Origin of the sequence: Gloeocapsopsis crepidinum LEGE 06123, from assembly GCF_015207655.1 — a bacterium.
Classification (GTDB): domain Bacteria; phylum Cyanobacteriota; class Cyanobacteriia; order Cyanobacteriales; family Chroococcidiopsidaceae; genus Gloeocapsopsis; species Gloeocapsopsis crepidinum.
Map to the genome: position 1 here is coordinate 1 of NZ_JADEWN010000001.1, position 57,671 is coordinate 57,671.

Genomic DNA, 57,671 nt, shown 5'->3' on the forward strand with positions numbered 1-57,671 from the left:
CTGGTGTCGGAGACTGAGCAAAGATTATGAGGTTTTACCTGCCACTTCTGAGGCGATGATTCAAGTTGCGATGATTCGTCTTATGTTGAGACGATTGGTATAGTCTTTGACTTTTCAGACATCCTCTAAGCTTCTGTTAAAGTTTGATGATTGAAGTACAGAGAAGGTAAATTTAACAACAACCCTGCTAAATCTTGGTAGTTTATGCTTTCTCGTATCATTTACGGGTGAGGAGATGAGCAAAGAAACTCAGGTAAACGTATTGAGGTGGTTGCTCCCTACTGTTTTCTTAAGCATTCTAACTATTCCTTCCTTTATAAATCTGATTGCTCAAGCAACATCTAGATGCAATTCTCTATCCTCACCAGAAGCGACTGATAGTTCCTGTTGGGGAAGATCAGGTCGAACGTAACGGCGTTCTCTCAAATAGCACTGGTTTTCCATCAATGACATTTCCAGGTGGATTTTCTCATCCTACCGAATCTGCACCAATTGGAGTTCCTATTGGGATTGAACTATTAGGTCCAGAATGGTCAGAAGCAAAGTTGCTTAACTATGCATACGCATTTGAACAAGCAACGCAGTATCGCCGCCCTCCTCAACTCAAAGCTGATTAAGTAAAGCGAGCCTGCAAATCAAAAATGAAAAACAAGGCGATCGCACAATAATACAGATCGCCCGTAACTCAGACTTTTATATAGTTTTTAAATTTTGTAGTCTACTATTAATCTATACTGAGTTAAAAAGTGTTGACATAATTACTTTATCTTTTTACTCCTTTTGGTATTAAATAAACTCGGTTTCCGGTTGTGTTTGCTAATGAATTATATTGGTTGACCTTAGAATTATAAGTAGTTAAAGCAGATTCATACTTAGTTGATTCAGCACGATAAGTATTTAAAACTTGATTATATATAGGAACACTTTGGTTGTATGCATCTACTGGTATTGTCAAATTAACTTGATGCAAGCAGTAGGGTAACAGAGATGGCAGTGAGTGAGATAATTTTCTCTTCTCATGACTGCAAATCTCCCCTCATACCACCGCCATCGCTTTCCTGCCGAGATTATTAGCTACTGTGTCTGGCTGTACAACTGTTTCTCGCTCAGCTACCGCGACATTGAAAAGATGATGCTGTATCGCGGTATCTGTGTCACCTATGAAGCTATCCGCTATTGGTGTCGTAAGTTCAGTATGACCTTTGCTAATCAAATTCGTCGCCGTCGCCCCAGCTTAGGGAGTAAGTGGCATCTAGACGAGATGCGCGTGAAGATCAAAGGAGAAGTGTTGTGGTTGTGGCGAGCAGTAGATGAAGACGGTAACTTGCTAGACATCTTGATGCAGAAAAGTCGGAACAAGGCAGCAGCCAAGAAGTTTCTGAAAAAGCTTCTGAAAAAGCAAGGGTTTGCCCCAAGGGTGATAGTAACGGATAAGCTCAAAAGCTATGCTGCTGCGAAAAAAGAGATTTTGCCATCCCTAGAGCATCGGCAGCACAAGGGTCTGAACAATCGGGCGGAAAACTCGCATCAATTGACACGACTGAGAGAGAAGAAGATGCGGCGCTTCAAGTCTATCAGTCAAGCACAGCAGTTTTTGGCAGCTTCAGAATTGATTTATCAGCATACGCAACCGAAGAGACATCGCTTGCCTGCCTTCATAACTAAACACGTAATGGTAGAGCGAATGCGCTCTTGGCAAAAGATGACTGGGATTGGTGTGTCTATTTAGAGCCAAAAGAGCTTTTTTTCCAGCTGATTGTAGCTGCTTGTTTTTCAAGCGATTTAATTTGACGATACCTGTCAAACAAACCCTGTTCCTTCAACGGCTCTGGCTCTCTTGGGTGTCTCAGATGTCATTACAATACCAAGATTCCCAGTGCTTGAACAGCTTCTTGCCAAAATGAGAATTGCTGGGGTTTTGAGTCAGAACGTGTGCGCGTGTAGTACCTCCGCGTCACAGAGATAGGCGATGCCCGAATAATCGTCGAAAAACTTCGCTGCGACCTCATCCGAAATCTTCAGGGCAATATCCCGCTTGGCGGTGAGCACCTCGATCTTTATATTCGAGTAGGTGTCGGAAACGGTGGGTTGTCCCGACGAGCGCGTGTTGCGACTGCCTTTACCGCCAGCCTCCATCACCGTATAACCGGTAGCCCCGGCTTCGTCGATGATCTTGACGATCTGTTTCAGCAGCAACTTTTCCGTGACGATGACGAGCTTGCTAGCTTTCTGGGTCATGCGGGTTACCTCTTGATGCATTCTGTTGCGACAATTCAAGACAAGAATCTATGGTTTTACTTTGAACCATATCTTTAATTTTATGCCAAAAATCGGCGAATCCACTACCCTCTGTTGAGAAAGATTGACTCAGATTAGCGGAAGCATTTTATAAAAAACACTTATCCTTTTAGCGCTATGACCACCATTCAACATCAGATTGCCGGGGTCACTAGGGACGAGGGTTCTACAGTTTTGCGATGGACTGGGGAATTGACAAAATACCCTGAACCTTGGCGCGCTGCAATTAACCCGTCAGCTACAAGAACGTTGTAGGCTTCGAGAACTGTTAATTTATTAACTCCTGTATTTTCGGCTAAAGCACGAATTGAGGGAAGTTTGTCGCCGGTTTGTAAAGCTCCAGTTTCAATTAAATGACGAATGCGATCGCGGATTTGTAAATAAACTGCTTTGGATGAATGCCGTTCTAAAGGGATTCTTACGGTTCCGTTCTTCTTGAAGAATGACAAACCGATGATGTTTTGTCATCATAAATGATTCTTCAATAAATGTCTTGGTACACTTCTACTTTATTCATCTAGAACAGTTGATTTTGAATAAAACTGTACTATTTAAAATATTTCAATTTGTACCTTCCTTTTAAGAAAAAAGTATAAGAAAACTAAAGATAAGAGCTGAACTAATTATATAAATCAATGAAGACTTCTAGTTTTACACATATCCATCTACAAAGAAAGCAGGATATTAAAAGTCTATTTAGAATTCTTTTGTTACGTTTGCTTCAAGCTTTAACGAGTCGCGATCGCCTACAAGTTTGGCAAAAAAAAGATCGTTATGGTCGCTCTTATTGGCAAGCGTACGATCCAGTCTCAGACAGTAAAATTAGCCTTGCCTCAGAAGCAGAAATGCGAGTCTGGATTGAACAACGCTATTACAAATAATTATGGAACCTACAGTTTATTTTCTGACTTATGGATGTTGGTTAACTTATTGTTGGTTATTAACTAACGCTAAAAATCAACCGCTTCCTCCTCCATCACGTTTTAAGCGTAAGCGTTCTCAAAAAATAAAGATCCGTCTTCGTTGCCAGCAATTTTGGTTTTGAACGAGCAATCTAAAGTTTAAAGATACTAATACACGAAAAATAGCACATACTTGCAATATTATAAAAAATGCAAACGCCTATTGATTCAGATATTGAAGTTGAGCAGTAAATTAAACCCAATAAACATCTTAATAGCGCTTCTGGTTAAGCTATCAATATTCAGTCGAACCCACTAATTATTTATGATGTCTTCTGTATGAATTCGCTGCTAAATAAAGAAAGTCTACGAAGATGAACTCATTGCTAAGTCTCTTATTTTAGAGTGCAATCGTCAACTATTCTCTAATTCATTCTTAATGCTTTTCGCAATAGCATTTGATCTTCTAAATTAGCTTAGAAACAATTCATTTTTGATCCCGCAAACCCAACTTTGGTTTTTACCCGTTAGCTGTGCCAATTCTCTTTGCTTCTAAGATGTATTCAGTAGAGAGTGATACCTGTGTTTTTGATTTTGTTTTGCGATGAGTACGTGGCTTCTTTTTTCGACTTCGCAAGTTGTTGTTCCCACTCTGGCGGCAACTCAAAATATACAATACGGACATTTATTAATCGATTCCACTTACCGCGTGGAGCCACATCAGTTAAGCGAGTGCCATTACTACAATCATCGATCCAAAATTCCAACGCTGCTTCTACATCTTTTGGAATATTAACTAGCGTAGCTCACAAAGGTTGAATTTCTGCTAGATATGTTACTGGATCGAATACAGGTTTGAGTCCATAGCGGTTGAGAACTTCAAGTCACTTTCAAAAATTCTGAGTAGACATTGGCGATCTGGTTGTCAAGAAACTTGACTCAGTTTGCGATCGCCGTAAGCAATCCGCATAAGTGTGAGAACAGTAGTCGTTGGAATGCAGTTGTGGTATGCCATTACTGCTTTAATGAGTGTTATTTTCCTTGGAGATCAATATGAATATCTAACGCTGGAATACAGGTGAACAACTAACGTATTTGCTAATTATTTTTACTTGATAACAGGCTTTCACGGGTTAATCTTAGGTGTGTTGTGGCGATCGCGACGGTTCGGGTCATTATTCTGCAACTAAACACACAGGCATTGCAATAGCAGAAATCTACTGGCACTTTGTAGATATTATCTGGATTGTTCTGTTTACACTGCTATACGTCCTGACTCAATCGTAAAGGAGTGTTTTGTGAACAGTCTTCAGGAAAATCGAGAAGCGATCGCGTTTGGGAATAACCACCTGTTTTGGTATTGCGATGTAAAAGCTGAAGCGAACTGCATCGCACCTTTTGGTTATAGTTATGCTGGATTGCTACGCAGGACAAGTAATACTGTTTTGTTTTGAAGTTGTTACAGACAAGGAAGCAGAGGTACACAGGAGAGTAGAGAATTATGATTTATGGCTCATTTTTACTTATCAAGAAATTAGACTTGGGCAATTACTACTATTGATAGTTGTCAATAACTTAGTCTTTCATTAGTTGCTTATTTAATATCTACCTTCCAAATACACTTTTTATAAAAATTTACCTTATCTTTTTCAAAAAAATGGAAAGGACTTATAGATAAATCTTATCGTTATTATAAGTATAAACTTATTTGTAAGCGTCAAACAAAGTAAAGTGCTATACAATTGCTCGCTTCAAAAGCAGCAAATATTAAAAAAATCTTAAAAACTAACGTTGTTTATTGAAAATGAGCTTCCCTGGAAGAGAGGTTAACAAAGAAACAAAGCCTTAACTTGAAGTAGTTAATGATACAAGCAAGTTGAAAAATATGCATTTTATAAGCTTTAGTCATCATAATTACTTTTTTAAAATTTACTGTATGTCAAAATAATAGATACACAGTAAACTATGAATCAAGAGCTAAAAGCTTAATTAACAAATGAAAATCTTAAGAACGAAGCATAAAGTAGATGCCGCATAAATAAATTAGCAGTATTTTTCTACAAGTACTAGAATTCTGCAATCAGGTCAATAGCTCATTCATAAATCTGTCAAACTTTAAAACTAAACGTTCTCCTAATGAATTTTCTATTGATATACAAAGTTATTACCGTATTGGATAAACTCTAACTTAATTCAGAATTCTAGATGACATTAACAAATAAAAAAAACACTAGAAAATAAAAAGAGTAGCAATCTGTAATAAGTTATTACTTATCAAGTTTAGAAGAGAGTTTTTAAAAAATAGTTCTAATTTTAGAAATATTCCCTATAGTAAGCATTGTGATTAACATATTTAAAATTGCTTCTCAGTTTAAGCAATGTGATTTGTTACTTCAAAAGTGGAAAACCAGCAAATTTTTGTTGATTCAATAGTATTTCAGTAGATGAGAAAGAAACATATTTTGTTCTCTGCTTCCCAATTATTATATCGACATTAAAATAAATAAGTTTCCTAAGCTTAGTGTCTTGATCAAGCATGAAGCAAAAAGGAATTGATGTAGATTTCTAAAACTGACAAGGAAGGTATATGAGTATGGTTCAAGCGATCGCTTCTGCACCCCAAGCAGGTTCTTTGTCTGGCGAGGAACTAGGCAAGATGAATGCGTACTGGCGTGCAGCAAATTATCTTTCAGTAGGACAAATCTATTTACTCGATAATCCACTGCTAAGAGAACCGCTAAAAATAGAACACGTCAAGCCGAGACTACTAGGACATTGGGGAACAACACCAGGATTAAATTTTATCTATGTCCACCTCAATCGCGTCATTAAAAAGTACGACCTCAACACCATCTACATTGCAGGTCCTGGTCATGGTGGTCCTGGATTAGTTGCGAATACTTATTTAGAGGGGACATACAGCGAATACTACCCGAATATTTCGCAAGATGCGGAGGGGATGCAGAAACTCTTCAAACAGTTTTCCTTTCCTGGCGGTATTCCTAGCCACGTGGCGCCAGAAACTCCAGGTTCAATTCATGAAGGCGGTGAGTTAGGGTATGCGGTTTCGCACGCTTACGGCGCAGCGTTTGATAACCCTGATTTGCTTGTGGCTTGCGTTGTTGGCGATGGCGAAGCTGAAACAGGACCTTTAGCCGCAAGTTGGCACAGTAATAAGTTTCTCAATCCCGTCTACGATGGTGCAGTGTTGCCGATTTTGCATCTCAATGGTTACAAAATTGCAAATCCGACAGTATTAGCGCGGCTTTCGCACGAAGAGTTACAAAGCTTATTTATCGGTTACGGCTACAAACCGTATTTTGTGGAAGGGTCAGACCCAGAAACGATGCACCAGTTAATGGCAGCAACTTTAGATATAGCGATCGCAGAGATTAAAGAAATTCAAAATGAGGCGCGCAGCAATGGATTCACAAAACGTCCTCAGTGGCCGATGATTATTCTGCGATCGCCCAAAGGTTGGACAGGACCCAAGGAAGTTGACGGTAAGAAAACTGAAGATTACTGGCGATCGCATCAAGTTCCTTTGGCAAATATGGCTAGTAACCCAGAACACGTCAAACTGCTAGAAGAGTGGATGAAGAGTTACAAACCCGAAGAACTCTTCGACGAGAATGGTAAGTTCATCCCTGAATTAGCAGAACTTGCGCCGCAAGGACAACGACGCATGGGCGATAATCCCCACGCTAATGGTGGAATTGTGCTCAAAGATTTGAAAATGCCTGATTTTCGCGACTATGCGGTTGAAGTAGATCAACCAGCAACAGTTGAAGCAGAAGCTACCCGTGTGATGGGAACCTTTCTCCGTGACGCGATCAAGCGCAACCTAGAAAGCCGCAACTTCCGTCTTTTTGGTCCTGATGAAACCGCATCAAACAGACTCAATAATGTGTTCGAGGTGACAGATAGAACTTGGGTAGCCGAAATCTTGCCAGAAGATGACCAACTCTCACCAGATGGTCGCGTGATGGAAATTTTGAGCGAACACACTTGTCAAGGATGGTTAGAAGGATATCTCCTCACAGGTCGTCACGGCTTATTCTCCTGCTACGAGGCGTTTATTCACATTATCGATTCGATGTTCAACCAACACGCCAAATGGTTGAAGACAACCCGTCATATTCCCTGGCGTAGACCGATCGCCTCGCTCAATTACTTGCTAACTTCGCATGTTTGGCGACAAGATCACAATGGCTTTTCGCACCAAGATCCTGGTTTTCTCGACCATGTCATGAACAAAAAAGCAGAAGCAATCCGCGTTTATCTACCCCCTGATGCTAATACTTTACTCTCAGTCACCGACCACTGCTTGAGAAGTCGCCACTATGTCAACGTCATTGTTGCAGGTAAACAACCAGCATTGCAGTACCTCGATATGGATGCAGCGATCGCGCATTGCACCAAAGGAATCGGCATCTGGGAATGGGCAAGTAACGATCGCGGTAGCGAACCTGATGTCGTGATGGCTTGTGCAGGCGATGTTCCCACACTAGAAACTTTAGCGGCAGTTGATCTTTTACGGGAAAACTTCCCCGATCTCAAAGTGCGCGTCGTCAACATCGTCGATTTAATGACATTGCAGCCTCAGACAGAACATCCTCATGGTTTAAGCGATAAAGACTTCGACAGTATCTTCACCACCGATAAACCGATTATCTTTGCCTTTCATGGCTACCCCTGGTTAATTCACCGCTTAACTTATCGCCGCACGAATCACAAAAACTTGCACGTCCGCGGTTACAAAGAAGAAGGAACTACTACCACACCGTTTGACATGGTTGTTCTTAACGATCTTGATCGCTTCCACCTCGCAATCGATGTGATTGACCGCGTGTCCAAACTAGGATACACCGCTGCTTATGTTAAACAAATGCTCTCCGACAAATTGATTGATCACAAGCATTACATCAACAAGTACGGTGAAGATATGCCAGAAATTCGCGACTGGAAATGGCGGTACTACGGTTCTGATGGAGATCAAGCACCACCGCAACGCAGTGGTAGTAGTGATACTAATCCTTCACAAGAGGGTGCCGAAGGAACAGCAACACGCGCTTAAGCCCCCCTAAACCAATTACTGAAAGTCCCCCACTTGTGGGGGATATATGGAGTTTCTTTTTGCAACGCTTCAAGTAAACAAACAATTAATGCTATAGCTATGAGTGAATCGTTCGAGCATGACTACCGCAGATTGGCAAGCGAAGATATTCAACTCAAAAATGAAAGCACCGATTTGAGTATAGAAGCACTTAAACTGGCTTTTGTAAAAAATCTGTATCACGTCCAAGGTAAAGATGAATACTTTGCTACACTCCACGATTACTACATGGCTGTTGCGCATGGTATCCGCGATCGCCTGACTCAACGCCGCATTCAAACTGCAAAAACTTATGTTCAACAAGATGCTAAAAGTGTCTATTACCTCTCGGCAGAATTCTTGATGGGTCGCCATTTGGGTAATAGCTTAATTAACTTAGGTCTTTACAAACAAGTCCGCCAGATTTTACATGAATCTGGGCTTGAGTTGGATGATTTATTAGAACGCGAACGCGAACCAGGTTTAGGAAATGGTGGCTTAGGGCGGTTAGCGGCTTGTTTTCTCGATTCCTTAGCAACGTTAGAAATTCCCGCAGTTGGTTATGGCATTCGCTACGAGTTTGGCATTTTTGAGCAAGCAATTCAAAATGGTTGGCAACGGGAAATTCCTGATAAATGGCTGAGTTTCGGTAATCCTTGGGAAATTCCACGCCCTGATTATCGAGTTGCCGTCAAACTCGGCGGTCATACCGAACACTATACCGATGAACACGGTCACTATCGCGTGCGGTGGATTGAAAAGCAAACTGTCTTAGGAATTCCCTACGATACGCCTGTTCCTGGCTACGACACTAATACGGTTAATACCTTACGTCTGTGGAAAGCCGAGGCGAGTGAAGAGTTCAACTTTCAAGCGTTTGATGCAGGAGATTATTTCGGCGCAGTCGCTAATAAGATGTTCTCGGAAAATATCTCTAAGGTTCTCTACCCTAACGACAATACAATCCAAGGACGCGAACTGCGCCTAGAACAGCAGTATTTCTTTGTGTCTTGTTCGCTGCAAGATATCATCCGCTTGCACCTACGCACGCACGATAGTTTAGATAACTTACACGAAAAATCCGCACTGCAACTTAACGACACTCACCCAGCGATCGCAATTGCTGAATTGATGCGCTTGTTGATTGACGAACATCAGATGACTTGGGAGCAAGCATGGCATATCACGCAAAATGCTTTTGCCTACACCAATCATACTTTGTTGCCAGAAGCTCTAGAGCGTTGGTCTGTGAGTCTGTTTAGTCGCATCTTACCGCGACATCTCGAAATCATCTATGAAATTAACTACCGCTTTCTCAATTACGTCTATACTCGTTATCCTGGTGAATTTGATCGCATCGCACGGTTATCGCTAATCGAAGAAGGGCACGAAAAGCAAGTCCGCATGGCGCATCTAGCATGTGTGGGGAGTCACGCGATTAACGGTGTTGCTGCGTTGCATACCGAATTACTGAAAAACGAACTATTACGGGATTTCTACGAACTATTTCCTGAAAAGTTTAGTAACAAAACGAATGGTGTCACGCCGCGTCGTTGGCTGTTGCTAGGGAATCCTCGGCTAGCGAATTTGATTACCGAAAAGATTGGCAAAAACTGGATTAGAAATCTCGAAGATCTCCAGCAACTCGAGGCGTTTGTCAATGATGCCAATTTTCGCGATCGCTGGTGGGAAATTAAACTTGCCAACAAGCAAGATTTAACTAACTATATTCAACAGCATCACGGCATCGAAGTCAATATCAACTCGCTGTTTGATATTCAAGTTAAACGGATGCACGAATACAAGCGGCAGTTATTAAACGTATTGCACATCATCACGCTATACAACCACATCAAACGCCATCCACAAATCGAGATTCTTCCGCGTACTTTCATCTTTGGCGGCAAAGCAGCGCCTGGTTATTACATGGCAAAGCTAATTATTAAATTGATTAATTCCGTCGCCGATGTCGTCAACCACGATCCCGATGTTCGAGGTCGTTTGAAAGTTATCTTTTTAACGAATTACAGCGTATCGCTTGGTCAACGAGTTTACGCCGCTGCTGATCTTTCCGAACAAATCTCGACAGCAGGGAAAGAAGCTTCTGGTACGGGTAATATGAAGTTTGCAATGAATGGCGCACTGACGATTGGTACTCTTGACGGTGCGAATGTCGAAATTCGTCAAGAAGTCGGCGCAGACAATTTCTTTCTCTTTGGTTTAACTGCTGAAGAGGTTTCTACACTCAAAACATCAGGATATCACCCGCAACACTACTACAAAACGAATCGCGAACTTCAGGAAGTCCTGCAATACATCGCACACGGCTACTTTTCGCCTGAAGATATTAATTTATTTAGACCAATTGTCAACTCGCTGCTACATCACGACGAATATCTGCTGATGGCAGATTACCAATCTTACATCGACTGTCAAGAACAAGTCAGTCAAGCTTACCGCGATCGCGACAGTTGGATACGAATGTCTATTCTCAATACTGCACGCACAGGAAAATTTTCATCAGATCGCACAATCAAGGAATACTGTGAAGAAATTTGGCGAGTTAAGCCCGTCAAAATTGATATAGATGCTTGTGAAGATGCAGATTTGCAAGTGCAACAACCTGCGTTTCAGTTGAGCGATCGTAGGTTATAGATAAACAGCGATGCGCAGGCGCAGGAAAAATATCAATTTATGTTAGCTGGTTGTTAGCATAAAAATAAGAATTAATCTCAATTTAATTTTAACATACTTTACTTTGGTGGCGCTGATAGTCATGACTAAAAGCTCTTTTTGAGTTCATTTTTTAATCAATCCTTTACAGTTTTCTAATCAATTGATTTTTTTGCTCAAGCAATATATTTAAAAGGTGAATTAAGAGATTTATTTATTCAAATTCCGATTTATTATTAGTTTACATATAAATTAATGTCAAATTAAGTATTGTGCGATCGCAGTAGCTATCACTTATCTAAGATAACTATAATCTATATCCAGCTTGGCTTTATTTTTTAGCATCTACATTAAAATTTTGCTACTGACTTTATTAGAAAAATTGATAAAGGAGTTATAAAATTAAGCGGAAAACAAACAAATAACTTGTTTTACAAAAATATGTAAACTTATATTTACAAATTATCAAGATATCCATTTTTTACAAAAAACAATAATAATATAGAGGTGATTAAACGAGTAGAGAGTTAACCGAAGACAAGACTGATTTACTAATAGTAAATTAAGGATGGTTAAGTCTATGACGCAATGGCAAGGTTTTATACCAGGTGAATGGATGGAAGAAATTAATGTGCGTAATTTCATCCAAAAAAACTACAAACCCTATGAAGGTGACGAATCTTTTTTAGCAGCTTCCACAAATCGAACTCAAGCGCTATGGGATAATGTGAAAGCGCTGATGCGTGAAGAGAGGAAACAGGGAATTTTAGATACAGATACCAAAGTCGTATCCAGCATCACTTCGCACAGCCCTGGATACATTGATCGCGATTTAGAACAAATTGTTGGTTTGCAAACCGATAAACCTTTGAAACGGGCAATTATGCCTTTTGGCGGCATCAGAACAGTCAAAGCATCACTCGAAGCTTATGGTTATAAGCTCGATCCGCAAACCGAAGAAATCTTCAAGAAGTATCGCAAAAGCCATAATGATGGTGTCTTCGACGCATATACCAAAGCTATGCGCTTAGCACGACACTCTGGTATTATTACAGGTTTACCCGATTCTTATGGTCGCGGTCGGATTATTGGTGACTATCGGCGAGTTCCACTTTACGGAGTTGATTTCTTAATTACTGACAAAAAGCAACAACTCGAATCTTTAGACGTTGATTGCATAGATGCGTGTATCATCAGACGGCGTGAGGAAATTTCTGAGCAAATTCGCGCCTTGTTTGAACTCAAAGAAATGGCAGCTAGCTACGGATTTGATATCAGTCAACCAGCAGCTAATGCACAAGAAGCAGTACAGTGGCTATATTTTGCGTATCTCGGTGCAGTCAAAGAACAAAACGGCGCGGCGATGTCTTTGGGGCGAGTTTCGACGTTTTTAGACATCTATTGTGAACGTGACTTGCAAAATGGTACGGCGACCGAAACGCAACTGCAAGAACTGATTGACCATTTCGTGATGAAATTGCGGATGGTGCGTTTCTTACGAACTCCTGATTACAACGAACTATTTTCCGGCGATCCAACTTGGGTGACAGAAGCGATCGCAGGTATGGGTGAAGATGGCAGAACTTTAGTCACAAAAACAAGTTTCCGCTTTCTACACACACTATACAACTTAGAAGCAGCACCTGAACCAAATTTAACCGTTTTGTGGTCAGAAAAACTCCCCGCGAACTTCAAGCGCTTCTGTGCCAAAGTTTCTGTAGATACTAGCTCAATTCAGTACGAAAACGACGATTTGATGCGTCCGTACTACGGCGACGATTATGCGATCGCTTGCTGTGTCAGCGCGATGCGTGTCGGCAAACAGATGCAGTTTTTTGGGGCGCGGGCGAATCTTGCCAAAGCGTTACTATACGCCATTAATGGCGGTAAAGACGAAAAATCTGGCGAACAAATTGCCCCCCAATTCGAGCCAATAACCGCTGATTACTTAGATTATGACGAAGTGATGGCGAAGTTTAACCAGATGATGGACTGGTTAGCAAAGCTATACATCAACACTTTAAACGTCATTCACTATATGCACGATAAATATTGCTACGAACGCCTAGAGATGGCGCTACACGATCGCGATGTTTATCGGACAATGGCGTGTGGAGTCGCAGGGTTATCCGTCGTCGCCGATGCACTGTCTGCAATTAAATATGCCGAAGTCAAAGTATTGCGCAATGAAAGTGGTTTAGCCGTTGATTACGAAATTGCAGGCGATTATCCTAAGTTTGGCAACAACGACGATTGCGTCGATCAAATTGCCACAGATTTAGTCACAACGTTCATGAATAAACTGCGGGCGTGTAAAACTTACCGCGATGCTGTACCGACGCAATCAATTTTGACGATTACCTCGAATGTTGTGTATGGCAAGAAAACGGGAAGTACCCCCGATGGACGCAAAGCGGGAGAACCATTTGCACCAGGTGCGAACCCAATGCATGGCAGAGATACCAAAGGTGCGATCGCTAGCCTCGCTTCGGTTGCCAAACTTCCCTACGAACACGCGCAAGATGGAATTTCCTATACCTTCTCAATTGTGCCGCAGGCGTTAGGAAAAACTTCTGAAGCTCAAGTTAACAACTTAGTCGGAATGTTGGATGGTTACTTTCACGATAGCGGTCATCATGTTAACATCAACGTCCTGCAACGAGAAACCTTGTTAAAAGCAATGGATCATCCAGAGACATATCCGCAATTAACAATTAGGGTATCTGGTTATGCGGTTAATTTTATTAAGTTAACTCGCGAACAGCAGTTAGATGTTATCAAGCGAACATTCCATGATTGCCTTTGAGTTTTCGCCCTCGCCCGCCAAATCTACGCCACTTGCACGCCAGTTGCACTCAACGGGGGCGACGAAGTCCGCGATAGCGCCACCCCCGCAACGCAGTGGTTCCTCAACCTCGGAGAACTTTATCTAAGTTGGTTATGAATTCTTGATTGCGAAATCTTATTACTCGTAAGCTAAATTGCTGAAGTTTTGCAGTACAGGCGGGATCATAGTCAACACGTTGGTCGTGAATTTCACCATCAAGTTCAACTAATCGACACTCAGTGCAGTAGAAATCAACAACAAATGAATCAACAGCATGTTAACAACGAAATCTCAAGCCATTGAGTTGTCGGTTTCTTAAGGCTTCCTATAAAATCTTTTCCACAGGTGTAAGGTTCTGTCGCAGTCGTCTTGCCGCAGCAATAACACCAGGAGTAGTGCCTCTAATGGGCTTAGATTTCATCGTTAAAAGTTTGTTATAGCCCCTGATTAGAGTACCCAAAACACTTACTAATACTTCAAAGTCCCTCAGCATTGGAGATTTAGGGGGCGAAATCTCTCCACCTTTAAACACAAGGTACTCTTATGACTACCATCGGCAAAATTCATTCCATCGAAAGCTGCGGTACAACAGATGGACCTGGTATCCGCTTTGTCATTTTCACCCAAGGTTGCCCGCTGCGCTGTCTTTATTGCCACAATCCAGATTGCCGAAATCTGACAGATGGTAAGCAAGTAAGTGTGGATGAACTGATTGCCGAAATTCAAAAATATACTTCCTATATTCGCTTTTCTGGTGGGGGTGTCACTATTAGTGGCGGCGAACCATTAATGCAGCCTCAATTTGTTAAAGAAATTTGTCAACGCTGCCAAGAAATTGATCTGCATACTGCACTAGATACTTCTGGTTTTGTTGATTTGGATACTGTAAAAGATGTCCTAAATTTTGTAGACTTAGTTTTATTAGATATTAAGTCTTTCGATCCCGAAATTTATCGGAAGTTAACGAGTGTTTCTCTAGAACCTACTTTAAAATTAGCTCGCTATCTAAGTGAAATTCATAAACCTACTTGGGTTCGCTTTGTCTTAGTTCCTAACCTAAGTGATGCTCATCATAACGTTACAGAATTGGCTCATTTTGTCTCTAGCTTAAGTAACGTAGAAAAAATAGAAGTTCTCCCCTTCCACAAAATGGGAGAATATAAATGGGAACAATTGGGCTATGATTACCAACTTAAAGATACACCACCACCATCACCAGAGTTAGTACAAAAAACAATCGACATTTTCAAAAGCTACGGTCTTAAAGTCAACTGAAGAATGAGGAAGAGTATAATGATTACAAATATTCAAGAATTGGAAAAACTCATTCAAAGAGTAAAAGTAGCACAGTTAGAATACGCACATTTTACTCAAGAACAAGTTGACACTATATTTAAAAAAGCTGCGCTTGCTGCCAATGCAGAGCGAATTTCTTTAGCTAAAATGGCAGTAGCTGAAACAGGGATGGGGATTGTTGAAGATAAGGTAATCAAAAATCATTTTGCTTCAGAATATATCTACAACAAATATAAGCACGAACGGACTTGTGGCATTATCGAAGAAGATCAAACTTTTGGTATTCAAAAGATTGCTGAACCTGTAGGGATTCTAGCGGGAATTGTACCAACAACAAATCCTACATCAACAGTCATTTTTAAAGCTTTGCTAGCGCTAAAAACACGCAATGCAATTATCTTTTCTCCGCATCCCCGCGCTAAGAAATGTACGATTGAAGCCGCCCAAATTATTTTAGACGCCGCTACTGCTGCTGGTGCACCTGCGGATATTATCGGTTGGATTGATGAACCAACTGTACCGCTTTCTCAAGCTTTAATGCAGCATCCAGATATTAAGCTGATTCTGGCGACAGGTGGTCCAGGAATGGTGAAAGCTGCCTATTCATCAGGACATCCTTCATTAGGTGTGGGTGCGGGTAATACTCCGGCGGTGATTGATGAAACTGCGGACATTAAAACAGCAGTTAGTTCGATTTTGATTAGTAAAACTTTCGATAACGGAATGATTTGTGCTTCTGAACAATCTGTGATTGTTGTTGATGAAGTTTATGAAAGTATTAAACAAGAATTTCGCGATCGCGGAGCATATTTTCTCACATCAGAAGATAAAGAAAAACTAGGTAGTAAAGTCATTATCGATGGTCGTCTTAATCCTGAAATTGTCGGGCAATCAGTCGAAAGAATAGCTCAAATTTCTGATTTAGAAATAGCTGAAGCTAAAGTGTTAATTGGTGAAGTAAAAGAGATTAGTAAAAAAGAACCATTCGCGTACGAAAAATTATCGCCAATTTTAGCAATGTACCGTGCTGAAAGTTTTCAAAAAGCAGTAGATAAAGCTGTTCAATTAATTGACTTTGGCGGACGCGGACATACTTCAGTTCTTTACACCAATCCAGCAAATAAAGAGCATATTGACTACTTTGAGTCAATGGTAGAAACTGCTCGTGTTCTGATTAACACACCTTCTTCACAAGGTGCGATCGGTGACTTGTACAATTTCAAACTTGATCCTTCACTGACTTTAGGATGTGGTTCTTGGGGAGATAATTCAGTATCAGGAAACGTCGGAGTACACCATCTATTAAACATTAAAACCGTATCAGAGAGACGCGAAAATATGCTGTGGTTTCGCGTTCCACCAAAGATTTATTTCAAGTATGGTTGCTTGCCCATCGCATTACGTGAACTACAAAGTAAGAAACGTGCTTTTATTATTACTGACAAACCATTATTTGACTTAGGAATAACGAAGAAAATTACTGACGTTCTTGATGAAATTGGGGTAGATTATTCGATGTTCTACGAAGTTGAAACTGACCCCACACTATCAAATGTCAACAAAGGTTTATCACTACTGCGAAACTATCAACCAGATGTGATTATTGCTGCTGGCGGTGGTTCGCCAATGGATGCGGCTAAGGTGATGTGGTTGATGTACGAACAACCAGAAATTGAATTTGAAGGTTTGGCGATGCGGTTTATGGATATCCGCAAGCGCGTTTATGAACTGCCAGAGTTAGGTAAAAAAGCGATTATGGTTGCGATTCCTACAACTTCAGGTACGGGATCAGAGGTCACGCCATTTGCAGTTGTCACCGATGACTCAGTAGGAATTAAATATCCATTAGCAGACTATGCACTCACACCAAATATGGCAATTGTCGATCCAGAATTAGTGTTAACAATGCCGAAAAAACTCACAGCTTATGGAGGAATTGACGCTTTAACTCATGCACTTGAAGCTTATGTTTCGGTTCTAGCAACAGAATTCACCGAAGGATTAGCATTAGAAGCGATCGCACTCTTATTTAAATACCTACCACGTTCTTACAAAAATGGCGCAAACGATCCCGAAGCGCGTGAAAAAGTCCACTACGCCGCAACAATCGCCGGACTTGCTTTTGCCAATGCCTTCTTAGGAATTTGTCACTCAATGGCACATAAACTTGGTTCAACGTTCCACGTACCGCATGGTTTGGCAAACGCACTCATGATTTCGCACGTCATTCGTTACAACGCCACTGACGTACCCTTTAAGCAAGCTATATTTCCCCAATATAAATATCCTAATGCGAAAGAACGGTACGCGCAAATTGCCGATCATTTGCGACTTGATGGCAATACACTCGATGAAAAAGTAGAAAAATTAGTCGAAGCAATAGAAGACTTAAAACGCTCCTTAGACATTCCCGCTACGATTAAAGAAGCACTACCAGAAGATGAGCAAGAATTCTACTCACATCTCGAAGAATTAGCAGATCGCGCCTTCGACGATCAATGTACAGGTGCAAATCCCCGCTATCCCCTCATCCGCGATTTAAAAGAACTCTACATTTTAGCCTATCGAGGATGTCGAGTCGATGCTGCTTTATATCACCCAGAAACAGAATTAAGCGTCAGCCATTACAAATGAAACCAATACAAGAAAAGAACCTTCTCTAAAACTCTCTTCCTTCGTGTCCTTTGCGTCCTAGCCTAGTGCCTTCGGCTAACGGCAACCCCTTCGGGGAATGTGGTTCGTCTCTCATAGTTAAGCGTGTGGCGGAAACCCCAAGATCTTCCTAACCCCAAAAAACTGTTATGCAAAAATCCATCCTATCCACCATCGAAGCTGGTGCGGATCTTAGGCAGTGTACTCGCCATCCTCTTAATACCATTTTTGCACCAAAAACTGTTGCCCTCATCGGTGCGACGGAAAAACCTGATAGCGTCGGACGAACAGTTTTATGGAACTTAATTAGCAATCCCTTCGGAGGAACAGTATTCCCAGTTAATCCCAAACGACCCAGCATTCTTGGAATTAAAGCTTATCCCAATATCGCCACCGTCCCTGAACCTGTCGATCTTGCTGTTGTTGTCACTCCTGCTGCAACTGTCCCTGGGGTGATGTGCGAATGTGCGGCAGCGAAGGTTAAAGGTGCAATTATCATCTCCGCTGGTTTTAAAGAAATAGGTGCAAAAGGAATTGAACTCGAACAACAAATTTTAGCAGCGCAAGCATCATCAGGTATGCGTATTATTGGTCCTAATTGCTTGGGTGTTATGAGTCCCATAACCGGATTAAATGCCACCTTTGCCCCACACACAGCGCTTCCTGGTAGTGTGGGATTCATTAGCCAAAGTGGTGCTTTATGTACCTCAATTCTTGATTGGAGTCGTCGCGAAAATGTTGGATTTAGTGCCTTTATTTCTATTGGTTCGATGCTGGATGTGAATTGGGGTGACTTAATCGATTACTTTGGTGACGATCCGCATACCAAAAGTATTGTGATTTATATGGAATCGATTGGCGATGCGCGTTCTTTCCTCTCAGCAGCGCGCGAAGTCGCACTAACTAAGCCTATTATCGTCATCAAAGCAGGTCGAACAACCGCAGCAGCCCAAGCAGCAGCCTCGCACACGGGCGCGTTAAGTAGTAGTGACGAAGTTCTTGATGCCGCTTTCCGGCGTTGTGGTGTCTTGCGCGTTAACAGTATCGACGACTTATTCAATATGGCAGAAGTGCTTGCCAAACAGCCGCGTCCCAAAGGAAAAAGACTGACAATTCTCACGAATGCTGGCGGTCCTGGCGTGATTGCCACCGATGCTTTAATTGCCCAAGGTGGCGAACTTGCAGAATTAGCACCAGAGACAATTGCAACACTCGATCGAATACTTCCACCTCAATGGAGTCATCATAATCCAATTGATATCTTAGGCGATGCTGACCCCGATCGCTATGCCAAAGCCTTAGAAATTGCGGCACAAGACCCTAATAGTGAAGGATTATTGGTCATCTTAACACCCCAATCAATGACCGATCCGACGCAAACCGCCGAGCGATTAAAGTCCCACATCGAAAAGAATCAGCAACCGATCGCATCTAAAATTGGAATGCCGATCCTTGCTAGCTGGATGGGCGGTGCAGATGTGGCGACTGGCGAAAGAATTCTCAACTGCGCCCATATTTCGACTTTTGCTTTTCCTGATACTGCTGCGCGTGTATTTAATTATATGTGGCAGTACAGCTACAACTTGCGGGGGTTATATGAAACTCCAACCTTACTTATAGGCGATTCAGGAATTGTACACCGTGCTGGTGCTGAGGAAATTATTTGGAAAGTGCGTCAGCAAAATCGGACGATTCTAACAGAATGGGAATCGAAGCAACTGCTTGCTGCTTATGGTATCCCGAGTGTAGAAACTTATGTTGCGACCAACGTTGAAGAAGCTGTGAGTCTTGCTGAGGCGATCGCTTATCCTGTGGTTCTCAAGTTGTTTAGTGAAACAATTACGCACAAAACTGATGTCGGTGGCGTGCAGTTAAACTTACAAGATGCCGACGCGGTACGGACTGCTTATCAAGCGATCGAGTCAGCCGTGCGTGAAAAAGTCGGTGCTAACCATTTTATGGGTGCTACTGTTCAACCAATGATCTCACTCGATGGTTACGAATTGATTATTGGTAGCAGCATCGATCCGCAGTTTGGTCCAGTTTTACTATTCGGTACTGGTGGGCAACTCGTAGAAATCTTTCAAGATCGGGCGCTAGCATTACCACCGCTCAATAGCACCCTAGCACGGCGGATGATGGAACAAACGCAAATTTATCAGGCACTTCAAGGAGTACGCGGGCGTCCAGCAGTCGATTTAGCTAGCTTAGAGCAACTTTTAGTCAGATTCAGTCAACTCGTTATTGAACAACGGTGGATCAAAGAAATTGATATTAATCCGTTGTTAGCGAAGCCAGGACAAGATAATGGTTTAATCGCCCTCGATGCGCGGGTTGTCCTCCACGAACCAACAATCATAGAAGACGAACTACCGAAACTGGCAATTCGTCCTTATCCAATGCAATATATTTCATCTTGGCAGCTAAAAGATGGCACAAACGTCACAATCCGCCCGATTCGTCCAGAAGATGAACCGTTGATGATTCAGTTTCATCACTCACTTTCCGAAGAAAGCGTTTACTTACGCTATGCTCATGTGACAAAGTTGAGTTATCGTACTTCCCACGAACGACTAACGCGGATTTGCTTTATCGATTACGATCGCGAAATTGCTTTAGTAGCCGAGTACGAAGATCCCCAAACTAAAAAGTGTCAAATTATCGGAGTGGGACGATTAAGTAAATTACACCAGTCGAATGAAGCCGAGTTTGCTTTGGTCGTGAGCGATCGCTACCAAAATCAAGGATTAGGAACTCAATTACTGCAACAATTATTACAAATAGGTCAAGATGAAAAACTCAACCGCATGACTGCTGACATTCTCCCCGACAATCTGGCAATGCAGCATTTGTGTAAAAAACTCGGTTTGCAGATCTTTCGTGACTCACAAGCAGCAATGATGAAAGCAGACATTGAACTTCTTGGATGAATTATCGCCCTTATCCTAAATACCTATTCCAGGCTTAAGTGATTAATTATCTATCAGAGGTCAGGGTCATAAAAGCTAGTAGTGAAAGTTCTGATTCGCCTCATTGCTCGGTTAACTGAGAATCAAGTCGGTCGAGTAATGCTACTGCTGATATACTTCCTTTTGCTACCATAGCTCGAAATCGGGTTTCGGCATCAAATTCAGCTAAAGCGATCGTTGAGAGTTCTTCAATCAGCTTATTAATGCTAATATTTCTTCTTCTTGCCAATTCTTTCAATCTCTCGTGTTTGTCATCAGGTAAGCGAATTGTTAATGTAGCCATATGCTATCTCCTAATTAAGATTAATCACCTCTTCAGGTTTGAGAATCAACAATTCGGGAAAAGAAAGTTGTGCTTGCTTAAAGTCTTTAGTATTATGAGTAACAATGATACTGGTATTACCAGCGATGGCTAGCTCAATCAAGTGATTATCTGCTTCATCGATTAAATTAGGTCGCCACAAGTAGTAAATACGCATCCACTCGCAAACACTCATGAATGAAGCTAAAAGTGTTTCTATCTCCTCAATTGATAAAGAACACAAGCGTAAAATCTCATCTCTACCCGTAACTTGTTCGTACTCAGAAAATAAAGCATTACCCATTAGTGGTTGATACTTCAATAACAAGCACTGCCTTAAAAGCTCTCTACTTGCTCCTTGGGAACTAATCAACGGGTATTGTCAAATTAATCGGAGTTGGCAGGAATTGCAGTCGATGAGATAAATTTCTACCATGACTGCAAAATCTAAGTTGTACCACCGCCACCGCTTCCCACCAGAAATCATCAGCTACTGCATCTGGTTATATAATGCGTTTTCCTTCAGCTTTCGAGATATCGAGCGTGTTGATGCTGTATCGCGGCATCTGCGTTACTGACGGTGCAAAAATATCTTTTGCGTTCGCTCTACTTAAGTCTTATCCTCCTTCTCTCACAAAGCTATAGTTTTGCTCTCATCAATCTTAATTCAGAATTACGCTTATCTTTTATGCAACTTATCAATTGTTTTTAATAGTTTTTTACAAGTTTTGCCTAATAGCGTTACTCGTAACAGTAATTAAAGAAAATAGTACTTAAATAGCTTTACACTATACCTAAATTAAATTACTTTTAGTCTCAATAATCGCTACCCTCAGCGTTATTTGAGGAAATTTGGCTCAATAGCATGAATAACTAAAGTTAACTGACAAATCTAAAGAATAAAAATATTTGTACAAAAGTAACAATCACTTTATAAAGCAACTGCACACTCTGCAATACAACCATTTAGAAGTTAACTTAACGGTTTAGCTCTTATAATAGAAACTAAAGAGACACATTTAAAAAATCAACCCTCTAACTCTCTCTTGTTTGAAAAAACTTGAGCAATAGAGAAAGGAAGTCTGGATATGACTGGATTTGTTCAGCAAACAATAGAATTGTCTAGAATTGACGCTAGTTATGATGAGCTATTAATAGTAGGAACAAACGATGGTTTGTTATTGTTCTCGAAATCCGAGCAGAGGACTGAACTAGAGGATCGCAACATCACTGCTATTGCCCCAAGTCGCAATGGAGTGTGGGTAGTGGTTGATCGTAAATCAGTATGGCATCGCGACGATCGGGGCGAGTGGCAATTAGTAACCTCAACTATCCAAGATTTGCAACTGAATTGCATCGAGCCACTCAACGGAAAAGTTCTTGCGGGTACATCAGATGCTCATCTCCTATGGGTTGCACATGGGAGTATTGAATTCATCAATAGCTTTGACTTAGTTTCAGGAAGAGTCAAGTGGTATACGCCTTGGGGGGGTCCGCCATCAGTTCGCTCTCTTGCAGTAGGGCACTCAGGCGAACTTTACGCAAACGTACACGTCGGCGGTATCTTGCGTTCCAAGGATCGCGGACGCTCGTGGCAGCCAACTATCGATCTGCACTCGGATGTTCATCAAGTGCTCACTGTTCCAGATCGTCCTAGTTTTGTGCTAGCAGCTACGGCAAAGGGACTAGCTACTAGCATATATGGAGGAGATTCGTGGAGCTTTGACCAAGCCAACCTGCACGCCACCTACTCTCGTGCTGTAGCAGTTTGCGGCAAGACGATTTTGATGAGTACATCGGTCGGTCCATCTGGTGCTAAGGCAGCAATTTATCGGCGATCGCTTGACCAACCAGGGACGTTTGAGAAGTGCGAACAAGGTTTGCCACAATGGTTCTCAAACAACATAGATACGGCTAGCCTTACTGCATTAAAGGATAAGGCTGCTTTTGGCACGAGCGATGGTCAACTCTTTGTGTCAGAGGATGCTGGTTTAACATGGAAGCAACTGGCGTCAGGGCTTCCTTCAATTCATTGTTTGACCTTTTTACATTAACCATTGCTTATCCATAAGGTTTCAGATAGTTACCACAATTTTTTATAAAACTTTTTAAAATGGGTACTAGTCCCAACGAAAATGGGAGGATTTTATGACAAACCAAAAAGAAGAAGTTCCCTCTGATAGCACACAAAAACTGGCACAAGAGGTAGAAGTTGACGATACTACTCCTTCGGACAGTGAAAATCCAGAAGATCCTATTTCAGAAGAGTCGGAGGTTCCCAAATCTAGTGATGCTCCTGCTGATTGATCAACTTCAGCGACCCAAAAGCCTGCACTAAATTCTCAATGGATTTAACGCAGAATACAAACGAGCCGTTGCTCTGCAAAAACAATGGTGGATAAGTAAAGTTTCCCGTTTGGATATGAAGCATCAAGTACGAAGGAAGCATAGAAATAGTTCCTTATTAAAGGTACTAAGACTAAGATATTCTGGAAGCGATCGCACTGAGTAAGTAAAATGACTAAACCTAGCGTCCGCCGGAACTATTCAAGCCACGCTCAGGTGAATAAGGAGTTTAATGCGAGTGCATCTAGTCCTGTGTGGCTCTCATTAGCCATGAGAATCAAATTGAGTATTATTTTTAGCGGCTGCATCGAAGCACACAAGCAGGAATTTTATTTCTCCTCAACAGTTTGAAAAAACGAATACTCCTCTTGTGTCATTTTCCGAAGACAATGAATAAAGGAATTGAAAGATAAAACTCTATAAAGTAGACAGGTCAATGGATGTAGAGTTACAAATTCTAAAGCATTTGGCTTTCTTATGCCCATCCCACAATTGCCATCATAGATGAATATTGTGCCGAGCATAAAGACTGATTTAAAGATATATTCGAGAAATAGTTTATGGGAAAAGAAGAGCCGTAACTTACTGGGAAATAACTACTGACCCAGAAACAATGCCAGAAAATTTTACTTCATTCATTCTGACGAATCTTTAAGGGGATTTGAAGAAAACTTTAGGCGACCTATACGGATTAAGGACATGGGTAGAATATGGTTTTCGGCAGTGCAAGCAAGAATTAGGCTGGACAGATTATTGTTTTACTAATTTCGAGCAGATTGAGAAGTGGTGGGAGATTATTTTTTGTGATTATACAATGATTAGTTTAAATTCTCCAGCTTTTTTAGCTTTAGATGAATCCGAGCAAATTGAAACTGAGGTACAAAAAAATTATTGGGGAGATTTTTCTAATCATCAACAATGGAATCATGAAAGCGGATGGAAGAATGTTCTAAATAATTTTCGATTAATTGTCCAACCACTCTTACTATTTTGGTTGATTTATCCTGGGGTAGATATTTTTCCCAATTCTAATTTATTGCTTGGATTTAATCACTTAATTAGTGCAATGAATCAATTCAAATTCTTTTATTCTTCTGGATGAAAAAGTTTATCTAGTACTTGTTGATTTCGGAAAGTGACAGAAGAGGGATAGTTGAAACCTCCGCTGCTTTAACTATCTTTTAACTCTGACCCCTGCCATACATCGCATGGGATCGTCTTATCAAAGGTATTGTTGCAACTGTTGTGCTAGGGTTTGAACGTGAGGCTGCTTCAGCATAGAGAGATGATTTCCTGGTACTTGATGAACTTGGATAACTTTAGCTAGTTGACTCCAACCTAGTGTCAAATCTTTTTGGTGAGAGGAATCATCAGTTTTAAATAGCGTAATGCGCTTAGGGTAGTTTTGTGGTGCATACCGATATGCTGCTTGGCTATTAGCATAATAAATCCGCAACATTGGCGCGATCGCAGATTCATCAACTAACCGTAATTGTGACTCTTCAGGAATCAAATTGGCGATCGCTAACCATTGCCAGCGAGAAAACCAATTGTGGCGTCGGCGGCGAGTTAGGTTTGTGACAATCGCACTATAATCTAGTAAAAACGGCAGTGTAGACCAAATTGCTGTTTTGAGGAGAAGCTTTAGGCTGTGACTAAGAGATGGTTGGTTGGCAGGAATCGGTGCTGGAGTATCTAGAATTGCCAAAAGTGCGACTTCGTGTCCTAACTGCGTTAGTTGTTGCGCCATCTCAAAAGCAACAAGTCCCCCAAAAGACCAACCACCGAGAAAATAGGGACCATGCGGTTGAACAGTTTGAATGGCTTGGATGTAATACCTTGCCATCGCTTCAATTTGTTGAAAGGGAGTGTGTTTGCCATCTAATCCTAAAGGTTGCAGCCCATAGAAACTGCGATTGCCTCCTAAATAATGTGCTAACTCCAAGTAAGGAAAGACAATACCAAAGATAGGATGAACGCAGAAAAAGGGTTGCTTGTTATTTCCCTTTGTGAGGAGGACTAATGGCGACCAAACTTCTGTAACCTGCTGCGGTGATGGAGTTTGAGTTTGGATTTGGGCTGAGTTGTCACTTGTTAATGACGATCGCAATCGGCGGTATGATGCTCGATCGAGTTGAACTAATGCGGGTTGTTGAGTGATGGTATCCTGTAATTCTTCTATCACTACAGCTAGTTGTGCAATCGTTGGCGATTCAAACACGCTACGCAAGGGCACTTCAGTTCCAAAAACATCGCGCACGCGGGAGACAAGTTGTGTTGCGAGTAAAGAATGTCCGCCTGATTCAAAAAAGTTGTCGTGAATACTTGTGGATTTAAGATGTAATTCTTGCCAAATTTCAGCAAGCTTATATTCTGTAGGCGATCGCGATGCAATTGTTGTCCTTGATGTTGAAGTCACGTCTGGCAACGCACGGCGATCAATTTTACCTGTAGAAGTCAGACTGAATGACTCTACTGGAATAAATACAGAAGGGATCATGTATTCAGGTAGAGTTTGCCCTAAATAGTCGCGGAGTTGAGGAATGAGTTGACGCGCAAATTGAGCTTGTAGCGGATTATTAGCATAATCACTCCAGGTTGGTGGTGCTGATTGCTGAACAAGAGGTAAATCAACTTCTCCCACCCCATGCCGAATCAAGACGACATCATAGTCACCTGTTTGTGTTTGCGTAGACCAACTAATTTCTACGCGGTAGGGTAATACAGATTCTAAGTTCCACCAATCTTGGGGATCAATTGCTAGTTCAGTAGAGTGTAATTCACGCATTCGCCCCAGTGTTTTTGGCACAGATTGATGAAATAGCCAGCTGGCAGTTTGAACTGCGGTATGTACTCGAGAGTTGGTAACGTTAGCAATGCCAAAGACTTTTGGGTCAGTCTCTCGTAAATGATTTTGCACGTCAGTGATTGTGAGTGGCTGTTGTTTCCAGTTCCTCCACGTTGTTGAAGCCACAGTAGCTGCCTCATCCATATGTAACAACACGTTGTAGCGAAATTGTGTCATTTCATTATGGCTATGACCTCGCGTTAGGTAAATTTGCACGCGCTGAATTCGAGGAAAGCGATCGCGTAAAGCATTAAAAAACTGGGGATCAATCGCTAATTCAGGTTCCTCAAAGTGCGATCGCTCAACTTGTTGTCGGAGTTGCTTTTGTTCTAATCCTGGATCGACTTGTGAAGCTTGCATCCAAGTATGAAAGGCAGTCAGTAACGGCAAACTGCGGACATCACCAATAAACAGCACACCTTTTGGTGCTAATGCCTCAATGGATTTTTCTAGTACCTGTATGAGATAATCTAGACTAGGAAAATACTGCACTACCGAATTGAGAATCACAACATCAAATGTTGCAGCAGGAATTCCGGTAAAATCTGTTGCTGTTTGATGGAGTAGTTTAACTTGAGTTAGATTGCCTAACTGATTTTGAATAGCTGCTAAGGAGTTTGAAAAGTCTGTTGCCCAATAACTTTGACAATGAGGGGCAATTGGAAACAACAATAATCCTGTTCCACAACCGATTTCTAAAACTTTTTGGGGATGAAGTGCCAGAATTTGCTTAACGCGATCGCTTACCCATTCTTGCATTTGTTCAACTGGGATGGGCTGTTTAGTGTAGCTACTATTCCAACCAGTAAAATCACAGTCGCTGGCATTGGTAGATTGATACGTTTGGTTATACAGCGTTTGCCAGCGTTGCACCTGCTGCATTTGCAGAGATTCCCGTACTTGCTGATGCTTGAGGCTAAAATAGGCAATTAAGCGTAAATCGTTCGCTGCTGCTTGAAATACAGTTGTGACAGCATCTTGTATAGCAGGATTTCGCTGTAGTGTTGCTTCAATTTCACCCAACTCGACACGAAAACCGCGAATTTTAATCTGGTTATCAATCCGCCCTAAAAACTCAATTGTGCCATCAGTATGATAGCGGGCGCGATCGCCTGTTTGATAAAGACGAGGATTGCGGCATTCATCATCAAAAGGATTGGCAATAAACTTTTGAGTTGTTAATTCTGGGCGATTGAGATAGCTGTGCGCAACTCCTGCACCACCAATATATATTTCACCAGGTACACCGATAGGAACTTGATTTAAAGCAGCATCTAGAATATAAACTTGAGTGTTAAATACTGGACGACCGATTGTAATGGGCTGTCCTGGAAATAATTCTCCCACGGTTGCCCAGATTGTTGTTTCTGTTGGTCCATACGCATTGAAAAATTGACGATTTACTGCCCAGCGATCTACTATCTGAGGCGAACAAGCTTCACCGCCTGTAATTAGCGTTTGCAGTGCAGGAAGTTCCGCAGATGGCAGAACATTTAACACTCCTGGAGTCAGCAGTGCATGAGTAATGGCATTGTCTTGAAGAAATTGGATGAGTGCTGTTCCTGGTAACTGCGCAGACTTGGGTGGAATATAAAGCGTACCTCCCGATCCGAATGCTAATGCTATCTCAAAAACAGAAGCATCAAAACTGAGAGAGCTAAATTGTAAAACGCGAGGGCGTGAGGCTTGAAAAATTTGACGTTGTGCTGCAACAACATGACATAAACTACGATGCGTAATTAAGACACCTTTGGGTGTCCCTGTGGAACCAGAGGTGTAAATGACATAAGCAAGATTGTCACGCCCTACAACTTGATGTGGTGTTTTCTGATTGAGTTCTGGTAGTTGATCCAGGTATAATTGTACTGGTGTTGCTGGTATCTCACTCAACCACGATTGGGTTAGTACAATTGAAACTTGCGTATCTTCAAGAATAAATTGCAGGCGGTGCTGTGGATACTGAGGATCGAGCGGTACGTAAGCACCACCCGCTTTGAGAATTCCTAAAATACCAATGACCATTTCTGGCGATCGCTCGACACACAACCCTACTAAGTCATTCGGCTGAATAATTTGCTGCAATGTTTGTGCTAGTTGATCGGCACGTTGATTTAACTGTTGATAGGTAAGTGTTTCATGTTCTCCAACGAGTGCGATCGCTTTAGGAAATAGCTGTGCTTGTGCCTCAAATATCTGATGAAAGCATTCTTGAATGGGTTCTTCTGATGCAGTATTGTTCCATTCACAAAACTGCTGCTGTTCTCCAGAGGTGACGAGGGGAAGTTCTAACAAACGAGCATCTGGATTGACAATGATGCCTTCTAGTAGAGTTTGAAAATGTTCTATCAAGCGACCGATTGTATGTCGATCGAATAAATCTGTACTGTAAGATATAAAGCCACTTAAGCCTTCTTGCGATCGCCACAGGCTGCGTAGTCCGTGATTTGGTTCCCACAAATGAACTTCTAAATCAAACCGCGTCGTTCCTGGTTCTATGGCAACAGGTTCTAGGGTGACTCCTGGTAATTCTAAAGGCTGCATGGGGGCATTTTGCAGCGCAAATGCCACTTGAAAAAGTGGATTGCGGCTGAGATCTCGCTGGGGATCTAATTCTTCAACAAGTTTTTCAAATGGCAAGTCTTGATGTATGTACGCTGCAAGAGCAACATCTCGAACTCGCTGGAGTAATTCGCGAAATGTAGGATTACCGGATAAGTTTGCACGCAACACTAGACTATTGACAAAAAAGCCAATTAAGTCTTCAAGTTCACTGCGATATCGATTCGCAATGGGAGAACCCACAACAATATCTTCTTGCCCTGTATAGCGGTAGAGTAACGTTTGAAAGGCGGCTAGCAGCAGCATAAACAGCGACACGCCTGCTTGCTGGCTCAAGTTTTCTAACGCTTGAGTGAGAGCAGGAGAGTACTGTAAACGATAGGTTGCACCTCGGTAAGTCTGTACTAAAGGACGAGGGCGATCGCTCGGTAATTCCAGCACTGGTAAATTCTGCAATTGCGATCGCCAGTAAGTCAGTTGTTCTAATTCTTGTAACTCATTACGTTGCCAGCAGGCAAAGTCTGCATATTGAATTGGTAATGCAGGTAATGTTGGCGTTTCTTCTTGCACAAAAGCACTATAAAAGCAAGCAAGTTCGCGTACAAGTATCCCCAATGACCAACCATCTGCAACGATATGATGCATCGTTAACAGCAAAATGAACTCGTTGGCATGAAATTGCAGCAACGTGACTCGTAAAAGCAGATCGCTACTGAGATTAAATGGGCGTTGTGCTTCAGCAGTTGCTAACTTTTGGATTAGGCGATCGCGTTCCTCTTGCGGTACAAATTGTAAATCCACTACAGGTAACGTCAGCTTGACTTGGGCAGCAATAACTTGAACAGGTTGTCCATCAACAGTTTTAAATGTGGTACGCAGTGCTGCATGACGCCGGATAATTTCATTAAATGAGCGCTCTAATGCCTCTTGATTGAGTGTTCCTTGCAACCGAATTGCCGCAGGTACGTTATAAAAAGGATTATCGGGTGCTAGCTGATACAAAAACCACAATCGCTGTTGGGCAAATGATAAGGGATACGTTGTCGCACAGGCAACAGGTTGAATAACAGTCGAGTGTAACGATTGCTGATGCAGTGCTAAAATTTCGGCTTTGCGCTCAACTAACTGTTGTCGCAGTTCGGGCGTGAGAGTTCCTTCAGGTGCATGACAACGCAGGCGATCGCCTTCTACTGATACTTGCACATCTAAACTTTTTAAATATGCTAAAAATTCAACAGTTGTCGTCATAACTCTATTTCCTCGCGTCGCTGCTTGAGATGATCAGAAGTCGCCTGCGCTTGCATCGAAACTGCATCAATTTTCTGTGCAAGTTGGGCAATTGTGGGAGTTTCAAACAAACTCCGCAGTGGAATTTCGACTTGAAAGTGATCGCGGACACGCGAGATTAGTTGTGTTGCTAGCAGCGAATGTCCGCCTAATTCAAAGAAATTATCGTGAATTCCTACCTGTTTGCGTCCCAGTAGTTGACACCACAGATCTACTAAAGATTTTTCTACCGAGGTACTAGGAGTCACTAATATTGTGTCTGGTGTAATTGTGGGTAATGGTAATGCTTGGCGATCAATTTTGCCGTTAATTGTCAAAGGTAGTGTCTTTAATGGGACAAACACCGCAGGAATCATATATTGAGGTAGTTGCGTTTTTAAAAAAGATCGCAATTCGCGATCGCTAACTACTACCGTTGGTTGGGGAACAAAGTAAGCAATTAATTGACGATCTCCGGCAATTTCGCGCACATTTACCACAGCCGTTTGCACACTCGGATGCTGCGCTAAAACTGTTTCAATCTCACCCAACTCTACCCGAAATCCGCGAACTTTGATTTGATTATCAATGCGACCCAAAAATTCAATATTGCCATCTGCACAACGACAAGCGCGATCGCCAGTTTTATAAAGACGAAGATTTCTATCTCGATCAAATGGATGAAAAATAAACTGATCTGCAGTCAAATCTGGACGATTGAGATATCCTTGTGCTAACCCATCTCCACCAAGATAAATTTCCCCACTGATTCCTGCAGGAACTGGGTTGAGGTTAGCATCTAACACATAAACTTGAGTATTTGCAATTGCCTGTCCAATGGGAATTGTTATTGCATTTTCTGGTACTTCTTGCACTTCATACCAAGTAGAAAATGTTGTATTTTCTGTAGGTCCATAAACATGAATAAGATGCTGAGGTTTACCATGTTGTAGTACTGTACGGATGCGATCGGGATTTGCTGCTTCGCCACCAAATAAGAGATATTTCAACGATTGAAACGCATCAGGAACTTCAGCCACAGTTTGATTGAATAATGCTGTTGTCAAAAACATGACATTGACGTGCTGTTGCTGAAGCGCAGTTTTAAAATCTGTAGGTGACAGCGTTGTTTCCCGTTCAATGTCTACTAACTCAGCACCATTGAGTAGTGCACCCCAAATCTCAAAAGTAGCCGCATCAAAAGCAACATTGGCGACTTTGGCAACGCGATCGCCTGGTGCAATTTCTATGTAGTCAGTTTGGCAAACTAACCGATTAACCGCACGGTGAGCTACCATAACTCCTTTGGGGGTTCCTGTTGAGCCGGAAGTATAAATAACATAAGCTAGCTGATCTACGTTGCAAGGAGTATCCAGATTTTCCTCTGATTCTTGTGCGATCGCTGTCCATTCTTGGGCTAAATCAATTATTTTGACATTAGGTGTATTTAAAAATACTTCTTTTTTATGTGTTATTACTAATGTAACTTGGGCATCTTCTACCAAAAAGCGCAGTCGTTCGGAAGGATAAGTAACGTCGAGAGGAACATAAGCACCGCCTGCTTTGAGAACTGCTAGCATTGCAGCAACGGTTTCTGTAGCTTGTTCTAGACAAATGCCTACACGTTCTGATTTGCCCAATTTCTGTAAATAACGTGCGAGTTGATTACTACCTTGATTTAATTGTTGATAGGTAAATTGGTTTTGTGCGCGGATGGCGATCGCTTGTGGTTGTTGACTAACCTGTGCTTCAAATAATTGATGAATACAAGCTGTGGGATAATTAGTGTAAGTACCATTTCCACTCATTAACACTTGCTGCTCTTGACTTGTTAACAGTGGCAATGCCGATAAAGGCGTATCTGGATTCGTCACAATTGCTGTAAGCAGTGTCTGAAAATGACTTCGTAGAGATGCGATCGCAGCTTCATCAAATAAATCAGTATTATAGATAACGACACCGCGTAATCCGTCAGTTTGTTGCCATCCTTTGCCCCATAAATTTCTAAAATTACCCGTACATTTCCACATATATACTTCTAAATCAAAGCGCGTTGTTTTAACCTCAAACTCAACAGCACTAAGAGTTAATCCTGGTAACTCTAGTTGCTCCATAGGGGTGTTTTGCAGCGCAAAGACGACTTGAAATAACGGATTTTGGCTCAGACTGCGCACAGGTTGCAGTTCTTCTACAAGCTTTTCAAACGGTAAATCTTGATGTGCATAAGCGGCTAGTGTGACATCCCGCACCCGATTTAATAACTCGCGAAAGGAGACGCCAGCTAGATTTGTCCGTAAAACAAGACTATTTACCAGAAACCCGATGATTCCTTCTAACTCACTGCGATGACGATTGGCGATCGGCGAACCAATGGCAATATCAGTTTGTGCGGTGTAGCGATACAGTAAAGTTTGAAACGCTGCTAGCAAGGTCATAAATAGCGTGACACCTGCTTGCTGACTTAACTGTTCTAAGGCATCAAGTAACTGCTGTGGTAACTCTAATAATTGACTTGCACCTTGATAACTTGGGATTAAAGGACGAGGAGCAGAAGGTAAATTTAAAGTTGGTACATCTTTTAACTGCTGTTTCCAGTAGTTTAATTGAGTATTTAACACTTCTCCTTGCAACCACTCACGCTGCCAATGGGCAAAATCAGCATATTGAATGGGTAACTCTGGCAGTGCAGCAGGTTGATTGTTCACAAACGCAGAATAGAGTTTACCTAACTCTCGAATTAAAATACCGCTTGACCATTCATCAAAAATGATGTGGTGTAGTAAAATCAGCAGCAGATGTTCGGTACGATTCAATTGCCATAACTGTACTCGAAATAGTGGTCCCTGCTTTAAGTTAAAAGGCTGCTGAATTTCTTGCTGAATTTGCTCTAAGGCGACTTGTTCGCGGGTTAAGGCTGGTAATGCTTGGAGGTTAATCGAGGTAAACGGTACCTGCATCAAACTTGGAGCAATAATCTGTACTAATTGCCCATCGATAACATCAAAAGTTGTCCGCAGCGTTTCGTGACGACAAGCGATCGCTTGAACACTTTGTTCTAGTGCTGAGTGATGCAACAAACCTGTGAGTCGAAAGACTAGTGGAATTGTATAAAGAGAAGCCCTTGGAATTAATTGGTCGATGAACCACAATCGCTGTTGGGCAAATGAAGCTGGAAAGACAAACACTTCATCAACAGAATTACACTCTGTGCTTAAATCATTCACGCCTTCACCTTCTCAACCTACTCTGTATTTAAGGCGAAAGTTCTTTTGCAAAACTATGCTTTGAGATAGATTTAAAAATAATTTTCTGTTACCGACGCATCGCAAGTGAGGAAAAGCGTAGTATCAAATAAACCTCAAATCGGAGAACTCAGTTGACACGCTGGCGGCGGTTGTTGTTACTGCTATCTATCTTGCTGATTGGACTATCGTGGTGGGGAATCATTGCAGCCCGAAATGGATTGGTTGTGCGCTCGTTTGAACGTGAGGGTATTCCGCTGTTGTATCTTGCACCCCAACAAGCAGCTGTTCCTGGAGTTTTGATTGCACACGGGTATGCAGGTTCTAAGCAACTCATGCTAGGCTACGCGCACGTTTTGGCTCGTGCTGGTTATGCTACGATGCTATGGGATTTTGACGGACATGGCGCAAACTCAAATCGATTGCAACGATTTGAATTACAACAAAACCTCAATGTGGCACTAAATGCTTTACTAGAGCAACCGGAAGTTGATTCCACTCGCCTAGCTTTACTAGGTCATTCTATGGGAAGTGGCATCGTGATGAATGCGGGAATTGAGCAGGTTGATTTATTTGATGCTGCGATCGCCGTTTCGCCAACAGGTGCATCTGTCACATCTCAAGCACCGCGTAACTTACAACTTCAAGCAGGTAGTTGGGAAGGTCGATTTATTGCGAATGCTGAACGATTACTAGCTGCAAGCGGAGGTTCTAATGATAACTTTGCTACAAGTACTGCTCGCGAATTGGTAATTGTTCCTAATGCAGAACACATCACGATTTTATTTAACGACGTCAGCCATCAAGCGGCTTTACGTTGGCTCAATACTACCTTCAACCAGTCTAGTACTAGCAATTATGTTGATCGTCGCATGGCTTGGTACGGCTTGCATCTACTTGGGTGGTTATTATTACTAACAGCAGTGATTCCTAGTGTTGTACCACATCAACCTCACTTCAAAAAAGTTTCTTCATTAAGATGCTGGAGTGGGTTATTTCTTGCACCTTTAATTACTGCGGGCAGTTTAACACTGTTAAATCAAGTTGGGGTGGAACTTGCGGGTCTAGGAGGAGTGCAGGTAGGCGGAGCCGTTGGATTGTGGTTTTTCGTTGCAGGAATCACTTGGTTGGCGTTGCTAGCTCGTCTGCCACGTCCTACATTAAAGGCTGCAAAATGGGGATTAATCTTATTTGCTCTATTATGGATAGCATTTGGTGCAATGGCACAAGTCGTTTGGTTGCAATGGTGGCTAATTCCAGCTCGACTGCAAATTTGGTTGCCTTTAGCTGTTGCTTGTCTACCCTGGTTTTTAGCATCTGGTATTGCCCAACAAGGAACTAAAAGCAAAGAGCGATTTGGTTGGTGGTTTGCTCAGAGCGTCATTTTAATTAGTGGCTTTTTGTTGACGTTGAACTTTCTGCCTCAATTAGGCTTTATGTTTCTACTATTGCCTTTATTTCCACCTTTAATTGCTGTTCTCTCGTTAGTAGTTGCACTCGTCAAAGAAGCGTGGATTTCAGCACTTGCGAGTGCTTTATTCTTCGGTTGGATTCTCGCTGCTGGCTTTCCACTTTCTGGTTAGTGCTAATAGCTAACAGCTAATTGCTAATCGCTTTATTAATAATTAACGTCCATAGTAGACTCGTGCATTGCTTAAGCCAGAGTTGAGGAAAAATTGATTCCACTGTTCTGCTAAAGAACGATTTGAAAATGGTCCTACTCGCACATGAGGTCCACGCGGTTGTGTTCGCTGACTGACATCAATGACAACATTTTGCTGCAATTGCCTGATTTGATCTGCGATCGCTGGTAAACTTTCTCGTCTATCTGGAATCACAACATAATAAGTGCGAGAATCTCCAGTAAAAGCTGTGTCGGTACCTGTGTTAAGATTGGCAATTCGTGCAACGACACCAGCCGATTTTAGTTCTTGGGCGCGTTGCTCAGCATTGGAATTTTGCTCGAATGCTCCAGCTTGCACGACTGCTCGTCCATTGTATTGTCGTACAAAGGCTTGTGGTTCAAGTTGTTTGACTTGTTCTAAAGTTGGGGAACTTGCATCATCAACATAAACTAAGTAACTTAAATTGTCACTGCTAGGAGTATTAACTCTAGGTGGTGTATTCGATGATGGTGCTTGAAAATCGAATTCACGAGGAACAAAAATCGACGCTGGTGATTGTCGTGCCCCATCTGGCGTCTGTGGTGGCGGCGGCAGGCGATCTACGGCTTGAGATATTAAATCCTGAGATGCTAGTGCGACCTTGTTAGCTGTTGTGAACCAACCTCCTAACACGATGGCAGCAAAGGATATGATGAGTGATAGGTTAGTAAGTTGAGCAAATAAGCTGGCATTGCACAATTGATGACGTGTCTTCATCTTGGTGTGTTGTAATGCTGAGAGCAAACGGAGATTGATTTTTATGAGTGATAAATTAGACACTTTAGCGTCAAAATAGGTTGCTTGACTGACTAAAATGCATAAATGTTACAAAAGCAAATTACCGCTATTAGAGCCAGATCTTCAAGCGCAATTTCGCTGAGAAATATTAGAACTCTGGTGCTTATTTTACCCGTAAATCAGTAAATATACAGTAGGCGATCGCGTGCAATAAACTACTTACTCAAATTTTATTCCCTGTAGTGATAAATATTATGACTATAAAGGATGGGTCGCAGCGATCGCCTCTTGTGCTAATTCCAACTTGTTTAGCGTTGAATCAAGATGAATATTGCTACAGCAAGCACAAAGTAACCAAAGCCTTTTTCTAGATTTTTTGCTGGTACAAATCGAGTGAGGTATGCTCCAATCAGGATTCCGGCACTAGCAGCGATAGTGAAAGAAAAAAGTAAATTCCAGTTGATTGTAACTTGATCTAAATAGCCGATAAATCCTGTAACTGATTTTAGTGCCAGGATGACAAGCGATGTACCAACGGCTTCTTTCATCGATGTTTTGCCGAGTAGAACTAAAGCAGGAATCACGAGAAACCCGCCACCAATACCAACAAATCCGGTAATGATACCAACACCGAGTCCTTCGAGTGCGATCGCTAACCCACGAAATTTGTGCTGAGAAGTTGCATTGAGTTGAGGCTTGGCTGTTCGTGCGTCTTTACGGATCATCGAGATTGATGCAATGAGCATCATCAGTGCAAATGCCACTAACTGAATTGTGGAAGTCACAAAAGGAAAAGCCGCAATCCGCGCACCAAGATATGCTCCTAGCATTGCTGGAGGTGCAAAAAAAGTAACAGTTTGGAAATTAACGTTTTTCTGCATCCAGTGGGGAATGACACCAATGAGACTGGCAACACCCACAATAACGAGAGTCATCGCCAGGGCTGTTTTTGTTGGTACACCCATGATATAGATTAAGGCTGGAGCCGCTAGCACTGAGCCACCACCGCCAATTAAGCCCAAACTTAACCCAATACTTACAGCAAGAATGTGCCCAATTATCCACAGCATTTAATTAATCCCTGTTTGGTTGTAGGGAAGTTTGGCAAGAAGCATTGCTAAGCCGCAGTTTCCTGTTATTCCTGCAAATGTTAATCCTGCACCGACAAATCCACTGAGAATCAGGAACCAGGGAGAAATAAACACACTCAGTAAAGTGCCAAGTAAAACTAGAGATCCTGCAACAATTTGAACTTGTCGCATCAGACTAATGGGAGCATTTTTATTCACTTCTGTTGGGTAGCCAGCTTGTTTCCATGCCGAGATTCCACCTTGAAGATGGGTGACTTGCTCAAATCCATTTGCAAGTAACTTTTGAGCTGCTTGCGCCGAACGATTACCTGATTGACAATGTATGATTAGTTTTTTGTGAGTGTTTGAGATTTCACTAGGGTCAAATTTAGATAAGGAAACGAGTTTAGCACTAGGAATATGTTCGCTTGCGTATTCCGATGGTTCGCGTACGTCAATTAGATCGACAGTACCTTCATCGATCCAGTGTTTTAATGTTTTGGCATCAACTGTTTGCAAGCGATCGCTTAGTTTCTCTTTAGTTGCAGTCATAGTAATCTGAGTGTGTGGTATTGAGTAAATTGCTACACAGCAACAGCAACGTTGCCACAACGTTCGTTTGCTGGAACTGCTTCCATTATTTTTTGGGGATTGGGCAAGTTGAGATTGTCCATGAATTCGATAAAGTTATCGCGCGTACGTCCTACAAAGCGCGGATTCCACTGCTTTTCTTCCCTGATTGTGGATACTGTGTGTCCTCGATAATCGTGCCCAGGATAGACTAAAGTGTCGTCTGGAAGTGTAAACAGGCGCTGAGTGACAGAGTCGTATAATGTTCCTGCATCACCACTCTGAAAATCGGTACGTCCACAGCCACGAATAAATAAAGCATCACCTGTTAATAAATGCGTGTTGTTGACAAGGTATGCTATGTGGCTATCGGTATGTCCAGGAGTTGCGATCGCTTTAATTTGTACATCGCCAATTTGCAATGTTTCGCCATCTCGAATGAAGCGGTTAGCACAAGCTGCATTGGCTTTTTCTGGTACAACTCCGTGACATCCTGTGAGTTCGCGTAGTTTTGCTGTACCAGTGATGTGATCGGCATGGATGTGTGTTTCTAAGCAGTAGCGGAGTGTTAAACCTAACTCGTTAATAAGTTTGCGATCGCGTTCGACTTGTTCCACGACTGGATCGACAAGTACTGCGTCTTTTGTTTTGGCATCTGCAATGAGATAAGTATATGTTCCGGTGTTTTGATCGAATAGTTGACGAAATAGCATATACACTTGCTCCTAATTTTTCACATGAATAAACTATTAATTAGTTAATTAATAAATTGTTAATATAACTATATAGTAGAATAACAATTAAGAAATTGCAATACTGTGAGCTAATCGCTAAGTATTTACCTAGAAAGTCTTATGATTTCATCATCAAGCGCGACGTAACTTTCCTAGTTGCTCTAGCTGTTCGCTTTGCTGGGTTATTTGAATAGATAGAGAGTCACAAACCATCTCGCACAGCTCAAATAGAATCGGATTTGCAATTTCGTAGTAGACGCACACACCGCGCTGTTCGCGGGAGACAATACCCGCCTGTGTAAGAATTCTTAAGTGCTTTGAGACGTTTGCCTGTCCGAGTTCGGTAGCCTCAATAATTTCGCTCACATTCTTAGCTCCTGATTTGAGCGAACAGACAATTTGTAAACGACTGACTTCTGACAGAACCTTGAAAAATTCGGCAATCAGCCCTAATGCCGCTGGCGATAACTGTGTCATTTCAGATGCTGTTAGAGAGCCGTTATTAGAGTGCAGTGTCATATACATTGACTAATATATTGTGAACATAACATGAATTAGCTTTCATTTTTTATTATATAGCTATTTAGTCATAAATTTCATTGCCCCTAAACTTTAGCGTTTTGCTTGCTCTAAGCGAGCATCACGAATAACATTAATGCTTCCATACAAGACAATGATTGCAATTATGCTACCGATGATTAAGTCTGGAAGCGGCAAATTTGACAAACTGACCAGGAATCCTGCCAAAATAACACCAAAGTTGGCAACAACATCGTTCAGCCCCGCAATCAATTCAACGACAAACATCATGCCATTGATGGCAAGCAGCAAGCGGAGTGCTTAACGCTGTGCCGCATCTGCTTTTATCTGACAACCACAATCTGACATATCAAGCTCCTAACACAAGTATTAAATTACTGTGAAACAGGCATTTTATTGTCCATCTTGACCAGAAGATCTGAAATCATCCACCCATAGCCAGATATTTTTATATAAACAATTAGTAATATAGTAAATTAATGAGTTAGTGGAATAAATAAAAATGCAAAACGTCAAAAAAATTAATGATGAAATTGCAGTAGCAACAAATCAATTAACATCAGAAGATTTGCAGCAAGCAGCACAAGTAGGATATCGTACCGTATTGAATTTGCGATCGCCTAATGAAGAGGGAGTGTTGTCAGAAGAACAGCAGTATGCAGAAGCCGCGGGACTACAGTATGTCAACATTCCCGTCAAACCTGACAATTTGAATCAAGAATTAGCCGATCGCGTGCTACAGCAAATTGAGCAATCACCAAAACCTGTACTAGCTCATTGTAAAAGTGGTTTGCGTTCTGGTGCAATGGCATTAATGTACGTTGCCACTCGCGAAGGAATGAGTGCAAAGGAGGCAATGCAGCGAGGTCAACAAATGGGGTTTGACTGCAACGCTAATCCAGCGATGAAAAAGTTTTTTGAAGAGTACGTAACGACATACTTCCAACGCTCAGAATAGGAAGCAGGAGAACGGACAATGGCATTAATACTAGAACAAATTAACGTAGAAGGTCTAGCGCATTTATCGTATATTATCGGTGATGATAAAGCTGGAGTCGCAGCAGTCATCGATCCACGGCGGGATGTTGATATTTATCTACAGAAAGCGCGAGAAATTGGAGTCAGGATCGCTGATATTGTAGAAACACACATTCATGCTGATTTTGTTTCAGGGGCAGGTGAATTACAAGCACGTACACAAGCAACAATTCACGGTGGAAAAACTGCTGATTATCAGTTTGAATTGCATCAGTTGCAAGAAGGTGATGAAATTAAATTAGGAAGTGTCACTTTAAAAGTTTTACACACACCAGGACATACACCAGAGCATATTTCCTTACTCATCTACGACTCAAAGCAAGGTAAAGAACCGTTTGCTGTGTTTACAGGAGACACATTATTCAATCTTGATGTGGGGCGTCCTGATCTACTTGGTGCTGGAACAGAAAAGCAACTAGCTCAACAATTGTACAACTCTTTGTTGGATAAACTCGTGCCTTTGGGCGATCGCATCGAAGTGTATCCTTGTCATGGTGCAGGTTCAGCTTGTGGTAAGTCAATTGGCGATCGCCGCCATAGTACAATTGGCAACGAGCGTATTTATAATCCGGCATTACAAGAACGTAGCAAGACAGAATTTGTTGAGTGGTTGATGCAGGATATGCCAGAACCACCACGTCACTATGCTCGTCTGAAGAAGGTCAATGCTAAGGGTGCCAAAGTGATAGGATGCGTACCTACGTTGCAACCGCTAACACCCCGAGAGTTTCAACAGGCAATGCAACAACCGAACACAGTAGCGATTGATACGCGTTCAATTCTAGCATTTGGGGGCGGACATATTCCTGGTGCAATTAATATCGCACTGCGTCCAGAGTTTCCTAACTGGGTAGGTTGGATGATCGATCCTGAGCAAACAGTGTTGTTGGTTGTTGAAAGCGAACGCGATGTCAAACTAGCAACAGAACAACTATTCCGTCTAGGATACGATCATTTAGGTGGATATCTGCATGATGGCATGACATCCTGGCAAAATGCCGGTTTACCTTTAGATCGTGTTGGTGAATGGACGGTACAAGAGTTGCATCAACACAAAGAAGATCCTGATGTCCTTGTGCTAGACGTGCGCGGTGATGATGAATATCAAAAAGGTGCGGTTCCAGGAGCAAAACATATGTTTGTAGCGCATCTTGAGGAACATTTGCACGAGCTAGACAGGTCTAAGCATATAGTTACGTACTGTGGTAGCGGTTTTCGCGCTGCGATCGCTGCTAGTCTGCTCAAAAAGCATGGATTTGAAAACGTGACTAACATTCCTGGCTCTTGGATTGCTTGGAAAGCAGCAGGATTACCTGTAGAGACGACTTAGGACAAAACTATAACAAAGAGTAAGCTCTTGGGAACTTTCCGAGTTTCGATCCCAAGAGCCTTTTCAATCCAGTTCACTCCTCACACAACTAAGTCTAAGATTTCCTATAGGAGAAATATGAACAAGAGTGACACTTTTCATATTGTCATCCTAAGTACAGAAAACGAAAAACACTGGCGTAGTAAGGAGAATACTCTTCAAATTTAACTCCTCTGGCTTTCTGCTTTCCCAGAAACGAAATATTTTGTTACTGAAAGTTTTATTTAGTTTTGGGCGATCACTGGTGTTTTTACACGTAAGCGTTGAAACATAGCATCTCGTGCTTGTTGTGCCAAAGCATCATTGAGAGGTGAAAGTGATATTGGTGATTGATACTTTTGTCTAAGTGCAGTTTGAATGAGCCAATCGGCAACAAACGGATTTTTGGGTAGCAAAGGACCATGCGAATAAGTAGCGATCGCATTTTGGTAAAATGCCCCTTCTGTACCATCTTCACCATTGTTGCCCAACCCTTGAACAACTTTTCCCAAAGCTTCGACTTTTCCTAACTTGGTGCGTCCGCCATGATTTTCAAACCCAATCAAGTATGCAGGAGAACCAATCATTGCTGCAAGTTCTTGTGCCAATCGTTTTGCACTCACTTCAACAACAAGATTGCCAATACAACGGCGGGCGTTTGTTCCTGGATGAATTGAGACAAAATCTAGTAAACCTAATCCTTCAATTCGTTGTCCTAATGCAGGTTCGTAGTAGTGTCCGAGTAATTGTGGCGCACCGCAAGTAAATACACCAGGAGTCCCGTTATCAATTTTTTCTCGCAAGGTTTCAGCTTTAGTACCGCGTAAATCGCGCATCACAATTTCTTGTTGTCGATCTTGCGCACCACCACCGACAATCATATCTACGCTTTGAAAGTCTACTGCTGTCGCGTTTTGATCGAGAGGTAATACTTTTACTGTATACCCGCGCCACTCACAGCGTTTTCGCAGACAAATTACATTTCCGCGATCGCCGTAAGTACTCATCAAGGTAGGATATAACCAGCCGATTGTTAGTTCGATTTTTGTTACTTTCATAAAAGTCAAGACTGTGGGATGGTAATGGGTAATGGGGAACGCGGTCATCAGTTTGACAATTACCAGTTAGCAATTACCAAGATTTAAAGAATCTTCCGTCCTGTGAGAACTTCGCGCACTTCTAACATTGCTGAGTAAGTGGGAAGAATGTGGAGTGTTTGATCGGCTGGTGTGTGTTCTAAAGCAGTGGCGATCGCATCGCGCAAGTTTTCCTTAACAATAAGTTGCAAATCTTCTTGCTGAGAGTAGCGTAACCGTAGTGCCATATCATAAACGCGATCGCCACTGACAATGAATGTTCCACCTTGATCGACCAGTTTTTCAGTATCGACATCCCAGATCCAAGAGACATCAGTACCATCAGGAATGCGATCGTTTAATACAAACAAGACTGGTGCAAGTTGTGAAGATTGTTGCCTTACTTGATTAACTGCGCGGATTGTCTCGTTCATTCCCACAGGATTTTTGGATAAGAGAATACGTACGTGTTTGCCATTGATGTGTAACTCTTCTGCACGTCCGAATGCTGCCTGAAAATTACTAATTGTGTCGCGGATTGTTGCTTCATCAACACCAAGTTGTTGCGCAGCTAAAACTGCAGCTAAAGTGTTGTACTTGTTGTACAATCCAATTAAAATCTGAGGGTATTCTTGACTGTTGATTGCTACTGGTGCTTTATGGAAACCGCAACTAGGACAGCAAAAATCTCCTAAATGAGATAGATAAACACCTTGGTAATCAAGCGAATGTCCGCAACTAGGACAGTAGATAGAGTCTACTGCGTGGGGAATTTCTTCTAGGTAGTGTTCAGGTTCGTTTAAACCAAAAAATAAGACTTTTTGAGGTAATTGTTGACCCATGTAAGAAAGGGTGGGATCGTCGGCATTAGGAATAACTACGGTATCGGGTGGTAAAGTTGCGATCGCTTTTCCCCAGCGTTGGCTAATACTGTCTACTTCGCCATAGCGATCGAGTTGGTCGCGAAATAAGTTTAAACACAGAATGATCCTTGGTTCAATTGCGGCGACAACTTTAGGAACAACATTTTCATCGACTTCTAAAATTGCGTAATCGACATCGAGTTTGCCTACCAAGTCAGTGTTAGCAAGTAGTGTTGTCATTAAGCCATTCTCTAGGTTTGCACCAGTTGCATTGTGTGCAATCCGCTTGCCTTGACGTTCTAGCATAGTGCGTAACAGCAAAGATGTTGTTGTTTTGCCGTTTGTCCCTGCAATGAGAATCACACCGTGTTTGACTTGGCGGCTGAGTAGCTGTAGTAATTGGGGCTGTAAGCGGCGTGCAATTTCACCTGGTAAGACACTGGCTGCGCCGAGTTTAAGCGATCGCACTGCAAACGTCACTGTTTTTGCGGTTAATACTGCTAAACCTAGTTGTAGTCTATCTTTAATCTGAATTTTTGCCATTTCCCCTACTACATGTATATAAGCTGCAGCCAATCTTCACTTGCGCTTATATTTTTGCACTATCTTTATGCATCGTATAACTGACACGCTAGAAATCTTTAACCGACTGATTTGAATCTAATGCTTTCGTTTCAACTAACGTTGTGCGCAATTCTGTTTTGGCATGGAATACCGCTAATAGCCCACTCATGATATAGGTATGTTGATACTGAAGCTTGACTTGACTAAAAAACAGCTGAGCATATTTGCGGGCGATCGCAAACATGTATAATAAAAGCTAATATTCTTCTTTTCAGCCAAAATTAGATAAACATCAGAAAAAAGTTACTAAAAATTCGTACCTCAATGATAAAATTTGTATTCGTTCATCTTGATTAAAACTCAATCAGTACAGACTGCTTAAAGTCATTCGACTGGCTAACTAGAAGTCACTATAAGAGCTAAACAAAAGAAGGCTACTTCATTTGGTTAATGTGCTGCGCTTAACTAGCAAGTTAACAAATCTGCCATAAGCTCAAGCTTGCTTTGTATGTCTTAAGTACTACTTACAGCACGTTCAACTTAGATATCTTTAACTAATCTAGTGATTGTTTAATCAGGAATTATATCTTGTTTTTGCCTAAAGCTTTGGTTGTCTAAAATACTCTATTTTTGGAGTAGTAAGGCTTACAGACAAGGATAAGCAACTCATCACAGTGTCTATGGCTCTGATGCTTATTGACTATATTAATCAAATACAATTTTGTACAAAATATTAGTATTTCAGTATATGTTGCTGATTCAGTAGTTATTAAAAGTTATAAATATTTGAATGTTTACAGTTATCCTACTTTGGTATTTTGTAATACAGCATTCTTCAAATGCTATTATGTAATCTTTAGAGTAACATATTTGACAACCTACTCACATACATGGTAAAGACAAGATATAAAGCTCATTAAAGATAGAATTTAAAAGTATGAATTTAATTAAGTAAGCTTAAGTTTTTTGACAGTCTATATAATAGAGGTAAATGTTACATAAATTGTCAACGGCTATTAGACAAGTTATTTTTATCTTAGAAATAAGAGATTCTTATATAGATAGGAGAAATATAAGATATTTTTATTTTTATGTCACTATTTGTAGTTAAATAAAAAGACTGTGAGTTACTAGCTTAGGATTCAATTAATAAGATTTATGAGTTCGCTTGAGTCAAGAAATACCAAATTGCCTAAAAAATTTATTGTAAGGAGGTTCTGTAGAATCAATTGAGTCAATGGATAAAGCTAATTGAATTAACATTTAGTCCTTTTTTCAGATTCTGAGAAACGGAATATACTTATAGCTTATTTTAGATTTTACATACATAATGACCGCTACCTAAAAATAAAGTAATTTGTTTTTTCATCAATAAGTTAAGCTCAGCATTAAGTTTTGTAAACTTTAGAAAAAAACACTAAAAATGACCTGAGAAATTAGTTAAATACTTTTGAATAAAAATGAAAATATCAGTAGAAGAAGCAATAGAAATAGTGGAAAGCGTCACTCAACAGGGTGGTTTAAGTAAAGTACAAGAAATTGTCTTTCGTCAATGTTGGGAAGGATGTTCTTATCAAGAAATTGCTAGAAAATCTGGATATCAACTAGGCTATATTAGGGATGTTGGTCATAAACTGTGGCAATCACTTTCAAGAGCTTTTGGTCAAAAAATTACAAAAACTAATTTTCAACGAGCTATTAAACAATATCAAATAACTGCATTATCTCCCAAGAATGAAACTCAGACATCTCCAACAAGTGCTTGTAATTTACCCTCTGTACAATTAAGTACAGTAAGCCAAAGGCAAGATTGGCAAGAGAAAATTGATGTTTCTACATTTTTTGGTCGTACGACTGAATTATCTCATTTGGAACAGTGGATGATTAGCGATCGCTGTCGCGTAATCTCGCTTTATGGAATGCCAGGAATTGGGAAAACGTTATTAGCTGCATTCTATGCAGAACAGATGCAATATAAGTTTGAGTATTTCATCTGGCGCAACGTGCGTAATGCTCAACCAATTAGAGAATTATTAACAGAAATTATTTTATTTTTATCACAACGACAAATAGGAGAATTGCCGCAGACAACAGACGACTTAATCTCATGTTTAATGAAGTATTTAAGACAGCATCGTTGTTTGTTGATCTTAGATAACTACGAATCTGTTTTACAAAGTGGTGGAAAAGCTGGGCGTTATCGCGGTACTTACGAAGGATATGGTCAATTACTACGGCAAGTGGCCGACGAAAGTCATCAAAGCTGCTTGTTGTTGACGACAAGAGAGATGCCCATCGGTTTAACAGTCAAAGAAGGCGATCAGTTACCTGTGCGATCGCTGCAATTAAGTGGTTTGTCATCAGAACCAGCCTATGAAATTTTAAGAACGAAAGGTCTAGTATTCACTAATGAAGAAGCACAAGGTTTAGTGACTCGCTATTCAGGTAATCCACTTGCTTTAAAAATTGTAGCTGTATCAATTCAATCTCTATATAAACAAGATATATCTAAGTTTTTGTCTCAAGGTCGAATTGTTTTTGGAGAGATATGGGATCTGTTAGAACAGCAATTTAATCGTCTATCGAACCGTGAAAAGCAAGTGATGCTGTGGTTAACAAGTTATCAAGAAAACACCTCTTTACTGAAACTAGATGAAAACAACTTGCCTGGATTATCTACAAGAGTAGTGTTAGAAGCTTTGCAATCTCTACAAATGCGATCGTTCATAGAAAACAACTCATTGCGTTTTACTCAGCCCAATATGGTTTTAGAGTACATTAAAGAAGTAACTCACTATAAAAGCGAATCTAGTATTCTCAAATTTGCAACAATCTCTTCAGAATTGAGTCAATTTCCAATACTTACAAAAAACCAAGGTTAACTAAACAGAAGTGTATTAATCGCATTACTATTAAAATTGCTTCTCTAGTTCCGCTGTTTGTGTTGTAGATTGCTGAGTTTGCTCAATGTCCAAGCGAGAACAGAAATTTTCCATTGTCAGCTTTAAACCTTGTTGTAGAGAAATTGCCGGTTCCCAATTAAGCCAGGCTTTGGCGCGTGTAATGTCTGGACAGCGATGGCGCGGATCGTCTAACAGTGGTGGTGCAAACTCAATCTTGACGTTAGGATTGACTAGCTTTTGCACATTTTGAGCTAGCTCTAGAATAGTACACTTATTTGGGCTACCCAAGTTGACTGGACCAATGTATTCACTATTCATCAGCCGCATCAATCCTTCTACTAGATCAGAAACATAGCAAAAACTTCGAGTTTGATAACCGTCACCATATACTACCAAAGGCTGATTTCGAAGAGCCTGAACGATTAAGTTACTTATGGCTCTACCATCATTTTCTAACATACGCGGACCATAAGTATTAAAGATGCGGGCGACACGAATTTTTACATCATTTTGCCGATAGTAGTCGAAAGCAAGAGTTTCAGCAACTCGCTTACCTTCGTCATAGCAGGAGCGAATTCCGATCGGATCGACGTTTCCTCTATAGTCCTCACTTTGAGGATGAATTTGTGGATCGCCATAAACCTCGCCAGTAGAGGCTAAAAGAAATCTAGCTTTCACCCGCTTGGCAAGCCCTAGCATATTTAACGTCCCGATCACATTAGTTTTAACTGTTTTGACTGAATTAAATTGGTAATGCACCCGTGCTGTAGGACAAGCGAGATGATAGATTTGCTCAACTTCTAATCGTAAAGGTTCAGTGACATCGTGTCGTAGCAGTTCAAAATTTGGATACTCCATCCACTTAAGAATGTTACGTTTATGTCCCGTATAAAAATTATCTAAACAAATGACTTCATGCCCCTGTGTCATCAATCGATCTATTAAATGAGAGCCAATTAAGCCCGCACCGCCCGTAACTAATATTCTCATCTCTACCTTGCTCGTGAGCTATTTTTTATGCTTTGTTGGTCAAATTCAATTTATGAAGATTGGCATCTTTGCTTATCTTTTTGTGTTCTACAAAATTAAAAATTCCGATCAATATTTGTTTAAACTTTAATAAGTTCATTAGATTCTCTATTCACAGATAGATTAATTTGGTAGTTTAGCTGTTGAAACTGATTGTGCATCCAACTATAACCCTTAGCAATACAATGCGTACAAGCTTCACCACAGTTATTTCCCTGATCGTCACAAAGAATTACACTTGCTTCTTTTCTCTCGAAATGCTGCTGACATAAGTAGCAAAGCTGATAATTTTCACAACAGCTACTATTACTATTAGTATGTTCAATTTGAATTTGCATGGTTTCTAATTTTACTTGAATGTTCATTTGGAGAAATTGTATAAATTAGTTATCAATTTAACGTAAATACTCCAGGCAAAAGCCTTTTAATACCTATTTTTCTAGTTAACTATGGGGAGAATAACTAACTACTACTTAGTAAGCACCACGTTTAGTTAAAACAATATATAGCGTTTTGAAGAGTAGATACAAGTCGTAAGTAACAGACCATTTACGTTGGTAATCCAAATCCATTAGCACGATCGCTTCAAAATCTTTGATACTAGAACGTCCATTTACCTGCCATTCACCTGTTATTCCTGGTTTAACCCACAGCCTTTGCCAGTGGTGAGGTGCGTAATGCTTGACTTCATCCTTTGTTGGTGGTCGAGTACCAACTAAGCTCATTTGCCCCAGTAAAACGTTCCAAAACTGCGGCAATTCGTCCAGACTAGTGCGGCGCAGAAAGCTACCTACACGAGTAACACGGGGATCGTTTGAATTCTTAAAAATTTGTCCTTGAGCTTCATTTTTGACTAAATGTTGTAGTTTCTCAGCCCCAACCACCATAGAGCGAAATTTCCAAATGCGGAAAAGACGACCATTTAACCCACAGCGCATCTGGCTGTAGAAGATAGGACCAGGGTTATCTAATTGCATTGCAATTCCCACTGGAATCGTGACCAAGGCAGTAATTAGTAATCCAAATATAGCCCCGAAGATATCAATTAAACGTTTAGTACGACTAATAGTAGAGGGATGTATAACTGACCTTACTACACAATTCTTGTGTTCCTTTAAAGGAAGATTTATTGATTCTTGCGTTTCAGTTTGCGTATGTTTTTCTTGACTAATATTCCCAATCTTTGGATTTGAAATACGTGATATCAATGGAACTATCTTTATCATTCTTCTACCTTAGAGTATCACATGTTTCTACAAAGTCATAAACCAGGTATTTAATTATTATTGCTTGCTAAAATGTACAAAAATGATAGATTATTGAGCTATCCTCATGCGTTGAATCTGTAATAATAGCTTTACTATTGGCATATTTATATTTAATTCTCTAAAAGTAATGAGTTTCACTTAAAAATATCTATAAATTACACTAAGTTTGCCCTGTTTATTTCCTTATGTAGCAGAGTTCAGGAGTCAGAGATCGGAATTAAAAGCTAGTTGGCTCAATAGTTCTAAGTTTCTATAATGTCCTAAGTATATTGATTATTGCTATAAAAATAGTGCGATCGCATTTATATTGATAATCCTTTATTTGATTTGAATACATCCTGAATTAGTAAATTTATGTAAATATACTAATTCTCATAAACAAAAGTTATCTTTTAGTTTATTTACAATAATAACGAGTCTTCGACTTAAACTCATCAAACGAATATTTAGAGTATCATTATTAATTATCTAGAGGAAATGTCTACGATTATGTTCAAGAAAATGTTTGATTTAAGATATCAGTTGTATAACTTCTTATTATTTTTGTTGAACACGAGTTTTGCGAGCAGTCTCTACTTTATCCCTCGTACTCATAACATTAATCGAGCCGAGTAAGTTAGATGCTATTGCTTTTTAGAGAACGAAGGCTTAACCGTATGCAAGTAAAAATTCACTCCAGACAAACAACCTAAAACCTCTACTAATAGTGTGCTGTGTCTGGATTCAAAACCTTTTAATAGCCCACGTAAAAACAGCTTTACATAGTACTTCGGTAGAGTGAAAAACAAGTGACGCAGATTACCCCAGTGCCGATACTTAGAAAACTGAATCAACCGCGCTGCCGCATCTCCTCGCAAATAAGAGTATATCTGCTGTTTCAAGTCATCTATATCTTTGCGATGATAGTGGTAAACGACAGCTGTTGGCTCATAGCGACACGCCCAGCCTTCGGCAAGCACTCGGTACCATAATTCAGAATCTCCATTACACCCAGCAGCTCCTGCGTCTAAACGTTCGTCAAAATTCCCCACTAGTTCAAAAGCCGTACGTCGGAACGCCATATTGGCACCAGCTCCTATACGCCAAACAGGAACACCCCAATGCTTGTGCTGCTCAAAAAAGTGGGTATCAAAAGTCAGGGCACGGTACCCTCGATGAAAGCTCCAGTATTTTTCAAAGATGAATTGTGCTTCTGTTTCTAGTTCTGCTGGTAGAACCATTCCGGTAACAGCCATCACCTTGGGGTCATCAAAGCTTTGCTGCAGTTGAGCAAGCCAGTCAGGATGAACTGTCACGTCATCATCAGTAAAAGCAATAATATCGCTTGTCGTGTGACGAATACCTGTATTACGTGCTATGTCTAAACCAGGGTTGGGTTCTAGCACATATCGGATATGGGGCATCTGGGCAACGAGCTGACGTGTAGTATCTGAACTCGGGGCATTGTCTACAACTAGGATTTCCTGTGGGTACTGGGACAAATTTTGTAACGAATGCAGACATCGTGCTAATTGTTCTGGTCGATCCCGCGTACAGATGACCACACAAACAGATTGACTTGTAGGCAGTAACAAACATTCACAAAGCTGAGCCAGAGGCTGCTGTAATTCCACAAGTGCATCAAAGTTTGGCGGAATTGAATTTTTATTAAACAGTTCAGGCAAGTGTACTTTAAAACCTTGCTCAAAAAGGCGATCGCCGACTGCTGGGGTAATAGTTTGCAGTACCAGGTTTGTCAATTGCGTAGCGGGCATCGGTAACTGAGTGGCTTGAATTTCCAGATGACCAAGGGGGATGCCATGCCACCAAAACACTATATATAGCCCCTGATAGTCTGATGCAAGTAGTGCAGGAATGCCTTCACTCAGCTCAAGGTGCAGAATCTTCCAGGGAGCAAATGTATTCACAATTAACTTACCTCTAATTTCGCTCAGTCTATTAGCTACTTCTAAATAGAACACAATGAATTAAGGAAAAGGTTTACGCTAGACTGCACCGACCACTGAGGACTAAAACCTAGAAGTAACTTTGCTTTTGATATATCTGCTTGCGAATGCTGAATATCTCCAGAACGGGAAAATGAAAATCTAGCTTCTGCTTTCCATTGAGGAAAACAAGCTTTGAGAATATCAACAAGTTGAATAAGAGAAGTTGCTTTTCCTGTGCCTAAATTACAAGTTACGTAGGAACCTGGGGCAAGTGGAATAGTTAAGGCTTTGGCAAAGGCGATCGCTACATCTTTGACGTAGATGAAGTCTCGTGTCTGAGTTCCATCTCCATAAATTGCGATCGGTAGACCTTGCTGCATTGCTGAAACAAAAACCGAGATTACACCAGAGTATTGACTAGGTAATTGTCCCAGACCAAATACATTAAACATTCGTAATGCCACAAATGAAAAACCTAGTTCCTGGGCGAACAAACTCGCATATTGCTCACAAGCTAATTTTTGTAAACCATAAGGAGAAATAGGACAAGTGTCTTGATGCTCTGAAATAGGCAAATAACTTTGTTTTCCATATACAGCTGCAGAGCTAGCAAAGACTAACCTGGGGATATTTAGATCTTGACACAGTCGAATCACTGCAACCATTGTAGAAAGATTATGATGATGAGCCTCTAGTGGTCTTAGCCAAGATTCTGTTACAGATGGAATAGCTGCTAAATGAGCAATTCCATCAATGCTCTCAGCAAAATCTTCCGGCTGACACATAAATATATCTTTTTGCAGGAATTTTAAACAGGGATGTTTAGGTAGGTTTTGTAAGTTACCTGTAGCCAGGTTATCGACTACTGTTACAGTGTGACCTTCTAATAAAAGCTGTTCCGTAACATAAGAGCCAATAAAACCTGCTCCTCCGGTGACGATAAAATGCATAACTTTAAAGTTTGAATGAGCGGCTTGAGTGTAAATAACTGTCGTTTTTCAAAATCTTCTCATCCTATGCCATCTGACGCTCACCAGCTCGATTGACGGACAATATTCACAACTTTGCTATTAGCCCTCTTAGTATTAGCCTTTAGCCAGAGATGAACAGGAGCAGGCGCTATCAGCTTTAATAGCGTTTTCACCCAGTACAAAAGATAAAAGATCTTCATCTGATACAAGCGGTATAAAATTGGCTGCCGATAAGGCCATAGCGCCTGTTGTAGAGATTCCCAAACTTTGGTGTCTTTAACTCCTTGTTCAGACAAATACTTCTCTAACCAATTCAAGAAAGTCAGTTGAGCAGAATTCATCTGGGAAAAATGAAATTCCCCTGTTTTTACTGCTACATAGCAACTGGAGTCTGGATGCTGTCGATACCTGTCCCAACAGCCACTTTCGACAAATACAGGTACTTTGAGACACAGCTTGGCAAAGAAGGCTTGATCCTCATGCATGCCTCGAAAAGTCTCGACAAATCCTCCTATGTCTTCTATTGTCTTCCTTCGGATTAGGACGCCACAAGTAGCAGGTGTTTCAGCGTCTTCTCCTTGTAAGAACAGAGCAAGCAGTTGCGGTGGCTGCACCAAAGTATCAGGCTGAACACCAAGTTTTCGTCCGCGATCGCGTCGAACATCTTTAGGTTTCCCTGTCCAGCTATACCACATTTGAGTAGACCCATAAACCATTGCAGCTTCAGGCTGTGAGTTTAAAATTGCCACTTGTCGCTCTAATTTAGGCGGCAACCAAATGTCATCTGCATCCAAAAAGGCAATATACTCGCCTTTGGCGTTGCTAATACCCAGGTTGCGCGAAGCACTCATGCCGCGATTTTGATGACCGTCGTGTTCTAGATAACGCACTTTCTCAGGATATTGTGTTGCATAGCGTTGGGCAATGGCAGTGCTAGCGTCAGTTGAACCGTCGTCTACAAGCAACAATTCCCAGCGATTGTAGGTCTGAGCAAACACGCTCTCTATGGCTTCTTGGATGAACTTCTCAGCGTTCAAGAAGATGATGATACCAGAAACCAGTGGCTTGCTACTCATTGCCTTTCCTTCCTACTAAAGTTGTGTTCAGCTACACATATAAGCCATTCAGTCATAAAACGACTCCTTCAATCGACGGGCAAACTCTTCCCCATCCCAGTCCTCAATTACAATACGAGGAAGCTGGAAGCAGTTGGTGTGTGACCAGACAGTCTCAGCATCTGTGGAGCAGGCACAGGTAAATCCGGCTTGGCGAACAAGGGTAGCTGTCTCTGCCGTATAGTTGCCATGAGGATATGCAAAGCTACTCACTGCATGACCTAGGTTTTCTTCTAGCTGGGCTTTGCTTTGCAGAATTTCATCTTGTTGTAAAGCCAACGGAAGTGTAGAGAGAAACGGGTGTGTCACCGTATGAGAGCCGACTTCGATCAGTTCCCCTTGTTCTAAAGCGATCGCTTCCGCTAATGAAAGACAGCGGTGAGTTGGGCGGTTCTCTGGCTCGGTACCAGACCATACAAGGAGATCGTCTAGTACTTTTTGGCGATCGCCTGCGCGTAAAAAGCACAGCAGTTGATACACTGAGCGATAGAGATCATGGCGCTGACTGGGAGTATCTTTGTGTTCAAACTGCCAGTAACAATGGCGCTGATATGCCTCCTCGGTATAATTAGCTGCTTCGCCTAACTTCCATTGGTAGGTATTGCCGTTAATGTTCAGACAAAGCATTTCCGGTAATGTCCCAGGTTGCAAAAGTAGCCGTTCTAGTTCGTCCCACCAAAATTCACGCTCGTTCCCCATATAGCCACTAGTCAAGAAAACTGTTGCAGGGATGTCGTAGCGCTCTAGCAGCGGTTTGGCATTGTGGAGATTATCAGCATAACCATCGTCAAAGGTAATGCTTACTGAGCGGTGTGCAAGCTTTCCATCCTGAAGATTCTGAGTTAATTGCTGCAGCGGCATCGGGCAACCATATTTTTGCAAAACTTCAAGGTGTTCGGCAAAGTGCTGTGGAGTTACACACAGCGACCAAGGGTCCGAGTCCACTTCAGCCACGCGGTGATAAAGCAGGATGAGTCCCTCTGGCTCGAATCTGTTTTTAAGTCGTCTAGCAATCCGCCGCAATTTACTGAGTCCGCGTATCCTCACGACGCCACCTCAGGTTTTAGCGCTCTGACTGTGATGATGACCTGATAATTGCGATCGCGGTAATCTAGTTCTTCCTGGTGCAGTTCCTCTGTTGCTAGCCCTTGCAGAAACGCAGTCGCCGCCAGCACATTTCCATAAGTTTCAACGTTGACTGCTATTGGAAAAACCTCCTCGAACAACCGCTGTGCTGACAGGCTGGTGAAACTCCAATACCAAGAATCACCCCACTCGTCGTTGCTGATTTGGCTGATACCTGGAAATGTTACTAGCGCAACTCCACCTGGCTTCAGAATGCGGTAAAGCGTCTTGAGTGCTGCTGGCACATCGTAAATGAGGTGGAGCGTTTGCGTTAGGATACAGCAGTCGAAGGTATTTGAGGGAATATGGTCAGCACAGGTGAGATCGCCGAAGATGGTAGCGTCTGTGTTGGTTTCTGCCACGTGTAGTACATCACTTTTAGTAACGCGATCGCCACCAAACTTGCGAGTATAAAAGTTATCTCCGATCTCTAGTACACGCCCTTGAATATCATTGGCATGGCTGGCAAGAAAGTTCTCAATGTAGTAGCGGTCAACCGGAAGACCTCGGTCAAAACCAAACTCTCGACTGATTGGTGTTATCCTTCGCAAGTTACCAAAGCGTACTAACCTTACTGGGGGATAATATTTGTGGCTCTGCTGTTGAGCCCGTAACCAACGGCGGATATAGATCGGCAATGTTCGCCGCCCTATTGACTTCAAGAGTCCTTTCATTTGTGCCGCCTGATCAGTTTCAACAACTTCTTTCATATGCTTTCTAAGATGCTGAGCAAGTTCCAATAGCCGGTACAAGCGCGGATGTTGATGGGACCACAGTGCTTTTCGTAGCATCTGCCAGATCTCGTTATCCTTAACTCCTTGCGCGGACAAATACTTTGCTAGCCAATTCAAAAAAACTAGCCGGACAGAATGGTATTGTCCTGCCTTCGTCACTATAGAACTGCAAGAATCAGGGTGCAGTCGATACCTGTCCCAACACTCATTTGCCACAAATACAGATTCTTTGAGGTACACCTTCGTCAAAAAGGCTTGATCTTCGTACATCTGGTATATACCCCGAAAGTCTTCTTCAAACCCCCCTATCCGTTCCACCACCTCACGGCGTAGTAAAAGATCCGAGGGGCAAGGGGCACTAGCTTTTCCTAAGGGATAGCAGGCAGTTAGCAGTGTTGGTGGTTTAAATAAAGTGTCGGGTTGGACACCCAGATCTGGCACAAAGTCGCGTCGAATATCCTCAGGTTTCTCTGTCCAGCTGTACCAATATTGAGTAGAACCATAAACCATAGCAGCCTCAGGCTGTGAGTCTAGGATTGCTACTTGCCGTTCCAATTTGTGAGGCAACCACAGGTCATCAGCATCCAAGAAGGCAATATATTTACCTCTGGCATTGCGGATACCCAAGTTACGCGTCGCACTCATGCCACGATTTTGATGATCATCGTGCTCTAAATAGCGCACTTCCTTTGGGTGTTGTGTTGCATAGTGCTGGGCAATGGCAGTACTACCGTCAGTTGAGCCATCATCTACTAGTAACAGTTCCCAGTGGTCATAGGTCTGAGCGAATACGCTCTCTATGGCTTCTTGAATGAACTTCTCAGCGTTTAAGAAAATCACGATCGCAGAGACTAAAGGCTTGCTGTTCATTTGATTTCCCTGCTACTAACGTTCAACATGAGCTGTAGAATCTCCCAGAGGATATAAAGTGCTCATGAGCATTGCCTCCGAATTTGTTCAATACGTGCTAAGGAGCGGGAATATTCTCCCAAAAGCCCAACAACACCCCCCCACAGTTCTGCTACAACTATGTCTGGGGGCAAGATATAACGACCTATCAAACTTTTCAGCAGGCGGCGCAACTGATCCTTGAACCACCAGCCAACGATACGGCGCAGCTTGGAGCGTTGGGATGGATCGCTTTGATAAGACTTGACTACAAAAGCCATAAAGCCCATACCCCAACTTTGACAATATTGGTGACGCAGTTTTTTATATTCCTGACGATGTTGGTGAAACACTAAATATTGTGGTTCATATACCAGTGGGTAGCCTGCCCGAATTACTCGATAAAAAATATCCAAGTCACCGCCGCCTGGAAGAGAAGCTCCTGTATCAAGAGCCTCATCAAAGCCACCTAATTTCTGTAAAACCTCTCGGCGAAATGCCATGTTACATCCATTTCCGAACATTCCAGCTCCGCAAGGGTACATATAATAGTCAGGTAAGGTTTGTCCATAACGGATTTTCTCAAAACCATTACGAAAGCCTCCATTTTGTTCTGCTAGAATCTGCGCTTTTGTGGTCAATTCGGAAGCTAAAACTTGTCCTGTGAAAGCCGCTGCATCTGGATTTTCTACCCATGCTTCCATCAGTCCATCCAGCCATCTCCGGTCTACCGTTACATCATCATCAACAAAGGCTAAAATTTCGCCAGTTGCTTCGTGTAAAGCCCGATTGCGAGCAAAGTCTAAACCAGGTTTAGGTTCTCGAACGTAGCGCACGCTTGGCAGTGAGGCAACCAATTCTTGGGTTTGTTCATTGGTAGGAGCATTATCAATAACTAATATTTCAAAGCAATAAGAAGCTCTTGATACAGGCTGTTTTAAGTTCAGCAAAGATTTTAAGCAGCGAGCCAGGTTTTTAGGACGATCCTTAGTACAGATAGCAACCGTTAGTGAGGGCAAATGAGTCGCAGTCGCAGGAGAAACTAGTTCTTCTCGGATACTTTCCTGAAGTAGTTTTGTTCCGACTTCTCGGCTGATTAATTGAGCTAATTCTTCAGGGGTGAGCACACTTTTTGCTGGTAGTGCTTTCATCAAAAAGCCAATTAGTCTATCTTTGCGCCGCAGGATCAAAGCAATACCTGTATCGCTCTCAGGAACACAGATGATAGGTAGAGGTTGTGTAACTTCGATTTCAGTAATGGTATAGGGCATAAGAGACACACTTGGTCTTAAGTCAGTACACTGCGGTATTGCAGGTGGTAGAGTTTGGCAAACATGCCATTGAGTTTTAACAAATGCTGTAAGCTACCTTGTTCGACGACTCGTCCCTCCTCGATCACCACAATCTGATCGGCTTGTTCTATCGTCGATAAGCGATGAGCGATCGCAATTACTGTACGATCTTGACTAAAGGTGTTGATTGCCTTCTGGATGAGGTGCTCCGAGACACTATCAAGCGCATTAGTAGCTTCATCCAGAATCAGAATTTCTGGATTGCGTAAAATGGCACGTGCTAAGGCAATACGCTGTCGCTGTCCGCCTGAAAGGCGAATCCCCTGATCGCCTACTTGAGTATCGTAACCTTGAGGTAGATTGCTGATAAATTCCTGGGCATGGGCTTGTCTAGCTGCTGCTATAATTTCGTCTTCTGTCGCCTCTAATCGACCATAAGTGATGTTCTCCCGCACAGTTGTATTGAAAATATGGATATCCTGACTGACAATAGCAATGCGACTACGCCAGTCAGCAAGATGAAGCTGACGCAACGGGCAATCATCTACATAAATCTCTCCCTCCGTAATGTCATAAAAACGGCAGATTAGGTTAATCAGTGTGGATTTACCCGCACCTGAAGAACCCACTAAGGCAGTAGTTTTAGCTCGTGGAATTTGGATGGAAACGTTACGCAATGCAGGTTTATCCAGGGGGTTGTAGCGAAAGGAAACAGATTCAAAATAAATGGCTTGCTTCAGACCTTTGAAGGAAGTTCGACCAGAGCGAATATATGGTTTATCTGAACAGTCTAGAAAGGACATGACATCCTCTACAGAAGGTATCAAAGCATTCAGATTAACTCGGGCACTATCTAACTGCTTCACCTTGGGTTGCAGACGGTAAAGAATAAAGATAAAAGTTAATAAAGTTGGTAGGGTAGCTCGGTCTTGAAGAAGC

General features: G+C 41.7%; 43 protein-coding genes and 2 pseudogenes (1 of these 45 running past the window's edge). 19 read left to right on the top strand and 26 right to left on the bottom strand.

Going from position 1 to position 57,671, the window contains the following annotated elements; genetic code table 11:
* Positions 1 to 326: 326 nt before the first annotated feature.
* The gene (locus IQ230_RS00010; RefSeq protein ID WP_193929632.1) at positions 327 to 617 is read left to right on the top strand and encodes a hypothetical protein; all 291 of its coding nucleotides are present in this window, start codon (positions 327 to 329) and stop codon (positions 615 to 617) included.
* Between the two features lie 401 nt (positions 618 to 1,018).
* A complete protein-coding gene (locus tag IQ230_RS00015; RefSeq protein ID WP_193929634.1) occupies positions 1,019 to 1,729 on the top strand; it encodes an IS6 family transposase in 711 nt (236 codons plus the stop codon).
* Between the two features lie 194 nt (positions 1,730 to 1,923).
* Here the strand turns inward: IQ230_RS00015 and IQ230_RS00020 are convergent, their stop codons facing one another.
* Entirely contained in the window at positions 1,924 to 2,238 is a 315-nt protein-coding gene (locus tag IQ230_RS00020) for a P-II family nitrogen regulator (RefSeq protein ID WP_193929636.1), read from the bottom strand.
* Positions 2,239 to 2,432: 194 nt separating this feature from the next.
* A complete protein-coding gene (locus tag IQ230_RS00025; protein WP_228054444.1) occupies positions 2,433 to 2,747 on the bottom strand; it encodes a GntR family transcriptional regulator in 315 nt (104 codons plus the stop codon).
* A 186-nt stretch (positions 2,748 to 2,933) separates the two neighbouring features.
* On the opposite strand from IQ230_RS00025, the gene IQ230_RS00030 reads away from it, so the two are divergent.
* The gene (locus IQ230_RS00030; RefSeq protein ID WP_193929639.1) at positions 2,934 to 3,179 is read left to right on the top strand and encodes a hypothetical protein; all 246 of its coding nucleotides are present in this window, start codon (positions 2,934 to 2,936) and stop codon (positions 3,177 to 3,179) included.
* Positions 3,180 to 3,763: 584 nt separating this feature from the next.
* Here IQ230_RS00030 and IQ230_RS00035 read toward each other — a convergent pair.
* Positions 3,764 to 3,967 (bottom strand): hypothetical protein, encoded by a 204-nt coding sequence (locus IQ230_RS00035; protein ID WP_193929641.1) that lies wholly within the window; start codon positions 3,965 to 3,967, stop codon positions 3,764 to 3,766.
* Between the two features lie 376 nt (positions 3,968 to 4,343).
* Between IQ230_RS00035 and IQ230_RS27835 the strand changes: the two genes are divergently transcribed.
* The 5 genes from IQ230_RS27835 (at position 4,344) to pflB (ending at position 13,774) form a co-directional block, all read left to right on the top strand.
* On the top strand, positions 4,344 to 4,487 hold the full coding sequence (locus tag IQ230_RS27835) for a cytochrome c oxidase subunit 3 (RefSeq protein WP_407646589.1): 144 nt from the start codon (positions 4,344 to 4,346) through the stop codon (positions 4,485 to 4,487).
* An 11-nt stretch (positions 4,488 to 4,498) separates the two neighbouring features.
* Positions 4,499 to 4,654 (top strand): hypothetical protein, encoded by a 156-nt coding sequence (locus IQ230_RS00045; protein ID WP_193929643.1) that lies wholly within the window; start codon positions 4,499 to 4,501, stop codon positions 4,652 to 4,654.
* A 1,139-nt stretch (positions 4,655 to 5,793) separates the two neighbouring features.
* Positions 5,794 to 8,277 (top strand): phosphoketolase family protein, encoded by a 2,484-nt coding sequence (locus tag IQ230_RS00050; protein WP_193929923.1) that lies wholly within the window; start codon positions 5,794 to 5,796, stop codon positions 8,275 to 8,277.
* A 99-nt stretch (positions 8,278 to 8,376) separates the two neighbouring features.
* Positions 8,377 to 10,950: a glycogen/starch/alpha-glucan phosphorylase gene (locus tag IQ230_RS00055; RefSeq protein ID WP_193929645.1), complete on the top strand. Its 2,574-nt coding sequence runs from the start codon at positions 8,377 to 8,379 to the stop codon at positions 10,948 to 10,950.
* Between the two features lie 598 nt (positions 10,951 to 11,548).
* Positions 11,549 to 13,774 (top strand): formate C-acetyltransferase, encoded by a 2,226-nt coding sequence (gene pflB, locus IQ230_RS00060; protein ID WP_228054445.1) that lies wholly within the window; start codon positions 11,549 to 11,551, stop codon positions 13,772 to 13,774.
* Positions 13,775 to 13,877: 103 nt separating this feature from the next.
* Here pflB and IQ230_RS26275 read toward each other — a convergent pair.
* Positions 13,878 to 14,057, bottom strand: a pseudogene (locus IQ230_RS26275) (endonuclease domain-containing protein); the annotation flags it as partial.
* A gap of 281 nt (positions 14,058 to 14,338) precedes the next feature.
* Between IQ230_RS26275 and pflA the strand changes: the two are divergent.
* The 3 genes from pflA (at position 14,339) to IQ230_RS00080 (ending at position 20,673) form a co-directional block, all read left to right on the top strand.
* Positions 14,339 to 15,070 (top strand): pyruvate formate-lyase-activating protein, encoded by a 732-nt coding sequence (pflA, locus tag IQ230_RS00070; RefSeq protein WP_193929649.1) that lies wholly within the window; start codon positions 14,339 to 14,341, stop codon positions 15,068 to 15,070.
* Between the two features lie 15 nt (positions 15,071 to 15,085).
* Entirely contained in the window at positions 15,086 to 17,725 is a 2,640-nt protein-coding gene (gene adhE, locus IQ230_RS00075; RefSeq protein ID WP_193929924.1) for a bifunctional acetaldehyde-CoA/alcohol dehydrogenase, read from the top strand.
* Between the two features lie 167 nt (positions 17,726 to 17,892).
* Positions 17,893 to 20,673 carry a bifunctional acetate--CoA ligase family protein/GNAT family N-acetyltransferase gene (locus tag IQ230_RS00080; RefSeq protein ID WP_193929651.1) on the top strand — a complete coding sequence of 927 codons (2,781 nt, stop codon included), beginning with the start codon at positions 17,893 to 17,895 and terminating at the stop codon, positions 20,671 to 20,673.
* 100 nt (positions 20,674 to 20,773) lie between these two features.
* Here the strand turns inward: IQ230_RS00080 and IQ230_RS00085 are convergent, their stop codons facing one another.
* Together IQ230_RS00085 and IQ230_RS00090 are read right to left on the bottom strand one after the other, a co-directional pair.
* A complete protein-coding gene (locus IQ230_RS00085) occupies positions 20,774 to 20,995 on the bottom strand; it encodes a ribbon-helix-helix domain-containing protein (RefSeq protein WP_193929654.1) in 222 nt (73 codons plus the stop codon).
* Between the two features lie 10 nt (positions 20,996 to 21,005).
* On the bottom strand, positions 21,006 to 21,386 hold the full coding sequence (locus IQ230_RS00090) for a PIN domain-containing protein (protein WP_193929656.1): 381 nt from the start codon (positions 21,384 to 21,386) through the stop codon (positions 21,006 to 21,008).
* Positions 21,387 to 21,447: 61 nt separating this feature from the next.
* Between IQ230_RS00090 and IQ230_RS00095 the strand changes: the two genes are divergently transcribed.
* From IQ230_RS00095 to IQ230_RS00110, 4 genes and pseudogenes are all read left to right on the top strand, one after another.
* Positions 21,448 to 21,591, top strand: coding sequence for a hypothetical protein (locus IQ230_RS00095; RefSeq protein WP_228054447.1), 144 nt, complete (start codon positions 21,448 to 21,450; stop codon positions 21,589 to 21,591).
* Between the two features lie 510 nt (positions 21,592 to 22,101).
* Positions 22,102 to 23,067 (top strand): WD40/YVTN/BNR-like repeat-containing protein, encoded by a 966-nt coding sequence (locus IQ230_RS00100; RefSeq protein ID WP_193929658.1) that lies wholly within the window; start codon positions 22,102 to 22,104, stop codon positions 23,065 to 23,067.
* Positions 23,068 to 23,161: 94 nt separating this feature from the next.
* Positions 23,162 to 23,320 (top strand): hypothetical protein, encoded by a 159-nt coding sequence (locus tag IQ230_RS00105; RefSeq protein ID WP_193929660.1) that lies wholly within the window; start codon positions 23,162 to 23,164, stop codon positions 23,318 to 23,320.
* A gap of 577 nt (positions 23,321 to 23,897) precedes the next feature.
* A pseudogene (locus IQ230_RS00110) lies at positions 23,898 to 24,461 on the top strand (IS701 family transposase); the annotation flags it as partial.
* Positions 24,462 to 24,581: 120 nt separating this feature from the next.
* On the opposite strand, the gene IQ230_RS00115 reads toward IQ230_RS00110, so the two are convergent.
* Positions 24,582 to 30,014 carry a non-ribosomal peptide synthetase gene (locus tag IQ230_RS00115; RefSeq protein WP_193929662.1) on the bottom strand — a complete coding sequence of 1,811 codons (5,433 nt, stop codon included), beginning with the start codon at positions 30,012 to 30,014 and terminating at the stop codon, positions 24,582 to 24,584.
* The gene (locus IQ230_RS27600; RefSeq protein ID WP_193929665.1) at positions 30,011 to 33,256 is read right to left on the bottom strand and encodes a non-ribosomal peptide synthetase; all 3,246 of its coding nucleotides are present in this window, start codon (positions 33,254 to 33,256) and stop codon (positions 30,011 to 30,013) included. Before IQ230_RS27600 ends, IQ230_RS00115 begins: the two co-directional genes overlap by 4 nt.
* Before the next feature lie 152 nt (positions 33,257 to 33,408).
* On the opposite strand from IQ230_RS27600, the gene IQ230_RS00125 reads away from it, so the two are divergent.
* Positions 33,409 to 34,857 (top strand): alpha/beta fold hydrolase, encoded by a 1,449-nt coding sequence (locus IQ230_RS00125; RefSeq protein ID WP_193929666.1) that lies wholly within the window; start codon positions 33,409 to 33,411, stop codon positions 34,855 to 34,857.
* Between the two features lie 42 nt (positions 34,858 to 34,899).
* Here IQ230_RS00125 and IQ230_RS00130 read toward each other — a convergent pair whose 3' ends face one another.
* From IQ230_RS00130 to IQ230_RS00155, 6 genes are all read right to left on the bottom strand, one after another.
* Entirely contained in the window at positions 34,900 to 35,655 is a 756-nt protein-coding gene (locus IQ230_RS00130; protein ID WP_193929668.1) for an SPOR domain-containing protein, read from the bottom strand.
* A 329-nt stretch (positions 35,656 to 35,984) separates the two neighbouring features.
* Positions 35,985 to 36,746, bottom strand: coding sequence for a sulfite exporter TauE/SafE family protein (locus tag IQ230_RS00135; RefSeq protein ID WP_193929670.1), 762 nt, complete (start codon positions 36,744 to 36,746; stop codon positions 35,985 to 35,987).
* The gene (locus IQ230_RS00140; protein WP_193929672.1) at positions 36,747 to 37,298 is read right to left on the bottom strand and encodes a rhodanese-like domain-containing protein; all 552 of its coding nucleotides are present in this window, start codon (positions 37,296 to 37,298) and stop codon (positions 36,747 to 36,749) included.
* A 32-nt stretch (positions 37,299 to 37,330) separates the two neighbouring features.
* A complete protein-coding gene (locus IQ230_RS00145; protein WP_193929674.1) occupies positions 37,331 to 38,029 on the bottom strand; it encodes an MBL fold metallo-hydrolase in 699 nt (232 codons plus the stop codon).
* A 153-nt stretch (positions 38,030 to 38,182) separates the two neighbouring features.
* Positions 38,183 to 38,569 (bottom strand): ArsR/SmtB family transcription factor, encoded by a 387-nt coding sequence (locus tag IQ230_RS00150; protein ID WP_228054448.1) that lies wholly within the window; start codon positions 38,567 to 38,569, stop codon positions 38,183 to 38,185.
* Between the two features lie 93 nt (positions 38,570 to 38,662).
* Positions 38,663 to 38,881 carry a hypothetical protein gene (locus IQ230_RS00155; protein WP_228054449.1) on the bottom strand — a complete coding sequence of 73 codons (219 nt, stop codon included), beginning with the start codon at positions 38,879 to 38,881 and terminating at the stop codon, positions 38,663 to 38,665.
* A gap of 211 nt (positions 38,882 to 39,092) precedes the next feature.
* Here IQ230_RS00155 and IQ230_RS00160 point away from each other — a divergent pair, with 211 nt between their 5' ends.
* Positions 39,093 to 39,548 carry a beta-lactamase hydrolase domain-containing protein gene (locus IQ230_RS00160; RefSeq protein ID WP_193929676.1) on the top strand — a complete coding sequence of 152 codons (456 nt, stop codon included), beginning with the start codon at positions 39,093 to 39,095 and terminating at the stop codon, positions 39,546 to 39,548.
* An 18-nt stretch (positions 39,549 to 39,566) separates the two neighbouring features.
* Positions 39,567 to 40,958: an MBL fold metallo-hydrolase gene (locus tag IQ230_RS00165; protein WP_193929678.1), complete on the top strand. Its 1,392-nt coding sequence runs from the start codon at positions 39,567 to 39,569 to the stop codon at positions 40,956 to 40,958.
* Positions 40,959 to 41,221: 263 nt separating this feature from the next.
* On the opposite strand, the gene IQ230_RS00170 is transcribed toward IQ230_RS00165, so the two are convergent.
* Positions 41,222 to 42,034, bottom strand: a complete 813-nt coding sequence (locus IQ230_RS00170; RefSeq protein WP_193929680.1) for a type 1 glutamine amidotransferase — start codon at positions 42,032 to 42,034, stop codon at positions 41,222 to 41,224.
* Positions 42,035 to 42,117: 83 nt separating this feature from the next.
* Positions 42,118 to 43,449, bottom strand: coding sequence for a Mur ligase family protein (locus IQ230_RS00175; RefSeq protein WP_322742242.1), 1,332 nt, complete (start codon positions 43,447 to 43,449; stop codon positions 42,118 to 42,120).
* A gap of 1,490 nt (positions 43,450 to 44,939) precedes the next feature.
* Between IQ230_RS00175 and IQ230_RS00180 the strand changes: the two genes are divergently transcribed.
* Entirely contained in the window at positions 44,940 to 46,361 is a 1,422-nt protein-coding gene (locus tag IQ230_RS00180; RefSeq protein ID WP_193929684.1) for an NB-ARC domain-containing protein, read from the top strand.
* A gap of 30 nt (positions 46,362 to 46,391) precedes the next feature.
* Here the strand turns inward: IQ230_RS00180 and IQ230_RS00185 are convergent, their stop codons facing one another.
* From IQ230_RS00185 to IQ230_RS00230, 10 genes are all read right to left on the bottom strand, one after another.
* Positions 46,392 to 47,372 (bottom strand): UDP-glucuronic acid decarboxylase family protein, encoded by a 981-nt coding sequence (locus IQ230_RS00185; protein ID WP_193929686.1) that lies wholly within the window; start codon positions 47,370 to 47,372, stop codon positions 46,392 to 46,394.
* Between the two features lie 119 nt (positions 47,373 to 47,491).
* Positions 47,492 to 47,776, bottom strand: a complete 285-nt coding sequence (locus IQ230_RS00190; protein WP_193929688.1) for a hypothetical protein — start codon at positions 47,774 to 47,776, stop codon at positions 47,492 to 47,494.
* 108 nt (positions 47,777 to 47,884) lie between these two features.
* Entirely contained in the window at positions 47,885 to 48,637 is a 753-nt protein-coding gene (locus IQ230_RS00195; RefSeq protein WP_193929689.1) for a sugar transferase, read from the bottom strand.
* 665 nt (positions 48,638 to 49,302) lie between these two features.
* Positions 49,303 to 50,586 (bottom strand): glycosyltransferase family 2 protein, encoded by a 1,284-nt coding sequence (locus tag IQ230_RS00200; RefSeq protein WP_193929690.1) that lies wholly within the window; start codon positions 50,584 to 50,586, stop codon positions 49,303 to 49,305.
* A gap of 41 nt (positions 50,587 to 50,627) precedes the next feature.
* On the bottom strand, positions 50,628 to 51,557 hold the full coding sequence (locus tag IQ230_RS00205) for an NAD-dependent epimerase/dehydratase family protein (protein ID WP_193929691.1): 930 nt from the start codon (positions 51,555 to 51,557) through the stop codon (positions 50,628 to 50,630).
* An 80-nt stretch (positions 51,558 to 51,637) separates the two neighbouring features.
* Positions 51,638 to 52,654 carry a glycosyltransferase family 2 protein gene (locus IQ230_RS00210; RefSeq protein ID WP_193929692.1) on the bottom strand — a complete coding sequence of 339 codons (1,017 nt, stop codon included), beginning with the start codon at positions 52,652 to 52,654 and terminating at the stop codon, positions 51,638 to 51,640.
* Positions 52,655 to 52,702: 48 nt separating this feature from the next.
* On the bottom strand, positions 52,703 to 53,740 hold the full coding sequence (locus IQ230_RS00215; RefSeq protein ID WP_193929693.1) for a polysaccharide deacetylase family protein: 1,038 nt from the start codon (positions 53,738 to 53,740) through the stop codon (positions 52,703 to 52,705).
* Positions 53,737 to 55,422: a glycosyltransferase gene (locus IQ230_RS00220; RefSeq protein ID WP_193929695.1), complete on the bottom strand. Its 1,686-nt coding sequence runs from the start codon at positions 55,420 to 55,422 to the stop codon at positions 53,737 to 53,739. Before IQ230_RS00220 ends, IQ230_RS00215 begins: the two co-directional genes overlap by 4 nt.
* A gap of 62 nt (positions 55,423 to 55,484) precedes the next feature.
* Complete coding sequence (locus IQ230_RS00225) at positions 55,485 to 56,711, bottom strand: glycosyltransferase family 2 protein (RefSeq protein WP_193929697.1); 1,227 nt, start codon at positions 56,709 to 56,711, stop codon at positions 55,485 to 55,487.
* A 17-nt stretch (positions 56,712 to 56,728) separates the two neighbouring features.
* Positions 56,729 to 57,671, bottom strand: the 3' portion of a protein-coding gene (locus IQ230_RS00230; protein ID WP_193929699.1) for an ABC transporter ATP-binding protein. The gene runs 851 nt beyond the window's last position; 943 of the gene's 1,794 nt are visible here — the last part of the coding sequence; its start codon lies off the right edge, out of view; its stop codon occupies positions 56,729 to 56,731.

Bases quoted from the DNA above. Each gene is read 5' to 3' on its own strand.
- IQ230_RS00080 (WP_193929651.1), top strand. From the start codon at position 17,893: ATGCAAAAATCCATCCTATCCACCATCGAAGCTGGTGCGGATCTTAGG.
- IQ230_RS00095 (WP_228054447.1), top strand. From the start codon at position 21,448: ATGACTGCAAAATCTAAGTTGTACCACCGCCACCGCTTCCCACCAGAA.
- IQ230_RS00085 (WP_193929654.1), bottom strand. From the start codon at position 20,995: ATGGCTACATTAACAATTCGCTTACCTGATGACAAACACGAGAGATTG.
- IQ230_RS00150 (WP_228054448.1), bottom strand. From the start codon at position 38,569: ATGACACTGCACTCTAATAACGGCTCTCTAACAGCATCTGAAATGACA.
- IQ230_RS00015 (WP_193929634.1), top strand. From the start codon at position 1,019: ATGACTGCAAATCTCCCCTCATACCACCGCCATCGCTTTCCTGCCGAG.
- IQ230_RS00185 (WP_193929686.1), bottom strand. From the start codon at position 47,372: ATGAGAATATTAGTTACGGGCGGTGCGGGCTTAATTGGCTCTCATTTA.
- IQ230_RS00205 (WP_193929691.1), bottom strand. From the start codon at position 51,557: ATGCATTTTATCGTCACCGGAGGAGCAGGTTTTATTGGCTCTTATGTT.
- IQ230_RS00135 (WP_193929670.1), bottom strand. From the start codon at position 36,746: ATGCTGTGGATAATTGGGCACATTCTTGCTGTAAGTATTGGGTTAAGT.
- IQ230_RS00195 (WP_193929689.1), bottom strand. From the start codon at position 48,637: ATGATAAAGATAGTTCCATTGATATCACGTATTTCAAATCCAAAGATT.
- IQ230_RS00020 (WP_193929636.1), bottom strand. From the start codon at position 2,238: ATGACCCAGAAAGCTAGCAAGCTCGTCATCGTCACGGAAAAGTTGCTG.
- IQ230_RS00105 (WP_193929660.1), top strand. From the start codon at position 23,162: ATGACAAACCAAAAAGAAGAAGTTCCCTCTGATAGCACACAAAAACTG.
- IQ230_RS00165 (WP_193929678.1), top strand. From the start codon at position 39,567: ATGGCATTAATACTAGAACAAATTAACGTAGAAGGTCTAGCGCATTTA.
- IQ230_RS00055 (WP_193929645.1), top strand. From the start codon at position 8,377: ATGAGTGAATCGTTCGAGCATGACTACCGCAGATTGGCAAGCGAAGAT.
- IQ230_RS00170 (WP_193929680.1), bottom strand. From the start codon at position 42,034: ATGAAAGTAACAAAAATCGAACTAACAATCGGCTGGTTATATCCTACC.
- IQ230_RS00160 (WP_193929676.1), top strand. From the start codon at position 39,093: ATGCAAAACGTCAAAAAAATTAATGATGAAATTGCAGTAGCAACAAAT.
- IQ230_RS00130 (WP_193929668.1), bottom strand. From the start codon at position 35,655: ATGAAGACACGTCATCAATTGTGCAATGCCAGCTTATTTGCTCAACTT.
- pflA (WP_193929649.1), top strand. From the start codon at position 14,339: ATGACTACCATCGGCAAAATTCATTCCATCGAAAGCTGCGGTACAACA.
- IQ230_RS00190 (WP_193929688.1), bottom strand. From the start codon at position 47,776: ATGAACATTCAAGTAAAATTAGAAACCATGCAAATTCAAATTGAACAT.
- IQ230_RS00225 (WP_193929697.1), bottom strand. From the start codon at position 56,711: ATGCCCTATACCATTACTGAAATCGAAGTTACACAACCTCTACCTATC.
- IQ230_RS00050 (WP_193929923.1), top strand. From the start codon at position 5,794: ATGGTTCAAGCGATCGCTTCTGCACCCCAAGCAGGTTCTTTGTCTGGC.
- IQ230_RS00145 (WP_193929674.1), bottom strand. From the start codon at position 38,029: ATGCTATTTCGTCAACTATTCGATCAAAACACCGGAACATATACTTAT.
- IQ230_RS00220 (WP_193929695.1), bottom strand. From the start codon at position 55,422: ATGAACAGCAAGCCTTTAGTCTCTGCGATCGTGATTTTCTTAAACGCT.
- IQ230_RS00115 (WP_193929662.1), bottom strand. From the start codon at position 30,014: ATGACGACAACTGTTGAATTTTTAGCATATTTAAAAAGTTTAGATGTG.
- IQ230_RS00030 (WP_193929639.1), top strand. From the start codon at position 2,934: ATGAAGACTTCTAGTTTTACACATATCCATCTACAAAGAAAGCAGGAT.
- IQ230_RS00100 (WP_193929658.1), top strand. From the start codon at position 22,102: ATGACTGGATTTGTTCAGCAAACAATAGAATTGTCTAGAATTGACGCT.
- pflB (WP_228054445.1), top strand. From the start codon at position 11,549: ATGACGCAATGGCAAGGTTTTATACCAGGTGAATGGATGGAAGAAATT.
- IQ230_RS00180 (WP_193929684.1), top strand. From the start codon at position 44,940: ATGAAAATATCAGTAGAAGAAGCAATAGAAATAGTGGAAAGCGTCACT.
- IQ230_RS00140 (WP_193929672.1), bottom strand. From the start codon at position 37,298: ATGACTGCAACTAAAGAGAAACTAAGCGATCGCTTGCAAACAGTTGAT.
- IQ230_RS00210 (WP_193929692.1), bottom strand. From the start codon at position 52,654: ATGAGTAGCAAGCCACTGGTTTCTGGTATCATCATCTTCTTGAACGCT.